General features: G+C 73.3%; 54 protein-coding genes (2 of these 54 running past the window's edge). 39 read left to right on the forward strand and 15 right to left on the reverse strand.

Annotation, left to right across the window (positions count from 1 at the left end; translation table 11 throughout):
- From lspA to ACFYO8_RS15160, 5 genes are all read left to right on the forward strand, one after another.
- Positions 1 to 312: the 3' portion of a signal peptidase II gene (gene lspA / locus ACFYO8_RS15140; protein WP_354870183.1), read on the forward strand. It extends 303 nt beyond the left edge of the window; the window shows 312 of its 615 coding nt (coding positions 304-615); its start codon lies off the left edge, out of view; it ends in the stop codon at positions 310 to 312.
- On the forward strand, positions 309 to 1253 hold the full coding sequence (locus ACFYO8_RS15145; RefSeq protein ID WP_354870185.1) for an RluA family pseudouridine synthase: 945 nt from the start codon (positions 309 to 311) through the stop codon (positions 1251 to 1253). The genes lspA and ACFYO8_RS15145 overlap by 4 nt, the downstream gene beginning before the upstream one ends.
- Position 1254: 1 nt before the next feature.
- Entirely contained in the window at positions 1255 to 2100 is an 846-nt protein-coding gene (locus tag ACFYO8_RS15150; protein WP_354870187.1) for a hypothetical protein, read from the forward strand.
- Positions 2101 to 2240: 140 nt separating this feature from the next.
- Positions 2241 to 3878: an ATPase gene (locus ACFYO8_RS15155; protein ID WP_354870189.1), complete on the forward strand. Its 1638-nt coding sequence runs from the start codon at positions 2241 to 2243 to the stop codon at positions 3876 to 3878.
- Positions 3879 to 3926: 48 nt separating this feature from the next.
- Positions 3927 to 4763, forward strand: coding sequence for a DUF2567 domain-containing protein (locus tag ACFYO8_RS15160; RefSeq protein ID WP_354870191.1), 837 nt, complete (start codon positions 3927 to 3929; stop codon positions 4761 to 4763).
- On the opposite strand, the gene ACFYO8_RS15165 is transcribed toward ACFYO8_RS15160, so the two are convergent.
- Complete coding sequence (locus tag ACFYO8_RS15165) at positions 4729 to 5433, reverse strand: LON peptidase substrate-binding domain-containing protein (protein WP_354870193.1); 705 nt, start codon at positions 5431 to 5433, stop codon at positions 4729 to 4731. The two genes, ACFYO8_RS15160 and ACFYO8_RS15165, sit on opposite strands and share 35 nt — an antisense overlap.
- Before the next feature lie 108 nt (positions 5434 to 5541).
- Between ACFYO8_RS15165 and hisD the strand changes: the two genes are divergently transcribed.
- The 12 genes from hisD (at position 5542) to hisF (ending at position 13785) form a co-directional block, all read left to right on the forward strand.
- Positions 5542 to 6867: a histidinol dehydrogenase gene (hisD, locus tag ACFYO8_RS15170; protein WP_355015113.1), complete on the forward strand. Its 1326-nt coding sequence runs from the start codon at positions 5542 to 5544 to the stop codon at positions 6865 to 6867.
- Complete coding sequence (locus ACFYO8_RS15175) at positions 6864 to 7937, forward strand: histidinol-phosphate transaminase (protein WP_354870198.1); 1074 nt, start codon at positions 6864 to 6866, stop codon at positions 7935 to 7937. The genes hisD and ACFYO8_RS15175 overlap by 4 nt, the downstream gene beginning before the upstream one ends.
- Positions 7934 to 8545 carry an imidazoleglycerol-phosphate dehydratase HisB gene (gene hisB / locus ACFYO8_RS15180; protein ID WP_030500263.1) on the forward strand — a complete coding sequence of 204 codons (612 nt, stop codon included), beginning with the start codon at positions 7934 to 7936 and terminating at the stop codon, positions 8543 to 8545. Before ACFYO8_RS15175 ends, hisB begins: the two co-directional genes overlap by 4 nt.
- Positions 8546 to 8603: 58 nt before the next feature.
- Positions 8604 to 8771: a hypothetical protein gene (locus tag ACFYO8_RS15185; RefSeq protein ID WP_354870202.1), complete on the forward strand. Its 168-nt coding sequence runs from the start codon at positions 8604 to 8606 to the stop codon at positions 8769 to 8771.
- Complete coding sequence (gene hisH, locus ACFYO8_RS15190; protein WP_354870204.1) at positions 8771 to 9391, forward strand: imidazole glycerol phosphate synthase subunit HisH; 621 nt, start codon at positions 8771 to 8773, stop codon at positions 9389 to 9391. Before ACFYO8_RS15185 ends, hisH begins: the two co-directional genes overlap by 1 nt.
- A 37-nt stretch (positions 9392 to 9428) precedes the next feature.
- Positions 9429 to 9749 carry a hypothetical protein gene (locus ACFYO8_RS15195; protein ID WP_354870206.1) on the forward strand — a complete coding sequence of 107 codons (321 nt, stop codon included), beginning with the start codon at positions 9429 to 9431 and terminating at the stop codon, positions 9747 to 9749.
- 19 nt (positions 9750 to 9768) lie between these two features.
- Positions 9769 to 10497: a bifunctional 1-(5-phosphoribosyl)-5-((5-phosphoribosylamino)methylideneamino)imidazole-4-carboxamide isomerase/phosphoribosylanthranilate isomerase PriA gene (gene priA, locus ACFYO8_RS15200; RefSeq protein ID WP_357910786.1), complete on the forward strand. Its 729-nt coding sequence runs from the start codon at positions 9769 to 9771 to the stop codon at positions 10495 to 10497.
- Positions 10494 to 10910, forward strand: coding sequence for a Rid family hydrolase (locus ACFYO8_RS15205; protein ID WP_354870209.1), 417 nt, complete (start codon positions 10494 to 10496; stop codon positions 10908 to 10910). Before priA ends, ACFYO8_RS15205 begins: the two co-directional genes overlap by 4 nt.
- A gap of 87 nt (positions 10911 to 10997) precedes the next feature.
- Complete coding sequence (locus ACFYO8_RS15210) at positions 10998 to 11444, forward strand: MarR family transcriptional regulator (RefSeq protein ID WP_354870211.1); 447 nt, start codon at positions 10998 to 11000, stop codon at positions 11442 to 11444.
- 1 nt (position 11445) lies between these two features.
- Complete coding sequence (locus tag ACFYO8_RS15215; protein WP_354870213.1) at positions 11446 to 11871, forward strand: organic hydroperoxide resistance protein; 426 nt, start codon at positions 11446 to 11448, stop codon at positions 11869 to 11871.
- A 52-nt stretch (positions 11872 to 11923) separates the two neighbouring features.
- Positions 11924 to 12931 carry an NADP-dependent oxidoreductase gene (locus ACFYO8_RS15220; protein WP_387257274.1) on the forward strand — a complete coding sequence of 336 codons (1008 nt, stop codon included), beginning with the start codon at positions 11924 to 11926 and terminating at the stop codon, positions 12929 to 12931.
- Positions 12932 to 13017: 86 nt separating this feature from the next.
- Entirely contained in the window at positions 13018 to 13785 is a 768-nt protein-coding gene (hisF, locus tag ACFYO8_RS15225; protein ID WP_091420714.1) for an imidazole glycerol phosphate synthase subunit HisF, read from the forward strand.
- Between the two features lie 12 nt (positions 13786 to 13797).
- Here hisF and ACFYO8_RS15230 read toward each other — a convergent pair whose 3' ends face one another.
- Together ACFYO8_RS15230 and ACFYO8_RS15235 are read right to left on the reverse strand one after the other, a co-directional pair.
- Positions 13798 to 14256 (reverse strand): hypothetical protein, encoded by a 459-nt coding sequence (locus ACFYO8_RS15230; RefSeq protein ID WP_354870219.1) that lies wholly within the window; start codon positions 14254 to 14256, stop codon positions 13798 to 13800.
- 116 nt (positions 14257 to 14372) lie between these two features.
- On the reverse strand, positions 14373 to 15008 hold the full coding sequence (locus ACFYO8_RS15235; protein WP_355095103.1) for a hypothetical protein: 636 nt from the start codon (positions 15006 to 15008) through the stop codon (positions 14373 to 14375).
- A gap of 58 nt (positions 15009 to 15066) precedes the next feature.
- Between ACFYO8_RS15235 and ACFYO8_RS15240 the strand changes: the two genes are divergently transcribed.
- Together ACFYO8_RS15240 and ACFYO8_RS15245 are read left to right on the forward strand one after the other, a co-directional pair.
- Positions 15067 to 16518 carry a PLP-dependent aminotransferase family protein gene (locus ACFYO8_RS15240; RefSeq protein ID WP_354870225.1) on the forward strand — a complete coding sequence of 484 codons (1452 nt, stop codon included), beginning with the start codon at positions 15067 to 15069 and terminating at the stop codon, positions 16516 to 16518.
- 109 nt (positions 16519 to 16627) lie between these two features.
- Positions 16628 to 17899, forward strand: a complete 1272-nt coding sequence (locus tag ACFYO8_RS15245) for a low temperature requirement protein A (RefSeq protein ID WP_355095783.1) — start codon at positions 16628 to 16630, stop codon at positions 17897 to 17899.
- 61 nt (positions 17900 to 17960) lie between these two features.
- On the opposite strand, the gene ACFYO8_RS15250 is transcribed toward ACFYO8_RS15245, so the two are convergent.
- The 3 genes from ACFYO8_RS15250 to ACFYO8_RS15260 all read right to left on the reverse strand — a co-directional run bounded on the left by ACFYO8_RS15250 (position 17961) and on the right by ACFYO8_RS15260 (position 20764).
- A complete protein-coding gene (locus tag ACFYO8_RS15250; RefSeq protein WP_355095781.1) occupies positions 17961 to 19787 on the reverse strand; it encodes a long-chain fatty acid--CoA ligase in 1827 nt (608 codons plus the stop codon).
- A gap of 138 nt (positions 19788 to 19925) precedes the next feature.
- A complete protein-coding gene (locus tag ACFYO8_RS15255) occupies positions 19926 to 20096 on the reverse strand; it encodes a hypothetical protein (protein ID WP_354870229.1) in 171 nt (56 codons plus the stop codon).
- A 38-nt stretch (positions 20097 to 20134) separates the two neighbouring features.
- Positions 20135 to 20764, reverse strand: coding sequence for a TIGR03085 family metal-binding protein (locus tag ACFYO8_RS15260; protein ID WP_354870232.1), 630 nt, complete (start codon positions 20762 to 20764; stop codon positions 20135 to 20137).
- A gap of 214 nt (positions 20765 to 20978) precedes the next feature.
- Here ACFYO8_RS15260 and ACFYO8_RS15265 point away from each other — a divergent pair, with 214 nt between their 5' ends.
- Positions 20979 to 22823 carry an ABC transporter ATP-binding protein gene (locus tag ACFYO8_RS15265; RefSeq protein ID WP_354870317.1) on the forward strand — a complete coding sequence of 615 codons (1845 nt, stop codon included), beginning with the start codon at positions 20979 to 20981 and terminating at the stop codon, positions 22821 to 22823.
- Positions 22820 to 24601: an ABC transporter ATP-binding protein gene (locus ACFYO8_RS15270; RefSeq protein WP_354870235.1), complete on the forward strand. Its 1782-nt coding sequence runs from the start codon at positions 22820 to 22822 to the stop codon at positions 24599 to 24601. Before ACFYO8_RS15265 ends, ACFYO8_RS15270 begins: the two co-directional genes overlap by 4 nt.
- A 14-nt stretch (positions 24602 to 24615) precedes the next feature.
- On the opposite strand, the gene ACFYO8_RS15275 is transcribed toward ACFYO8_RS15270, so the two are convergent.
- The 3 genes from ACFYO8_RS15275 to ACFYO8_RS15285 are packed head-to-tail and all read right to left on the reverse strand — an operon-like array spanning position 24616 to position 26683.
- Positions 24616 to 25212 carry a TetR family transcriptional regulator gene (locus ACFYO8_RS15275; RefSeq protein ID WP_354870237.1) on the reverse strand — a complete coding sequence of 199 codons (597 nt, stop codon included), beginning with the start codon at positions 25210 to 25212 and terminating at the stop codon, positions 24616 to 24618.
- Positions 25209 to 25964 carry an ABC transporter permease gene (locus ACFYO8_RS15280; protein WP_354870240.1) on the reverse strand — a complete coding sequence of 252 codons (756 nt, stop codon included), beginning with the start codon at positions 25962 to 25964 and terminating at the stop codon, positions 25209 to 25211. The genes ACFYO8_RS15275 and ACFYO8_RS15280 overlap by 4 nt, the downstream gene beginning before the upstream one ends.
- Positions 25961 to 26683, reverse strand: a complete 723-nt coding sequence (locus ACFYO8_RS15285) for an ABC transporter ATP-binding protein (RefSeq protein WP_354870242.1) — start codon at positions 26681 to 26683, stop codon at positions 25961 to 25963. The genes ACFYO8_RS15280 and ACFYO8_RS15285 overlap by 4 nt, the downstream gene beginning before the upstream one ends.
- Positions 26684 to 26793: 110 nt before the next feature.
- Here ACFYO8_RS15285 and ACFYO8_RS15290 point away from each other — a divergent pair, with 110 nt between their 5' ends.
- From ACFYO8_RS15290 to ACFYO8_RS15305, 4 genes are all read left to right on the forward strand, one after another.
- Positions 26794 to 27183, forward strand: coding sequence for a MerR family transcriptional regulator (locus ACFYO8_RS15290; protein ID WP_354870245.1), 390 nt, complete (start codon positions 26794 to 26796; stop codon positions 27181 to 27183).
- Between the two features lie 82 nt (positions 27184 to 27265).
- Positions 27266 to 27679: a phosphoribosyl-AMP cyclohydrolase gene (gene hisI / locus ACFYO8_RS15295; protein ID WP_354870247.1), complete on the forward strand. Its 414-nt coding sequence runs from the start codon at positions 27266 to 27268 to the stop codon at positions 27677 to 27679.
- Positions 27676 to 29229: an anthranilate synthase component I gene (locus ACFYO8_RS15300; protein ID WP_354870250.1), complete on the forward strand. Its 1554-nt coding sequence runs from the start codon at positions 27676 to 27678 to the stop codon at positions 29227 to 29229. The genes hisI and ACFYO8_RS15300 overlap by 4 nt, the downstream gene beginning before the upstream one ends.
- The gene (locus ACFYO8_RS15305) at positions 29226 to 29783 is read left to right on the forward strand and encodes a Trp biosynthesis-associated membrane protein (protein ID WP_354870253.1); all 558 of its coding nucleotides are present in this window, start codon (positions 29226 to 29228) and stop codon (positions 29781 to 29783) included. Before ACFYO8_RS15300 ends, ACFYO8_RS15305 begins: the two co-directional genes overlap by 4 nt.
- On the opposite strand, the gene ACFYO8_RS15310 is transcribed toward ACFYO8_RS15305, so the two are convergent.
- The gene (locus ACFYO8_RS15310) at positions 29776 to 30051 is read right to left on the reverse strand and encodes a hypothetical protein (RefSeq protein WP_354870255.1); all 276 of its coding nucleotides are present in this window, start codon (positions 30049 to 30051) and stop codon (positions 29776 to 29778) included. The genes ACFYO8_RS15305 and ACFYO8_RS15310 overlap by 8 nt on opposite strands.
- A 443-nt stretch (positions 30052 to 30494) precedes the next feature.
- Here ACFYO8_RS15310 and trpC point away from each other — a divergent pair, with 443 nt between their 5' ends.
- From trpC to ACFYO8_RS15335, 5 genes are all read left to right on the forward strand, one after another.
- Positions 30495 to 31298 carry an indole-3-glycerol phosphate synthase TrpC gene (trpC, locus tag ACFYO8_RS15315; protein ID WP_354870319.1) on the forward strand — a complete coding sequence of 268 codons (804 nt, stop codon included), beginning with the start codon at positions 30495 to 30497 and terminating at the stop codon, positions 31296 to 31298.
- Between the two features lie 35 nt (positions 31299 to 31333).
- Positions 31334 to 32560, forward strand: coding sequence for a tryptophan synthase subunit beta (trpB, locus tag ACFYO8_RS15320; RefSeq protein ID WP_354870258.1), 1227 nt, complete (start codon positions 31334 to 31336; stop codon positions 32558 to 32560).
- A gap of 4 nt (positions 32561 to 32564) precedes the next feature.
- The gene (gene trpA / locus ACFYO8_RS15325; protein WP_354870260.1) at positions 32565 to 33368 is read left to right on the forward strand and encodes a tryptophan synthase subunit alpha; all 804 of its coding nucleotides are present in this window, start codon (positions 32565 to 32567) and stop codon (positions 33366 to 33368) included.
- 85 nt (positions 33369 to 33453) lie between these two features.
- On the forward strand, positions 33454 to 34695 hold the full coding sequence (gene lgt / locus ACFYO8_RS15330) for a prolipoprotein diacylglyceryl transferase (RefSeq protein ID WP_354870263.1): 1242 nt from the start codon (positions 33454 to 33456) through the stop codon (positions 34693 to 34695).
- Between the two features lie 11 nt (positions 34696 to 34706).
- Complete coding sequence (locus ACFYO8_RS15335; protein ID WP_354870265.1) at positions 34707 to 35894, forward strand: NAD(P)/FAD-dependent oxidoreductase; 1188 nt, start codon at positions 34707 to 34709, stop codon at positions 35892 to 35894.
- A 69-nt stretch (positions 35895 to 35963) separates the two neighbouring features.
- Here ACFYO8_RS15335 and ACFYO8_RS15340 read toward each other — a convergent pair whose 3' ends face one another.
- The gene (locus tag ACFYO8_RS15340; RefSeq protein WP_354870267.1) at positions 35964 to 36806 is read right to left on the reverse strand and encodes a GNAT family N-acetyltransferase; all 843 of its coding nucleotides are present in this window, start codon (positions 36804 to 36806) and stop codon (positions 35964 to 35966) included.
- 145 nt (positions 36807 to 36951) lie between these two features.
- On the opposite strand from ACFYO8_RS15340, the gene gltB reads away from it, so the two are divergent.
- Together gltB and ACFYO8_RS15350 are read left to right on the forward strand one after the other, a co-directional pair.
- On the forward strand, positions 36952 to 41637 hold the full coding sequence (gltB, locus tag ACFYO8_RS15345; protein WP_354870270.1) for a glutamate synthase large subunit: 4686 nt from the start codon (positions 36952 to 36954) through the stop codon (positions 41635 to 41637).
- Positions 41630 to 43135, forward strand: a complete 1506-nt coding sequence (locus ACFYO8_RS15350) for a glutamate synthase subunit beta (protein WP_354870272.1) — start codon at positions 41630 to 41632, stop codon at positions 43133 to 43135. The genes gltB and ACFYO8_RS15350 overlap by 8 nt, the downstream gene beginning before the upstream one ends.
- 78 nt (positions 43136 to 43213) lie before the next feature.
- Here the strand turns inward: ACFYO8_RS15350 and ACFYO8_RS15355 are convergent, their stop codons facing one another.
- Complete coding sequence (locus ACFYO8_RS15355) at positions 43214 to 44749, reverse strand: M1 family metallopeptidase (RefSeq protein ID WP_355096306.1); 1536 nt, start codon at positions 44747 to 44749, stop codon at positions 43214 to 43216.
- Between the two features lie 197 nt (positions 44750 to 44946).
- On the opposite strand from ACFYO8_RS15355, the gene ACFYO8_RS15360 reads away from it, so the two are divergent.
- From ACFYO8_RS15360 to ACFYO8_RS15375, 4 genes are all read left to right on the forward strand, one after another.
- Complete coding sequence (locus tag ACFYO8_RS15360; RefSeq protein WP_354870276.1) at positions 44947 to 45732, forward strand: SGNH/GDSL hydrolase family protein; 786 nt, start codon at positions 44947 to 44949, stop codon at positions 45730 to 45732.
- 178 nt (positions 45733 to 45910) lie between these two features.
- Positions 45911 to 49402: a DEAD/DEAH box helicase family protein gene (locus tag ACFYO8_RS15365; protein ID WP_355015112.1), complete on the forward strand. Its 3492-nt coding sequence runs from the start codon at positions 45911 to 45913 to the stop codon at positions 49400 to 49402.
- Positions 49399 to 50808: a hypothetical protein gene (locus tag ACFYO8_RS15370; protein ID WP_355015111.1), complete on the forward strand. Its 1410-nt coding sequence runs from the start codon at positions 49399 to 49401 to the stop codon at positions 50806 to 50808. The genes ACFYO8_RS15365 and ACFYO8_RS15370 overlap by 4 nt, the downstream gene beginning before the upstream one ends.
- Positions 50805 to 52307 carry a class I SAM-dependent DNA methyltransferase gene (locus ACFYO8_RS15375; protein WP_355015110.1) on the forward strand — a complete coding sequence of 501 codons (1503 nt, stop codon included), beginning with the start codon at positions 50805 to 50807 and terminating at the stop codon, positions 52305 to 52307. Before ACFYO8_RS15370 ends, ACFYO8_RS15375 begins: the two co-directional genes overlap by 4 nt.
- A gap of 10 nt (positions 52308 to 52317) precedes the next feature.
- On the opposite strand, the gene ACFYO8_RS15380 is transcribed toward ACFYO8_RS15375, so the two are convergent.
- Entirely contained in the window at positions 52318 to 52557 is a 240-nt protein-coding gene (locus ACFYO8_RS15380) for a hypothetical protein (protein ID WP_355015116.1), read from the reverse strand.
- A gap of 26 nt (positions 52558 to 52583) precedes the next feature.
- Complete coding sequence (locus tag ACFYO8_RS15385) at positions 52584 to 52931, reverse strand: hypothetical protein (RefSeq protein WP_355015109.1); 348 nt, start codon at positions 52929 to 52931, stop codon at positions 52584 to 52586.
- Between the two features lie 124 nt (positions 52932 to 53055).
- Between ACFYO8_RS15385 and ACFYO8_RS15390 the strand changes: the two genes are divergently transcribed.
- A complete protein-coding gene (locus tag ACFYO8_RS15390) occupies positions 53056 to 53823 on the forward strand; it encodes a DUF5753 domain-containing protein (RefSeq protein WP_355015108.1) in 768 nt (255 codons plus the stop codon).
- A complete protein-coding gene (locus ACFYO8_RS15395) occupies positions 53820 to 54020 on the forward strand; it encodes a DUF397 domain-containing protein (RefSeq protein ID WP_355015107.1) in 201 nt (66 codons plus the stop codon). The genes ACFYO8_RS15390 and ACFYO8_RS15395 overlap by 4 nt, the downstream gene beginning before the upstream one ends.
- 290 nt (positions 54021 to 54310) lie before the next feature.
- Here ACFYO8_RS15395 and ACFYO8_RS15400 read toward each other — a convergent pair whose 3' ends face one another.
- On the reverse strand, positions 54311 to 55723 hold the full coding sequence (locus tag ACFYO8_RS15400; RefSeq protein ID WP_354872815.1) for an alkaline phosphatase PhoX: 1413 nt from the start codon (positions 55721 to 55723) through the stop codon (positions 54311 to 54313).
- Between the two features lie 182 nt (positions 55724 to 55905).
- Here ACFYO8_RS15400 and ACFYO8_RS15405 point away from each other — a divergent pair, with 182 nt between their 5' ends.
- A protein-coding gene (locus ACFYO8_RS15405) for an FtsK/SpoIIIE domain-containing protein (RefSeq protein ID WP_387257276.1) crosses the window boundary here: on the forward strand, positions 55906 to 57465 show its 5' portion. It continues 957 nt past the right edge of the window; only the first 1560 of its 2517 coding nucleotides appear in the window; it begins with the start codon at positions 55906 to 55908; its stop codon lies beyond the right edge, outside the window.

Below are 57465 nucleotides of genomic sequence, written 5' to 3' on the forward strand. Positions count from 1 at the left end.
CTGCGCTCACTGCCGTGGGCGGTGTCGCTCGGCCTGGTGCTGGGCGGCGCGCTGGGCAACCTGATCGACCGGATCTTCCGCGCGCCGGGGCACTTCGTCGGCCACGTGGTCGACATGATCAGCCTCTTCGACCCGTACGGCCAGGTCTGGCCGGTGTTCAACCTGGCCGACAGCTCGCTGGTGTGCGGCGTGGTGCTCGCGGTCTTCCTGGAGCTGACCGGCCGGCAGCGCGACGGCTCCCGGCTGCGTGACGAGAAGCGCGCCGGCAACCGCGACGCCGCTGCCCCGGCCGAGCAGCGGGAGACCGCGTGACCTCCGCCTTCGCCGCCGGCGGCGACACCCGCTCCCTGCCCGTCCCCGACGGCCTCGACGGCATGCGCCTGGACCAGGCCGTGTCCCGGCTGTTCGGGCTCTCCCGCACCGCCGCCGCCGGTCTGATCGACGCCGGCGACGCGCTCGTCGACGGCGTGGCCCGGCCCAACTCGTACAAGGTCAAGGCGGGCTCGTGGCTGGAGGTCACCCTGCCCGCGCCGGCCGCGCCGCCGACAGTGGTGCCGCAGGCGGTGCCCGGCCTCACGGTGGTGTACGCCGACGACGACATCGTGGTGGTGGACAAGCCGGTCGGGGTGGCGGCGCACCCGAGCCCGGGCTGGACCGGCCCGACCGTGATCGGCGGGCTGGCCGGCATCGGCCACCGGATCTCCACCAGCGGCGCCGCCGAGCGGCAGGGCGTGGTGCACCGGCTCGACGTGGGCACTACCGGGATCATGGCGGTGGCCAAGAGCGAGCGCGCATACACCGCGCTGAAGCGGGCGTTCAAGTACCGCGAGGTGGAGAAGCGCTACCACGCCGTGGTGCAGGGCCACCCGGACCCGTCGAGCGGCACCGTCGACGCGCCGATCGACAGGCATCCCCACCACGACTACCGCTGGGCGGTGGTCTCCGGCGGCAAGCCGAGCATCACCCACTACGACACGCTGGAGGCGTTCCCCGCGGCCAGCCTGCTCGACGTGCGGCTGGAGACCGGGCGGACGCACCAGATCCGGGTGCACTTCTCCAGCATGCGGCACCCCTGCGTGGGTGACCTGACCTACGGCGCGGACCCGACGCTGTCGGCCCGGCTGGGGCTGGCCCGGCAGTGGCTGCACGCCCGCTCGCTGAGCTTCGCGCACCCGGGCACCGGCGACGAGGTGATGTTCGTCAGCGAGTACCCGGACGACCTGGCCCGGGCGCTGGAGATCCTGCGCGACTGACGTGAGCGACCATCCCGCGCCGCCGCGCCGGTCCCGGTCCGCCGCGCTGACCTGGCTCGCGCTGGCCTGCGCGCTCGTGGTGCTGGTGGTGGCGGTGGCGCAGCGGCGGGACCGGCCGGTGAGCGACCGCACGGTCGGCGAGGTCACCAGGGTCGGCGTGACCGGCGGCGCGAGCATCCCGGAGTACCTGCGCGCCGCCGGGGACGAACTGGCCCGCCTCGACGCGCCGGACGGCTACGCGCTCGTCTCGTTCGCCGACTACCTGACCCCGGCGCGGGCGGCCGCCGCGCTGGACGGCACGCGGGTCTCGGCGGTGGTCGCGCGGGTGCCGCTGCCCGGCCGGCAGACCGAGATCGTCCGGATCGCGGCGCTGCGGCTGCCGCAGGACGTGGTGGCCGGGATGGCCGGCGTCGCCGGGCGCAAGGACCGGGAGGCCGCCGACTACCGCTCCCGCGCCGCCGCCACCGCCGACACGGAACTGCGCCGGGTGTACGACAGCGGCGCCGAGGTCGCCGTCCGCGAGGCGGCGGCGTACCGGACGGGCTGCGCCTGCGTCTACGCCGCGGTGGTGAGTGCCGCGCCGGACGCCCTGCGGGCCCTCGCCGGGCGTGCGGGGGTGCGGGTGGTGGACCCGGCGCCGGAGGTGCGCCGCCTGGACCGGACGGTGTTCACCCCGCCGCTGCCCGAGCAACGTGACGTGGTGCGGCCGCCGGCCGACACCGGCCCGGACGAGGCAGGCGGAATGGGCGATTCGTCGGAAGCCGCACGGACAGTGAGCGGACCTTCACCGACCGCCCCCGCCCCGGCCGCCGGCTCCGGGGCGCCCAATCCCGCTCCCACCTCCTGAGACGTCCAGGCGCGCGGTGACCCGGCCGATCCCATCGTGCGGCGGGTCGATGGGCGATGCGCGGCGCGGGGAGTGGTCCGAATAGGGTTTCGTTCGTAGCCTGTCAGGCGGAGATCGATGGGCTGGGGGAGGGCGAATCCTTGGACGGCAGCGAGACCGGCTGGGGTCGGCAGGGCGAGCCGGCGCCGCGGTGGCGTGCGCTGCTCGACCGGGCCCGGCTCGGCGGTCGCGGCGCGGAGCACGCCGACGCCGACCGGCACGTCGAGGAGCATCCGGCCCCGCCGCCCGACCCGCTGCCGCGTCGTGGCGCGGGCACCGGCTGGACCGGTCGCGCCACACCCGTCGGTCGTGCCCCTGACGGGTCGTACGGCGCCGAGCCCGATTACCGGGCCGAGGCCACGTTCCGGGTCGACCCGGCCTTCCGCGCCGACCCCCGGCACGACGGCGAGCCGGCCTACCGGGCCGAACCGGCGTACCGCAGCGACCCGGAGCCGTCCTGGCGGGCCGGGCAGCCCTACCCGCCCGACCCGTCCTGGCGTGCCGGCCCGTCCTTCGTGCCCGACCCACGCCCTGAGCAGCCCTTCACCGCCGAGCCACGCCCGGAACCGTCCTGGCGGCCCGAGCCCGCCCGCCCGGAGCCGCTCGGCCGGACCGAGCCCGCCCGCGCGGAGCCGCTCGGCCGGGCCGAGCCCGCCCGCCCCGAGCCGCTCGGCCGGACCGAGCCCGCCCGCGCGGAGCCGCTCGGCCGGGCCGAGGCGCCGGTCGAGTCCCGGTACTCCCTTCTCGACGGCGGCTACCGGCCCGCGCCGCCGGCCGAGTCCCGTTACGCGTTGCTCGACCGGGGCCGCTACCGGCCCGACACGCCGCCCGTCCCGGAGCCGGTGGTGCCCGCGCCCCGTCGTCCGCCCGAGGGGCGGTCCGGCCGGGTCGAGGCGGCCCAGGTGCAGTGGCGTGCCCCGGAGCCGGACCCGGAGGTGGAACGGGCGACCAGCGTTCTCCGCCGCGAGCTGGGCACCCCGAGGGTGCTCGCCTTCGCCAACCCCAAGGGCGGGGTGCACAAGACCACGGCGACGGTGCTCGCCGCCGCGACGGTGGGCAGCGTACGCGGGCGCGGCGTGCTCGCCTGGGACGACAACGAGCTGCGCGGCACGCTCGGTCTGCGGGCCGGCAGCGCCCGGCACGCCCGTACCATCCGCCACCTGATCCACGACCTGGCGCAGATCGAGATCCTCGACGGCAACACGCTGCTGTCGCACCTCGACGACTACCTGCGGCACGCCTCGGACGGCTCGTACGACGTGCTGGCCGGCGAGGAGAGCCCGCGCTTCGCCCAGCGGCTCGACCAGTTCACCGTCAAGCGGGTGCTGGAGCTGCTGCGCCGCACCCACGAGGTGGTCTGCGTGGACACCGGCAACAACGTGGAGAGCCCCAACTGGCGCACCGTCATGCAGGCCGCCGACCAGCTCGTGGTGACCACGGTGCCGCGCGAGGACGCGGCGTTCAGCGCGGACTGGATGCTCGACCTGCTGCACGAGGAGGGCATGGGCGAGCTGGCCGACAACGCGGTCACGCTGATCTCGTGCCCCACCCCGGGGCGTACCTCGTTGCAGGACGACCTGGAACGGCACTTCGCCACCCGGACCCGCGTGGTCGCCGTGGTGCCCTACGACCCGGCGCTGGAGACCGGCTCCTCGATCGAGTACCACCAGCTCCAGGCGGAGACCCGCAACGCCTGGCTCAAGGCGGCAGCGGTGATGCTGGAACCGTTCGCGCGCTGAGCGCCGACCACCGCCCCGCACCGTGCCCGGGCCTGAGAGGATCAACGCGTGAGTCCGGACACCAGTGAGCCCGAGCGGGCGCGCGAGCGCAGCGACGGCGCCGACGCGCGTACCGGCGGTCCCGGCCCGCGCCCCGACGGCGTCGCCCGGCCCGAGCCCGCTCAGCCGCCCGGCTGGCCCGGCGGCCTGCCGGTGCCGGCCGGCACACCGGTCACCGCGCCCGGCGCCGACCCGCTCGCCGGGCATCCGTTCATGGCGGCGGAGCTGCCCGGCGCCACCCGGTCCGGCCGCCCGCTGCTCACCGTGCTCGGCGTGGTCGCGCTGCTCACCGCGCTCGGCGCCCCGCTGGGGCTGCTGTGGGTGTGGGCGGCCCCGGCCACCCCGGTGCGGCAGACCCCGGCCGGCACGGTCTACGCGACCACCCAGCCGGAACAGCCGATCGCCGCGGACGGCTGGTTCAGCCTCCTGACGCTCGGCTTCGGCGTGCTCGCCGCCGTCGCCCTGTGGGTGCTGCTGCGCCGCCGGCGTGGCCCGGCCGGCCTGCTCACGGTGACGCTCGGCGGCCTCGGCGCGGCGGTGGTGGCCTGGCAGGTCGGCCGCCGGATCGGGCTGTCGACGTTCCAGCGGCTGGTGGAGACCGCGCCGCCGGGCACCGCGTTCACCAAGCCCGTCGACCTGCGCGCCGGTGGCGTCGACTGGTACGGCCCGCTGCCGCTGCCGCACGGGAACCTGCTGCTCGCCGCGTTCGGTGCGGCCGTCACGTACACGCTGCTGGCGGGCTGGTCGCGGTGGCCGTCGCTGCGGCCGGAGCCGGAGCCCGACGCCGCCTGGCCGCCGCCTCCGCCCGGTTTCAGTTCGGCGCCGGGGGACCAGCCAGCTCGCTGAGCGGCACCGGCACCGCGCGCACCCGCCGCAGCAACGCCGTCTCCCGGTTGAGCAGGCGCAGCTCGGCGCGCAGCCGGCCGGCCGTGTCGTCGACGGCGAGCAGCCGCTGCCGGTCGGCGACGGTCAGCGCGGCGGTCGCCGCGACCAGGTGCGACAGGACCGTGGGATCCTCCGGCAGCTGTTCGGTGATCTCCTGCTGGTCCGGCCGGATCAGGCCCAGATAGTGCCGGAACACCGAGATCACCCGGGCCGCCAGCAGGTCGGCGGTCTCGTCCGGGCCGTCCGGCTCGGGCAGCCACTCCACCTCGGCGGTGAGGTAGGGCTCGGCGGAGGCGTCCACCTCGGCGACCCGGAACCGTCGCCGCCCGACGGTGACGATGTCGAAGCCGCCGTCGGCCAGCTCGGTGACCTGCCGCAGCTCGGCGGTGCAGCCGACCTCGTGCAGCGTGACCTCTCCGCCGGCCGGCCCGGAACGCCCCGGCGGCCCGGCCGGCGCCACCTCCCAGCCGGCCTGGATCGCCACCACGCCGAACTCGCGTGGCGCGTCCTCGGGCAGCGCGACGAGGTGGCGCACCAGCGCCTTGTAGCGCTCCTCGAAGATGTGCAGCGGAAGGACCAGCCCGGGGAAGAGGACGGTCCCGAGCGGGAACACCGGCAGCCGTGCGCTCACGTGATCGAGCGTATCGCCAACGCGCCCGCCCGCGCGTGTCCCGGCTCACCGTCCCGGCGTGCGGGCGGGCCCGGCCGGCGGCGCCGGCGGCGGCCTAGACTCGCAGGCGTGTTGAATCGGATCGACCTGCGCGGCGGGGTCCGTGACCCGCGCCGCCTGCTGCCCCGTGCCCAGCTCGACGTCTCCGTGGCGGTCGAGCGGATCCGCCCGCTCGTGGAGGCGGTCCGGGACCATGGGTACCCGGCGGTCCGGGAAGCCAGCGAACGGTTCGACGGCGTCTCCCCGGAGCGGCTGCGGGTGCCGGTCGAGACGATCCGCGCCGCCGAGGCCGAGCTGGACCCGCAGGTACGCGCCGCGCTGCTGGAGTCGATCACCCGGGCCCGCAAGGTGCACGCCGACCAGCGCCGTACCGACCACACCACGACAGTCGTGCCCGGCGGCACGGTGACCGAGCGGTGGGTGCCGGTCGACCGGGTCGGCCTCTACGTCCCGGGCGGCCTGGCCATGTACCCGTCGACGGTGGTGATGAACGTGGTGCCGGCCCAGGCGGCCGGGGTGCGCTCGCTGGTCGTGGTGAGCCCGCCGCAGAAGGACAACGACGGCCTGCCCGACCGGCGGGTCCTCGCCGCGTGCGCGCTGCTCGGCGTGGACGAGGTGTACGCGGTCGGCGGCGCCCAGGCGGTCGCCATGCTCGCCTACGGCGCGAGCGTCGACCCGGCCGGGGACGAGCGCTGCGAGCCGGTCGACATGATCACCGGTCCGGGCAACATCTGGGTCACCGCCGCGAAGCGGCTGCTGCGCGGCGTGGTCGGCATCGACGCCGAGGCCGGCCCGACCGAGATCGCGATCCTGGCCGACGACACCGCCGACCCGGCGCACGTCGCCGCGGACCTGATCAGCCAGGCCGAGCACGACCCTCTCGCGGCGAGCGTGCTGGTCACCCCGTCGACCGCGCTGGCCGACGCGGTCGACGCGGAGCTGGCCCGGCAGGCGCCGGCGGCCAAGCACGCCGAGCGGATCGGCACCGCGCTGCGCGGCGAGCAGAGCGGCGTGGTCCTGGTCGACGATCTGGAGGCCGGGCTGCGCGTGGTCGACGCGTACGCGGCCGAGCACCTGGAGATCCAGACCGAGAACGCCCGCGAGTGGGCGCTGCGGGTCCGCAACGCCGGGGCGGTGTTCGTGGGCGCCTGGTCGCCGGTGTCGCTCGGCGACTACTGCGCGGGCTCCAACCACGTGCTACCCACCGGTGGCTGCGCGCGGCACTCCTCGGGGCTGTCGGTGCAGTCGTTCCTGCGCGGCGTGCACCTGGTCGAATACACCCGCGACGCGCTGCGCGACGTGGCGCCGCACGTGGTGACGCTGGCGACGGTGGAGGACCTGCCGGCGCACGGCCAGGCGGTCAGCGTCCGGTTCGGCGAGGGCGGCGCGTCGTGACCACGCTCGACGACCTGCCGATCCGCGACGACCTGCGCGGGCGTACGCCGTACGGGGCGCCGCAGCTCGACGTGCCGGTGCGGCTGAACACCAACGAGAACTCCTACCCGGTGCCCGAGCCGGTGGTCGAGGCGATCGGCAAGGCGGTCGCCGCCGAGCTGCGCGACCTCAACCGCTACCCGGACCGGGACGCGGTGGCCCTGCGCGCCGACCTGGCCGCCTACCTCGGCCACGGGCTCACCGCCGACCACGTGTGGGCGGCGAACGGCTCCAACGAGATCCAGCAGCAACTGCTCCAGGCGTTCGGCGGTCCCGGGCGCACCGCGCTCGGCTTCACCCCGGCGTACTCGATGCACCCGCTGCTGGCGCTCGGCACCGGCACCCGGTGGGTGCCCGGCCGGCGCGGCGAGGACTTCGGGCTCACCGCCGACCAGGCGGTGGCCCAGGTCCGCGAGCACCGGCCGGACGTGGTGTTCCTCTGCTCGCCGAACAACCCGACCGGCACCGCGCTCGACCCGGCGGTGGTCGCCGCCGTGCTGGACGAGGCGCCCGGCATGGTGATCGTGGACGAGGCGTACGCCGAGTTCGCCCGCCCCGGCACGGTCAGTGCCCTCGCCGTGCTGCCCGGCCACCCTCGGCTGGTGGTGACCCGCACCATGAGCAAGGCGTTCGGCTTCGCCGGGGGCCGGCTCGGCTACCTGGCCGCCGACCCGGCGGTGGTGGACGCGGTGCAACTGGTCCGGCTGCCGTACCACCTGTCCGCGCTCACCCAGGCCGCGGCCCGCGCGGCGCTGGCGCACCGGGACGCCCTGCTCGGCACCGTGACCGCGATCATGGCGCAGCGGGACCGGATCGTCGCCGAGCTGCGCGCCCGGGGCCACCGGGTGGCCGACAGCGACGCCAACTTCGTGCTGTTCGCCGTCGAGGGGGACCAGGCGGTGGCCTGGCGTACCCTGCTCGATGCCGGCGTGCTGGTGCGCGACGTCGGCCTGCCCGGCTGGCTGCGCGTCACCGCCGGCACCCCGACCGAGACCGACGCCTTCCTCACCGCGATGGAGAGAGTTTCATGAGCCGGATCGCCCGGATCGAGCGGGTCACAAACGAGACGAAGGTGCTCGTCGAGATCGACCTCGACGGCACCGGCAAGGCGGACATCGAGACCGGCGTCGGCTTCTACGACCACATGCTCAACCAGATCGCCCGGCACGGGGGCTTCGACCTGACCGTGCACACCGTCGGCGACCTGGAGATCGACGCGCACCACACGATGGAGGACACGGCGCTCGCGCTGGGCGCCGCGTTCGACCGGGCGCTGGGCGACAAGGCCGGCATCCGGCGGTACGGATCGGCGACCGTCCCGATGGACGAGGTGCTGGTCCGGGCCGCCGTCGACCTGTCCGGCCGCCCGTACGTGGTGCACGACGAGCCGGCGCTGGCCCCGTACATCGGGCCGGTCTACCCGACGAGCATGACCCGGCACATCTGGGAGTCGTTCGGCCAGTCGGCCCGGATCACGCTGCACGTGGACGTGCTGCGCGCGGCCCGCCCCGGCGGCCACCCGGACGCGCACCACGTGGTCGAGGCGCAGTTCAAGGCCGTCTCCCGCGCGCTGCGCGAGGCCACCGCGCTCGACCCGCGCAACGCGGGCGTGGTGCCGTCCACGAAGGGCGCCCTCTGATGAGCGCGAGGAACGCAGCGCAGCGGAGTCCCGCAGTCGCGAATGAAGGGCGGTTCTGATGAAGGTGCTGCCCACACTTCTGTTGATCGTGGCCGGCCTGTTGCTCGGCGGGACGTGGTCGCTGCTCAAGCAGGGCGCTCCCCGCGCCGCCGTGGTGATCACCGGCCTGCTGGCGGTGCTGGCCACCGCCGCCGGGGTGCTCTGGCTGCTGCCGGGGGAGAGCTGATGGCACGGGTGGTGGTGCTCGACTACGGCTCGGGCAACCTGCGCTCGGCCGAGCGCGCGGTGGCGCGCGCCGGCGCCGACGTGACCGTGACCGACGACCTGGACGCCGCCGCGTCGGCCGACGGCCTGGTGGTGCCGGGCGTCGGCGCGTTCGCCGCGTGCATGGCCGGGATCGAGGCGTCGGGCGCCGGGCCGGTCATCGCCGACCGGGTCGCCGCCGGGCGGCCGGTGCTGGGCATCTGCGTCGGCATGCAGATCCTCTTCGGGCACGGCGAGGAGCACGGCGTGGTCACCAAAGGGCTCGGGCTGCTGCCCGGGGGCGTGACCCGGCTGCCCGCGCGGCGGCTGCCGCACATGGGCTGGAACACCGTGCAGCCGCCGGCCGGCTCGGCGCTGTTCGCCGGGCTGCCGGAGGGCACCCGGTTCTACTTCGTCCACTCCTACGGGGTGACCGACCCGGCGGCGCTGGCCGAGGCGGGCGCGACGGTGACGACAGCGCACCACGGCGCGGACTTTGTCGCGGCGGTGGAGCGGGGGCCGCTGTCGGCCGCGCAGTTCCACCCGGAGAAGTCGGCCGACGCCGGCGCCGCGCTGCTGCGCAACTGGCTCGGCACGCTGTGAGCGCACCGGCCGCGGGCGTCGGCCCGCGGGCGTCGGCGTGAGCAAGGAGCGGGCCCGCCGCCGGGCGGCGCGCGAGGCCGAGCAGGAGCGGGCGCGCGCCGTCCGCGCCCGCCGGTCGGCGCGCCGGGAGCGGCGTCGTTCTCTGGTACGCCGGCTGACGCCGTCGCTGCGGCGCGGGCGTACCGGCCGGCTGCGCCGGCACACCCGCCGCGAGCGGGCGACGATCCTGGTGCTCACCGCGGCAGCGGTGGTCGCCATCTGGAGTCTGGTGGACGACCTCGCGCTGCGGCTGGTGCTGGTCGTGTTGTTGTTGCTGGTCCTGCCCGCGATCGTGGTGATCGCACTGGACCGTCGTTGAGGACCCGAGGAGAGATGCGTTGAGCCTCACCCTGTTGCCCGCCGTGGATGTCGCCGACGGCCAGGCCGTCCGGCTCGTGCAGGGCGCCGCCGGTAGCGAGACCGCGTACGGCGACCCGCTGGACGCGGCTCTGGCCTGGCAGTCCGACGGCGCGGAGTGGATCCACCTGGTCGACCTGGACGCCGCGTTCGGGCGGGGCTCCAACGCCGTGCTGCTCGCCGAGGTGGTCGGCAAGCTGGACGTGAAGGTGGAGCTGTCCGGCGGGATCCGCGACGACGAGTCGCTGCGGGCGGCGCTGGGCACCGGGGCGGCCCGGGTCAACATCGGCACCGCCGCGCTGGAGGACCCGCAGTGGTGCGACCGGATCTGCGGCGAGTACGGCGACCGGGTGGCGATCGGGTTGGACGTGCGCGGCCGTACCCTGTCGGCGCGCGGCTGGACCCGCGACGGCGGTGACCTCTACGAGGTGCTGGCCCGGCTCGACGCCGCGGGCGCGGCGCGCTACGTGGTCACCGACATCACCAAGGACGGCACCATGCGCGGGCCGAACCTGGACCTGCTGCGCGAGGTGTGCGCCCGCACCGACGCCCCGGTGATCGCCTCCGGTGGCGTGTCCACGCTGGACGACCTGCGGGCGCTGGCCACGCTGGAGCCGGTGGGCGTGGAGGGCGTGATCGCCGGCAAGGCGCTCTACGCGGGCGCGTTCACCGTCGCCGAGGCACTGGCGACGCTGCGGGCCGGCGCGTGACGACCGAGCCGCCGGCCGACCCCGGGGTGGTGACCCGGCTCGGCTCGGGCGGCCCGTGGGAGGCGCTGTACGGCTACTCCCGGGTGGTGCGGGCCGGTGCGCTCGCGATCACCGCCGGCTGCACCTCCACGGTGGACGGCCGGGTCGCGCACGCCGGTGACGCGGCGGCGCAGACCGCGCAGGCGATCCGGATCGGTCTGGACGCGCTGGCCGAGGTCGGCGCCGGGCCGGGTGACGTGGTGCGGACCCGGATGTACGTGACGGACCGGATCTATGCCGACGAGGTGGGCCGGGCGCACAACGCGGTGTTCGGCCCGGTGCGCCCGGTGGCCACGATGGTGGTGGTGGCCGGGCTGATCGACCCGGGCCTGCTGGTCGAGGTCGAGCTGGAGGCGTACCTCCCGGACCGCTGACCGCGCCGCTGCGCTGCGGCGGGCTTCGTCGGTGCCCGCCCGCCATATGAGTTGTGCACAACTTAATTGCGCGCTACGGTTCCAGGCGTGACCGATGATCTGGTACTGCGCCGGCAGGTGTGCTTCGCGCTCTACGCGGCGTCGCGCGCCCTGACCGACGTCTACCGGCCCATCCTCGACGAGCACGGCTTGACCTACCCGCAGTACCTGGTGCTGCTGGTGCTCTGGGAGCGCGACGACGACGCCCCCACGGTCTCCGAGCTCGGCGGTCAGCTCCGGCTCGACTCCGGCACCCTCTCCCCGCTGCTCAAGCGGCTGGAGGCGGCCGGTCTGGTGGTGCGAACCCGCTCGGCGGCAGATGAGCGCCGGGTCGAGGTGGGGCTCACCGATCGGGGCCGGACGCTGCGGGAGCGGATGGGTGACGTGCCACGGCGGGTGGCCGCCGCGACCGGGCTCACCGAGGCCGAACTGGTCTCCCTCCACGGCATCCTCACCCGGGTCACCGAGACGATCCACCGACAGAAGGAGCAGTGACATGCAGGTGCTCTACACCGCCTCCGCCCGCGCCACCGGCGACGGCCGCGACGGTCACGTCCGGACCTCCGACGGCACGGTCGAGCTGGACCTGGCCGTACCGAAGGAGATGGGCGGCGCCGGCGGCGCGGCCAACCCGGAGCAGCTCTTCGCCGCCGGCTACGCGGCCTGCTTCCACTCCGCGCTGCGCGTGGTGGCCCGCCAGGCCAAGGCGGACGTCTCCGGCTCCGTCGTCGAGGCCGAGGTGGGCATCGGGCCGAACGGCAGCGGCGGCTACGGCCTCGCCGTGACGCTCGTGGTGGACCTGCCCGCGGTCGAGCGCTCGGCCGCCGAGCAGCTCGTCGACGCGGCCCACCAGGTCTGCCCCTACTCCAACGCGACCCGTGGCAACGTCGAGGTGACCCGCACGGTCCGCGAGGCCCTGTGAGTACGAGGAGTGCAGCGCAGCGGAGCCCCGCAGTGCGAACCGAGGAGGCCCAGTGAGTGAGGCGAGCGTCAACCGGGAGATCCACCTGGCGTCCCGGCCGGACGGCTGGCCGACCGCGGAGAACTTCCGGCTGGTCACCACCGAGGTGCCGACGCCGGGCCCGGGACAGGTGGTGGTCCGCAACCGGTTCATGTCCGTCGACCCGTACATGCGCGGGCGGATGAACGACGTCAAGTCGTATGTGCCGCCGTTCGCGCTCGACGCTCCGCTGGACGGCGGCGCGATCGGTGAGGTCGTCGCCGGTGAGGCCGAGGGCGTCAAGCCCGGTGACACGGTGCTGCACGGGCTCGGCTGGCGCGAGTACGCGCTCGTGGACGCCAAGGGCGTACGCAAGGTCGATCCCGGCCTGGCGCCGGTCACCGCGCACCTGAGCGTGCTCGGCATGACCGGGCTGACCGCGTACGCCGGGCTGCTCGACGTGGCCGCGATGAAGCCGGGGGAGACCGTGTTCGTCTCCGGCGCGGCCGGCGCGGTGGGCAGCATGGTCGGCCAGATCGCGAAGCTGCGCGGCGCCGGCCGGGTGATCGGCAGCGCCGGTTCGGCGGCGAAGGTGGAACGGCTCGCCGCGCTCGGCTTCGACGCGGCCTTCGACTACCACGACGGGCCGGTGTCCAAGCAGCTCAAGGCCGCCGCCCCGGACGGCGTCGACGTGTACTTCGACAACGTCGGCGGCGAGCACCTGGAGGCGGCGATCGGGGCGATGAACCTGCACGGCCGGGCCGCCGTCTGCGGCATGATCGCGCAGTACAACGCCACCGAGCCGCCCGCCGCGCCGCGCAACCTGGCGCTGGTCATCGGCAAGCGGCTGACGCTGCGTGGCTTCCTGGTCAGTGACCACGGTCACCTGCGGGAGCAGTTCGTGCGGGAGGTGGCGGGCTGGCTGCGCGAGGGCCGGCTGTCGTACGACGAGACGATCGTCAACGGCATCGAGCAGGCGCCCGAGGCGTTCCTCGGCCTGCTGCGCGGCGAGAACCTCGGCAAGATGCTGGTCCGTCTCTGACCGGCGCGAACGCACACCGCTTCGGGCGGTGGTGACCGGCCTCACCGGCGGGTCGCCACCGCCCGCGCGTTCGTTAGGCTCGGGGCATGACGGTGGCGGTACGGGTCATCCCGTGTCTGGACGTGGACGCCGGGCGCGTGGTCAAGGGGGTCAACTTCCTCGACCTGCGCGACGCCGGCGACCCGGTGGAGCTGGCGGCGGCGTACGACCGGGCCGGCGCGGACGAGCTGACCTTCCTCGACGTCACCGCCTCGTCCAGCGACCGGGGCACCATGCTCGACGTGGTACGGCGTACCGCCGAGTCGGTCTTCATCCCGCTCACCGTGGGCGGTGGTGTCCGCCAGGTCGCCGACGTCGACACGCTGTTGCGTGCCGGGGCGGACAAGGTCGGCGTGAACACCGCCGCCATCGCCCGTCCGGAGCTGATCGCCGAGATCGCCGACCGGTTCGGCCGGCAGGTGCTGGTGCTCTCGCTGGACGTGCGCCGCGCACCGGACGGCACGACGCCGAGCGGCTTCGAGGTGACCACGCACGGCGGGCGGCGGGGCACCGGCCTGGACGCGGTCGAGTGGGCGGCGCGCGGCGCCGAGCTGGGTGCGGGCGAGATCCTGCTCAACTCGATGGACGCCGACGGCACCAAGGCCGGGTTCGACCTGCCGCTGATCCAGGCGGTTCGCGAGGTGGTCGACGTGCCGGTGATCGCCAGCGGCGGCGCGGGCGAGGTGGCCCACTTCCCGCCGGCCATCGGCGCGGGTGCGGACGCGGTGCTCGCGGCGAGCGTCTTCCATTTCGGCGAGCTCACCGTCGGCGAGGTCAAGGACGCGCTGCGCGGCGCCGGGCACCCGGTGCGCTGAGGCGGCGGTCCCTTACCGGCCGGAGTGCTCCTCGGGGGAGCGGCGCGGCATCGGGATCGACCGGACCACATACTCCTGCACGGCGGCGGCGTGGTCGTCCTCGTCGAGGTGCCACTCGGACTCGGCGGGCGGGTGCCGCCGGGTCAGCACGCCCTGCACCGTGTCCACGGTGGTGCCGAGCCCGGCGCTGGGCCGGGTGCGCCAGAGCCGCTCACCGTCGGGGGTGACCCGGAACCAGCCGTCGGCGACGCTGACCAGACCCGCGCCGACCAGCCGCCGGACCGCACCCTCCACCTCGTGCCGTTCCGGGATCGCCTGGTTGAGGTGGTCGGCGGTGGAGAGGATGTCGGCCAGCCGGACACCCTCCGGCCTGCGTGTCGCGGCGGCCCGTCGGTGCCGGCCGGCGCCACTGGCGATGACCAACGCGACGAAGATCCAGGCGTCGCTCCAACGCCATCCGTTCTCCCCCATGCAGGAATGATGCCCGGCCTCGACGGCGGAGGAAACACCTGGTTTCCCGCTTGTGTGTCGCCGCAGCTCAACGCGTTGTGCGGGGTCCCGGTCCGTGGCGGTCGGCCCGGCGTCGGTCACGTAGCGTAGGCGCCATCCACCGGCCGCGGCGGCAGCGCGAAGACCGGGATGAAGAACTGGGCCAGCGGGCCGATGGTCAGCGCGTACGCCACGGTGCCGAGACCGACGGTGCCGCCGAGCAGCCAGCCGAGGCCCAGCACGGTGACCTCGATTCCGGTGCGGACCAGCCGGACCGAGAAGCGGGGACGGCGGGCGACGAAGCCGGTCATCAGGCCGTCGCGCGGCCCCGGACCGAGCCCGGCGCCGAGGTAGAGCCCGGTCGCGGCGCCGTTGGCGACGATCCCGGCGACGAGCAGCGCGACGCGGTCCGGCATGCCCTCCCCGGGCGGCAGCACGGCCAGGGTGGCGTCGACGACCAGCCCGATCACCACGACGTTGCTGACCGTGCCGAGGCCGGGTCGCTGCCGCAGCGGGATCCAGAGCAGCAGCACGAGGGCGCCGACCGCGATGGTGACGGTCCCGAAGGACAGGCCGGTCTGCCGGGCCAGCCCCTGGTGGAACACGTCCCACGGGTCCAGCCCCAGCTCCGAGCGGATCATCAGCGCCATGCTCAGGCCGTAGAGGACCAGCCCGGCGTAGAGCTGGGTGAGCCGTCGTGCCGGCCGGTGCCGGAGATTGCCAAGCTGTGCCACGCATGCCACCCTAGGTGCCAATCATGGCCATCAAGGGTGCCAATTTCGGGGGTGTGGCATGACCAGTCAGGTGCGCGGCGCCCAATTGGCGCGACTCCTCGGTCAGTGGCACGCGCTGCCGGGCCGCCGGCGCAGCCCTGACTACGCCGCGCTCGCCGGCGCCGTCCGCGGGTTGCTCGCCGACGGGCGGCTCCCCCTCGGGGTACGCCTGCCGGCCGAGCGGGAACTGGCCGAGGCGCTGCGGATCAGCCGGACCACCGTCACCGCCGCGTACCGGGAACTGCGGGAGAGCGGCCACCTGGCCAGCCGCCGGGGCGCGGGCAGCTGGACCATGCTGCCCGGCGGGCACCGGGTGGCCAGCACCGGGCTGTGGACGCCGCTCGACGACCGCGACATGATCGACCTCGGGGTGGCCGCGCTGTCCGCGCCCCCGCAGCTCGTCCCCGCCGCCCGGGCCGCGGCCGAGGACCTGCCCCGCTACCTCAGCGGCGCCGGCTACCACCCGACCGGCATCATCGAGCTGCGCGAGGCGGTGGCCCGCGGGTACACCGAACGGGGCCTGCCCACCAGCCCGGAGCAGATCATGGTCACCAACGGCACCCAGCACGCGCTGGACCTGGTGCTGCGGCTGGCCCTGTCGCCCGGCGGCGCGGTGCTCGTCGAGTCGCCCACCTACCCCAACGCGCTGGCCGCGCTCTCCGCCCGGCGGGCCAGGATCGCCACGCACGGCCTGTCCGACGAGGGCTGGGACGCCGAACTGCTGCTGGGCAGCCTGCGGCAGACCCGGCCGAAGCTCGCGTACGTCATCCCCGAGTTCCAGAACCCGACCGGCCACCTGATGGCGGCCGACCTGCGCGAGCGGCTGGTCGGCACGGCCCACGCGGCCGGCACCGACCTGGTGGTCGACGAGTCCTTCGTCGACCTGCCGCTCGACGACACCACGCTGCCGCCACCGGTGGCGGTCTTCGACAGGCACTCCCGGGTGATCAGCATCGGCGGCATGAGCAAGCCCTACTGGGGTGGGCTGCGGATCGGGTGGGTACGCGCCTCCGCGCCCCAGGTGCAGCGGCTGGCCGCGGCCCGGGTCGGGGTCGACATGGCCAGCCCGGTGCTCGACCAACTCGTCGCCGTGCACCTGCTCACCGAGGCGCAGGCCATCGTCGCCGCCCGCCGGGCCCAGCTCGTCGCACAGCGCGACGCCCTGGTCGCGGCGCTCGCCGAGCGCCTGCCCGACTGGCGGGTGCGGGTGCCCGGCGGCGGCGTCACGCTCTGGGCCGAGATGGACGGCCCGATCTCCAGCGCGCTGGCCCGTGCGGCCGAGGAGGTCGGCGTACGACTGGCGCCCGGACCCCGCTTCGGCCTGGACGGGACGCTGGAGCGCTTCCTGCGGCTGCCCTTCACCCTGCCCGCCGGTGAGCTGGTGGAGGCGGTCGGGCGGCTCGCCGCGGTCCGTTACGACCTGGACCGCACCAGCCGCCCGCAGTGGCGGGAGCCGAGCGTCATCGCCTGACCCGGTCCGCCCGATCCGGTGGTGAAAGGTCCGAACCCCGGCTCCGGGGGGCCGCTGCCCGCAGACTGCGCGGGTGGGGAACGGGAGGGGAGTCCGCCGGCCGTGGACGGTGCGGCGCAGCGCGCCGGGCTCCCGCACGACCCGGCTTGAACTCTTCTACGACCTGGTCTTCGTCTTCGCGTTCCTGAGCGTCACCACGCTCACCGCCTCGGAGCTCACGCCGGTCAACCTCTACCGCTTCATGCTGGTGCTGGCGCTGCTCTGGTGGTCGTGGACCGGCTTCGCCCGGATGGGCAACGCGTTCCGCGCCGACCAGGGACTGCTGCCGCTGGTCGGCGTCGTCACCGTCGCGGCGACGTTCCTCCTCGTGCTCAGTACGCCCAGCGCGTTCGCCACCCGCGGGGACTGGCTGCCCGGGCCGCTGGTCTTCGCCGGGTGCTACTTCGTGATCCGGACCGCCCAGCTCACCGTCTTCGCCTGGGCCGACCGCGCCGACCCGGCCCGGCGCCGAGGGCTGCGGATACGCTTCCTGGCCCCGACCGTGGCCACGGTGCTGCTGGTCGTCGCCGGCACCCTGCCCGGGCGGCTGTCGCAGGAGCGGTTCGCGGTGGGGCTGCAGCTGGCGCTCTGGACCGTGGCGCTGCTGGTCGAGTACCTCGCCGGGACGATCCTGGGCCACCAGTGGTGGGTGGTGCTCTCGGCCGGGCACTGGGCGGAGCGGCACGCGTTGATCGTGCTCGTCGCGCTCGGCGAGTCGATCATCGCGCTCGGACTCGGTCCGAAGCGCGGACTGCCGCTCACCGGCCCGGTGGCGGTCGCCGCGCTGCTCGGCGTGGTGATCGTGGCGGCACTGTGGTGGGCGTACTTCGACACGCTCGCGTTCGCGCTGGAACAGGCGCTGCACCAGGCCCGGGACCGGGACGCGCGACTGCGGCTGGCGCGCACCGCCTACACGTTCCTGCACCTGCCGATGGTCGCCGGGATCATCCTGTTCGCCCTCGGGCTCAAGGACCTGCTGGCCGAGGCCGCCTCACCGGCGACGCCCGAGTGGGGCCCGCCACTGGGGACCTTCTGGGGCGGGATCCTGTTCGGTGGCATCGGGCTCTACCTGCTCAGCCTCGCCGCGTGCTGGTGGCTGGCGGAGCGCCGGGTGCGGATGCCGCTGCTGGTGACAGTGCTGGTGCTCGTCGTCGCCGTACCGGCCGTCGCCCGGCTCCACGAGCTGAACGCGCTCGTCGTGCTGGCGGTGCTCACCGGCGCCGGCATCGCCTGGGAGACCCGGGGCGAGGGTGGGCGCCGGGGCCGGGTGCGCCGGCTCGCGCTGGAGGAGCAGGTCGCCGCCGAGGCCGAGCAGAGCCACTGGCGCCAGGAACACCTGTGACCGGCGCGGCCGTGCCCCGGGACGGTGGGGCACGGCCGGCGCGACCGGGTGACGGTGCGGGCTACAGCTCGGCGAGCGTGCCCTCGTACATCTTGTCGATCTCGGAGGAGAAGTTCGTCTCCACACTGCGGCGCTTGATCTTCAGCGACGGCGTGACCTCGCCGTCCTCGATGGTCAGGTCACGGGGGAGGATCGTCACCTTCTTGATCGTCTCCCAGCGGTTGAGCCTGGCGTTCAGCTCGGCCACGTGTCCCTCGACCATCTCCCGCGCCTGCGGCGAGGTGACGATCGTGGTGTAGTCGCTGCCCTCCAGCGGGGTGCCGGCGGCCCAGCCCTTGATCGCGTCCGGGTCGAGCGTGACGAGCATGGTGCAGTAGTTGCGCGCCTGCCCGATCACCACCGCCTGCGAGGTGTACGGGCACACCGCCTTGAACATGCCCTCGATGTGCGACGGCGCGACGTACTTGCCGCCGGACGTCTTGACCAGGTCCTTCTTCCGGTCGGTGATGCGCAGGTAGCCGTCGGCGTCGAGCGTGCCGATGTCGCCGGTGCGGAAGAAGCCGTCCTCGGTGAACGCGGCGGCGGTCTCCTCCGGCAGGTTGTGGTAGCCGCGCATGATCGGCTTGCCGCGCAGCAGGACCTCACCGTCGGTGTCGATCCGGCACTCCAGGTCGCCCATGGCCCGGCCCACGCTGCCGATCTTCAGCCCGTCGGGCGGGTTCACGAACGCGCCGGCGCTGGTCTCGGTCAGCCCGTAGCCCTCGGAGATGGGCAGGTTGGCGGCGGCGAAGAAGGTGGCGATCTCCTTGCTCAGCGGCGCCGCGCCGGAGACCAGCACCCGCATCTGGCCGCCGAGCCGGGCCTGGAGCTTGCTGAACACGAGCTTCTCGGCCAGCGCGTACTTCATCCGCAGCCCGGCCGGGACCGGCTTGCCGGCCTGCTGCAGCGCGACCTTCTCCTTGCCGACCCCGACGCCCCAGGCGAAGATCTTGGCCTTCGCACCGCCCGCGCCCTGCGCGGTGGTGACCGCCTTGTTGTAGACCTTCTCGAAGACCCGGGGCGCGCCGCACATGAGCGTCGGCTGCACCACGCCCAGCAGGTCGACGAGCTTGTCCACCCGGCCGTCGACGTACGTGGGCAGGCCGACGTGGGTGGCGCCGCAGAGCAGCGTCTTGCCGAAGGAGTGCGACAGCGGCAGCCAGAGGTATTGCAGGTCGTCGACGCGCAGCAGGCCCAGGTCGGCCTGCGCCACGCCCTCCCAGCACCAGCCGCCGTGCAGCAGCTCCACGCCCTTCGGGCGGCCGGTGGTGCCCGAGGTGTAGATGAGCGTGGCCAGGTGGTCCGGGCCGATGCCGGCGACCAGCGTGTCGATCAGGTCGGGCTCGGCGCTCAGCGCCGCGGCGCCGCGCTCCTCCAGCTCGGCCAGGGTGAGCTGCGGAACGGGCGCCGCCGGGTCGGGGGCGCCGTCGAAGAGCACCACGTGGGTCAGCGCGGGCAGGTCCGCCCCGGCGATCTTCGCCGCCTGGGCCGGGTTCTCCGCGAACAGCACTCTCGAGCCGGAGTCGGCGATGATGTAGACCGCGTCCTCGGGCTCGGTGGTGGGGTAGACGGTGGTGGTGGCACCACCGGCGCACATGATGCCGAAGTCGGCGAGCACCCACTCCAGGCGCGTGTTGGCCAGGATCGCCACCGGGTTCTCCAGGCCGACACCGAGCCCGTGCAGCCCGGCGGCGATCGCCTTGGCGCGCTGCCCGACCTGCTCCCACGTCAGCCAGACCGGGCCCGAGTCGTCGGGTGCGGGGTGGGCGAAGGCGTGCCGGTCGGGGGAGTCCGCCACGCGCTTGAGGAACATGTCGGGTACGGAACGGTACGGTACATCGAGAGCCATCGCTGTAGCCGCCTTCAGGGGTGGAGGGACGTGACGGGGGTCACGTCGGTCTGCGGTTACCGAAGGGTATTGCCTGCACCCGGCCAGCGGCTAGCCCTGATCGGCCGGGTAGTCCCGGTCCCGCGGGCTGGAAGCGGCTCAGGCGTACCGGCCGGCGGCACGGGGCCAGTCGTCGGTGGCCCGGACCCGGTCGCGGCGGGTGTCCAGGAGGGCGCGCGTCCCCTCGTCGGCGCGGGCGCTCGGTGCCGCGTCCCGCTCCGCGTACGCGGCCAGGGAGGGCGTGACGGCTGCCGATGTATCGGCGTCCACTTTCGACTGTCGGTGGGTGAACGGTCACCGCACTCCGGTCACAGGCCCAGTTCGGCGGTACGCAGCCGCTCGGCGCTCCCGGCCGGGCCGTCCACCTGCACCCGGGCCACCCGCTGCCGTCCGGTGAGGAACAGCACCAGCTCGCCCGGCGCGCCCACCACCCGCAGCCGTTCGCCGCCACCGCCGGCCCGCAGTTCGCCGTGCCCCGGCGCCTGCACCAGCACCTCGGCCGGGAACCGCCGCAGCGCCATCCGGGCCAGCAGGGACGCGTGCTTCCACAGCACCGCCTGCTGCCCGGCCGGCAGGTCGCGCGGGTGCCAGCCCGGCTGGGCGCGTCGCACGTCCTCGTGGTGGATGAAGAACTCCATCCCGTTGGCGAGCTCGTCGGTGAGGGGGTTGCTCACCGGGCTCCATACCGGGGGACGGCGTACCCGGGCGATCAGGTCGGCGTACGGCCCGGCGGCGATCCGCTTGCGGACCGACTCGCCGTAGGCGCGCAGCGGGGGCAGCAGGATGCCGCCGGCCGCGTCCGGCCGGCGCTCCCGCACCAGCAGGTGCGCCGCCAGGTCACGGGTGGTCCACCCCTCATTGACAGTCGGTGCGTCCGGTCCCAGTTCCAGCATCAGGTCGGCGAGCGCGTCGCGCTCCGCTCGGGCGTACCGCGGCATCCCCTGATCGTAGGCCCGTCCCGGCCGATCGGCGCGCCACGCCCGGCCGGACCACGCCGCGCAACCGATCCAGCCGCCGTCCGCCCAGCTCTGTGCGAACGTGACGGCGGACATACCCCGGCCGGGTCGGCGCGAGCGCCGAGGAGCGGTAAGGATGGGGAGAAAACTGCGGCTTACGGCGGGGGAGAGCGTGGCGAGCGGGACAAGTCGGGACGTGCTCGGCAGAGGGATACGGGTGCTCGGCCGGGCCATCCGGGAACAGCCGCGGATCTTCGCGGTCGCGGTCAGCGGCAGCGTGCTGTTCGGCCTCCTGGTGATCGCGAGCGCGTACGTGGTCGGCGCGGTGATCGGCGAGGTGGTCGTGCCGGCCGTGGAGCGCGGCGAGGTGGCGGGCGGGGCGCTGGCGCTGGCCGCGACCGCACTGTTCGGCATCAGCGTGCTGCGGGTCGTCGGCATCTTCGGCCGCCGCCTCGGCGCCGGCTACATGCAGTACCGCCTCCAAGCCGCCTACCGCCGCCGGGTCACCCGCCGCTACCTGGAACTGCCGCTGGCCTGGCACCACCGCAACTCCACCGGCACGCTGCTGTCCAACGCCAACTCCGACGTCGAGGCCGCCTGGTACCCGATCGCGCCCATGCCGTTCGCGGTCGGCACGCTGGTGATGCTCGTCGGCGCGGTGGCCTCGCTGTTCTTCACCGACTGGGCGCTGGCCCTGGTCGGCCTGACGGTGTTCCCCGCGCTGTTCGCGCTCAACGTGGTCTACTCCCGCCGGATGGCGCCCCGGCAGGCCCGGGCGCAGCGGTTGCGGGCCGAGGTCAGCGGCATCGCCCACGAGAGCTTCGACGGCGCGCTGGTGGTCAAGACGATGGGCCGGGAGGCCCAGGAGACGGCCCGCTTCGCCTCCCGCGCCGGTGAGCTGCGCGACGCGCTGATCTCGGTCGGCCGGCTGCGGGGCGTGTTCGACCCGATGCTGGAGACGCTGCCCAGCCTCGGCACGCTCGCCGTGCTGGTGGTCGGCGCGGTGCGGCTGCGGCAGGGCGCGATCACGGTGACCGAGCTGGTCAGCGTCGCGTTCCTGTTCACCGTGCTGGCCTTCCCGGTCCGCGCCATCGGCTGGGTGCTGGCCGAGCTGCCGCGCAGCGTCGCCGGATGGGACCGGGTCCGCCGGGTGCTGGACGCGACCGGCGAGATGCCGTACGGCACGAGGACGCTCGACCCGGCCACCCGGGAACCGGCCACGCTCGCCTTCGACGACGTGCACTTCGCGTACGAGCCGGCAGAGGCGCACCTGCCCGGCGCCCAGGTGCTCGGCGAGGTGACGTTCACCGTGCCGGCCGGGAAGACGGTCGCCCTGGTCGGCCCCACCGGCGCGGGCAAGTCCACGATCACCTCGCTGGCCGTGCGCCTGGTCGACCCGGGCGCCGGGCGGGTGACGCTGGACGGCGTGGACGTGCGGGAGCTGACCGCCGCGTCGCTGGCCGAGACGGTGGCGCTCGTGGCGCAGGTGCCGTTCGTCTTCGACGACACGGTCCGGGCCAACATCGCGCTGGACCGGGCCGGTATCGGCGACGACGAGGTGTGGGCGGCGCTGCGGCTGGCCGAGGCGGACGGCTTCGTGGCCGCGCTGCCGGACGGGCTGGACACCATGGTCGGTGAGCGGGGCACGTCGCTGTCCGGCGGACAGCGTCAACGGCTGACGCTGGCCCGGGCGCTCGCCGGGCGGCCCCGGCTGCTGGTGCTCGACGACGCCACGAGCGCCGTCGACCCACGGGTCGAGGCGGCCATCCTGGCCGGTCTGCGCGCGCCGACAGACGGCGGCGCCCCGGCGTCCATCCTGGTGGTGGCGTACCGCCGGGCGACGATCGCGCTCGCCGACGAGGTGATCTACGTGGAGCAGGGCCGGGTGGTGGCGCGCGGCACCCACACCGAGCTGCTGGCCGGCGTGCCCGGCTACGCCGACCTGGTCACCGCGTACGAGCAGGCCGAGCAGGAACGCGAGCAGAATCGGACGTACGACGAGGTCACGCCGATGACCTCGGGCCTGGAGGTGGACCGGTGAGCACGACCACGGGGGAGAACGCCGAGGCCACCGAGACCACCTGGCAGACGCTGCGGCGTGGGCTGGCACTCTCTCCGGAGCTGCGCACCGGACTCGCCGGCACGCTGGCGCTGGCGCTGGTCTACATGGTCGGCCGGGTGGCCGTGCCGGTGGCGGTGCAGCGCGGCATCGACCACGGCATCGTCGGCGGCCCCGACCTGAACGTCATCTCACTCACCGTGGCGATCACCGCCGGGGTGCTGGTGATCACCACCGCGTGCGGCTACCTCATGATGCGCCGGCTGTTCACGGTGAGCGAGACCGCGCTGGCCGGGGTGCGCACCCGGGCGTTCCGGCACGTGCACGACCTGTCCATGCTGCACCAGCAGTCCGAGCGGCGCGGTTCGCTGGTCTCCCGGGTCACCAGCGACGTCGACCAGATCACCCAGTTCCTCCAGTGGGGCGGCGTGATCCTGATCGTCAACCTGGGCCAGTTGCTGGTCACCACCGTCGTGATGCTCGCGTACTCCTGGCAGTTGACGCTCGTGGTGCTCGTCGCGTTCGCGCCCGCGGTGCTGGTGATCCGGCGGTTGCAGAGCCGCCTCGCCGGGGCGTACGGGCTGGTGCGGCAGCGTACCGGCACACTCCTCGGCGCGATCGGCGAGAGCGTGGTGGGCGCCCCGGTGATCCGGGCGTACGGCGTCGCCGGGCGCACCGCGCGGCGGCTGGACACGGCCATCGACGGGCAGCGGGTGGCCCAGCAGCGGGCCATCCGGATCAGCATCATGGGCAGCTCGGTGGGGGAGCTGGCCGCCGGGCTGGCGCTGGCCGGCGTGGTGGTGGTCGGGGTCAGCCTCGGCGTCGACGGCACGCTGACGGTCGGCCAGCTCACCGCGTTCCTGTTCCTGGTCACGCTGTTCATCCAGCCGGTGCAGATCGCCACCGAGGTGCTGAACGAGGCGCAGAACGCGATCGCCGGCTGGCGCCGGGTGCTCGACGTGCTGGACGTCTCCCCGGACGTGGCCGACCCGGGCGAGCAGGGTCGGGAGCTGCCGTCCGGGCCGCTGGACGCCCGGTTCGCCGGTGTGACGTTCGCCTATCCGGGCGGGCCGCCGGTGCTGCACGGCGTGACGCTGGACATCCCGGCCAAGAGCCGGGTGGCGGTGGTGGGCGAGACCGGAAGCGGCAAGACCACGTTCGCCAAGCTGCTCACCCGGCTGATGGACCCCACCGAGGGCGCGGTGCTGCTCTCCGGGGTGGACCTGCGCCAGGTGCGCTTCGACTCGCTGCGCTCCCGGGTGGTGATGGTGCCGCAGGACGGCTTCCTGTTCGACGCCACGGTCGGGGAGAACGTCCGCTTCGCCCGCCCGGACCTGACCGACGAGCGGCTCACCACCGCCTTCACCGAGCTGGGCCTGTCCGACTGGCTGGACGGGCTGCCGTCCGGGCTGGACACGCCGGTCGGTGAGCGCGGGGAGGCACTGAGCGTCGGCGAGCGGCAGCTCGTGGCGCTGGCCCGGGCGTACGTCGCGGACCCGGACCTCCTGGTGCTGGACGAGGCGACGAGCGCCGTCGACCCGGCCACCGAGGTCCGCCTGCAGCGGACGCTCGACGCGGTGACCCGGGGCCGGACCACACTCGCCATCGCGCACCGGCTGTCCACCGCGCAGGCCGCCGACGAGGTGATCGTGGTGGACCGGGGCCGGATCGTGCAGCGCGGCCCGCACGAGGAGCTGGTCCGCGACCCGGACTCGGTGTACGCGCTGTTGTACGCGTCCTGGCTTGAGCAGACCCGCTGATCCTGGCGGGTCCGTCAGGTCAGGTCGCCGGTGAGGTAACGCTGGACCGTCGGGCCGACGGCGGCCACCAGCGTCGCCGGCTCGGCGGTGGCCACCGCGTCGAGGCGGAGCACGTACCGCATCATGGCCAGCCCGGCGAGCTGGGTGGCGACCAGCCCGCCGCGCAGCGCGCGCTGCGCCGGGTCGGCGTCGAGATGGTCGAGCACCCGGCGCAGCACCTGCGTGACCAGGAATTCGCGCAGCAGCCGGGCGGTCCAGTCGTTGCTCACCGCCGAACGCAGCAGCGCCACCCCGGCGCTGCCGGCGGGGGAGTCCCAGACCTGCAGGAACACCCGGACCAGCCGCTCGCCGACGCCGTCCGGGTCGCCCGCCAGCACCGCCGGCAGCAGCCGCCCCGGGTCGGCCGGGAACGCCGTCGCGGCCCGGAACAGCTCCTCCTTGCCGCCGAAGTAGTGGTGCACGAGCGCCGGGTCCACGCCGGACGCGGTGGCGATGGCCCGGATCGACGCGGCGTCGAAGCCGCGCTCGGCGAACGCCTCCCGTGCCGCGGCGAGGATGGCCTCGCGGGTGTCCGGGTTGCCGGGCCGCCGCCCGGTGCGCCGCGCGTTCACCCGCTGCGCCGGCGCAGCGTCGCGGCGGCCAGCACCAGCGCCGCCACCGCCGCGCCGGCCACGATCGCCACGTCCCGCCACATCGTCCCGGTCGGCTCGGCGTGCGCGCCGACCTCCTGCAACGCCTCGACCGCGTACGACAGCGGCAGCGCGTCGCTGACCGCCTGGAGCCAGCCGGCCATCTCGCCGCGCGGCACGAACAGGCCGCACAGCAGCAGTTGCGGGGCCACCACCACCGGCATGAACTGGACCGCCTGGAACTCGGTGCGGGCGAACGCCGAGCAGAACAGCCCGAGCGCCACCGCGAGCACCGCGTTCACCCCGGCGATCAGCACGACCAGCCACGCGCTGCCCGCGGTCTCCAGACCGAACACCTGGTACGCGACCACCGATGCCACAGTCGACTGGAGCACCCCGGCCAGGCCGAACGCGATGCCGTACCCGAACAGCAGGTCGAGCTTTCCCAGCGGCGTGGTGAGCAGGCGCTCCAGCGTGCCGGTGGTGCGCTCGCGGAGCATGGCGATGCTGGTCACCAGGAACATGATGATGAACGGGAAGAAGCCCAGCATGATCAGGGCCACCCGGTCGAACGTGCCGGGCGCGCCGGGCGGGGCGGGCTGGTCGACGTACATGAAGTAGACGAGCGTGAGAAGCACCGACGGCACCACCACGAGCAGCGCCACGGTCCGCCGGTCGTGCCGGAGCTGGCGCAGGATGCGCCCGGTGGTGGCGGCCAGGATCCGTCCGTTCATCGCGCCTCTCCCTCGGCGTCGCGGATCAGGCGCAGGAACGCCTCCTCCAGGTCGTCGGTCCCGGTGGCGGCGCGGACCGCCGCCGGGGTGTCGTCGGCGATCAGCCGGCCCTCGCGGATCAGCAGCAGCCGGTCGCAGCGGGCGGCCTCGTCCATCACGTGGCTGGAGACCAGCAGCGTGGTGCCGTTCGCGGCCATGGCGTGGAACCGGGCCCACAGGTCGGCCCGCAGCACCGGGTCCTGGCCGACGGTGGGTTCGTCGAGGACGACCAGCTCCGGTTCGCCGACGAGCGCGCAGGCCAGCGAGGCGCGGCTGCGCTGGCCGCCGGAGAGCGTGCCGACGAGCTGGCCGGCGGCGGTGGCCAGGCCGACGTCGGCGACCGCGCGGTCGGCCTCGGCGCGGCCCCGGCCCTGGAGCACCGCGAAGTAGCGGGCGTTCTCCCGCACCGTCAGGTCGGCGTAGACGCTCGGCGCCTGGGTCAGGTAGCCCACCCGGCGGCGAAGCTCGGCCGAGCCGGCCGGGCGGCCGAGCACCTCCACGGCGCCGGCGCCGATGGTCTGCACGCCGACCACCGCGCGCATCAGCGTGGTCTTGCCGCTGCCGCTGGGCCCGAGCAGCCCGGTGACGCTGCCCCGGGGCACCGCGCAGGTGATGCCGTGCAGCACCCGCCGCCCGCCCCGGTCGACCACCAGCTCGCGGACCGACACCGCGTCGTCCATGCTCGCCTCCGTCAATTCATCATCCGTTGAACTCAACGGTAGGTGAATTCCGCGTCCACGGCAATGAGGGACTTGACTTCGAGCGTGCTCGAACTGGAAGCCTGGAGGGCGTGGACATCAGCACGCGGGAGATGAGCCTCACCGTGGGTGAGGCGGCGGAACGGGTCGGCCTGACCACCTACACGCTGCGCTGGTACGAGCAGGAGGGCCTGGTGGGCCGCGTCGGGCGGGACTCGTCCGGCCGCCGGCGCTACACCGAGTCCGACGTCAACTGGCTGTTCCTGCTCACCCGGCTGCGGCGCACCGGGATGCCGGTGCGCGACATGCGCCGCTACGCCGAGCTGGCCCGGCACGGGGACAGCACGCTCGGCGCGCGACGGGCGCTGTTCGAGGCGCACCGGGCCCGGGTGCTCGCCCGGATGGCCGAGCTGTCGGAGGACCTGAAGGTGCTCGAATACAAGATCGACGCGTACCGCCGGGCCGAGGAGGAATCCGGCTGAACGCCTCTGCCGGGGGTGCGAGTGGCCCGTCTCCCGGGACACGTCGGCGCGGCCCGGGCCGCGTGCGGGAGAATGGTCAACCGTGCCCGCCCCTGACGCGCCGCTGACCGGCGCCCCCGCTCCCGGACCGGCCCGCCCGTCCCGGCTCGACCCGGCCATCGCCGCGAAGCTCCGCCGCACCCCGGACGGCCTGGTCGCCGCCGTGGTCCGCGCCCACGACTCGGGCGAGGTGCTGATGGTCGCCTGGATGGACGACGAGGCGCTGCACCGCACGCTCACCACCGGGCGGGCCACCTACTGGTCGCGCAGCCGCGGCGAGTACTGGGTCAAGGGCACCACCTCGGGCAACCACCAGTACGTGCGCTCGGTCGCGCTGGACTGCGACGGCGACGCGCTGCTGGTCGGCGTGGAGCAGGTCGGCGCGGCCTGCCACACCGGGCAGCGCACCTGCTTTTTCACCGAGCTGCCGGTCAGCTCCCCGGAGGCGACCCCGTGACCGACGGCACCGTCCATCCGGACCGGTCCACCTTCGCCGACCTGGCCGCCCGCTGGCGGGTCGTGCCGGTGACCCGGCGGCTGCTCGCCGACGCGGAGACGCCGGTCGGCGTCTACCGCAAGCTGGCCGGCGGTCCCGGCACGTTCCTGCTGGAGTCCGCCGAACAGGGCGTCGGCTCGGCCGGCACGGCCTGGTCGCGCTACTCGTTCATCGGCGTACGCAGCAGCGCCACGCTCACCGAGCGCGACGGCGCCGCGAGCTGGACCGGCACGCCGCCGGCCGGCGTGCCCACCTCCGGCGACCCGGTCACCGTGCTGCGCGAGTCGGTCGCGGCGCTCGCCGGGCCGGCCTTCGACCCGGCCGGTGACATGCCGCCGCTGACCGGCGGCCTGGTCGGCTACCTCGCGTACGACCTGGTGCGCCGCTTCGAGCGCCTGCCCGAGCTGACCGAGGACGAGCTGGACGTGCCCGAGCTGGGCATGATGCTCGCGACCGACCTGGTGGTCCTGGACCACTACGAGGGATCGGCGATCCTGGTCGCCAACGCGGTGCTGCCGCCGCTGGACACCCCCGGCCGGGCCGAGCGGGTCGAGGCCGCGTACCACCACGCCGTCGGCCGCCTGGACGCGATGACCTCAGCGCTGTCCCGACCGATTCCGCCCATGGTCTCGACGGTCGGCCGGCCCGGCGTCGGCGAGGTGGTCAGCCGCACCCCCGAGGGCGGCTACCCGAAGGCGGTGGAGACGGCCAAGGAGGCGATCCGGGCCGGCGAGTGCTTCCAGATCGTGCTCAGCCAGCGCTTCGAGCGCCCCACCGACGCCGACCCGCTCGACGTCTACCGGGTGCTGCGCACCACGAACCCCAGTCCGTACATGTACCTGCTGCGCTTCGACGGCTTCGACATCGTCGGCTCGTCTCCGGAGGCGCACCTGAAGGTCAGCGCCGGCCCGGACGGGCGGCGGCGGGCGCTGCTGCACCCGATCGCCGGCACCCGGCCGCGCGGCGGCTCCCCGGACGGCGACGCCCGGCTCGCCGCCGAACTGCTCGCCGACCCCAAGGAACGCGCCGAGCACGTGATGCTCGTCGACCTGGGCCGCAACGACCTGGGCCGGGTGTGCCGGCCGGGCACCGTCGAGGTGCCCGAGTTCGCCACCATCGAGCGCTACAGCCACGTCATGCACATCGTCTCCACAGTCGTCGGCGAGCTGCGCGACGACCGCACCGCGTTCGACGCGCTGGCCGCGACGTTCCCCGCCGGGACGCTCAGCGGGGCGCCCAAGGTGCGTGCCATGGAGATCATCGAGGAGCTGGAGCCGGTCCGGCGCGGCGTCTACGGCGGCACCGTCGGCTACTTCGCCTTCGGCGGCGACCTGGACATGGCCATCGCGATCCGTACCGCGCTGATCCGCGACGGCCGCGCCTACGTGCAGGCCGGGGCCGGCATCGTGGCCGATTCCGACCCCGCTGCCGAGGACCGGGAGACGCGGAGCAAGGCCGCCGCCGTCCTCGCCGCCATCGCGGCCGCCGAGACCCTGCGGGCGGCCCGGTGAGCGCGCCCGGCGCCATCGCGCCGCCGGCCCGCGGCCGGCGCGAACTGGCGTACGCGGTGCTGCTCTGCCTGGCCGGCGCGGGCCTGGCCTGCTGGGCGGTGACCCGGACCTGGTCGGTCGAGGTGACCGCCCGGGGGTCGCTGCCGTCCGGGCGGGCCGAGCGCACCGGCACGGACCTGCTGCCCTGGGTGCTGGCGCTGACGTACGTCGGACTCGCCGGCGGTGGCGCGGTGCTCGCCACCCGGGGGCGGCTGCGCCGCCTGCTGGGTGTCCTGCTGGCCGGAATCGGCGTGGCGGTGGCGGTCGGCGGCGGGATCGGCCTGACCGAGGCCGGGGTGAGCCGGCAGTGGCCGGCGCTGGTGCTGGCCGGCGGCCTGGCCCTGGCGGCCGGCGGCGCGTTCACCGCGCTGCGCGGCGACGGCTGGCCGGCGATGGGCGCCCGGTACGAGCGGCGGCCCGCCCGGGCGGACGAGCCCGGCCGTCCGGCGGTCGAGCGCGGCACCCGGGACGCGTGGGACGCGCTGGACCGGGGCGAGGACCCGACGGTCAGCTGACCGGCTGCGCCTCGCGGGCGTCGCGGCGCCGCCGGGCCGCGGCGCGCGCGGCGGTCAGCTCGGCCACCAGCCGCTCCAGCTCGCGGCGCTGTTCGGCGCGGGCCCGGTCGGCGCAGACCGCCTCCCAGGCGTTGCCCCGGGCGGTGCGCATCCGGCCGTCACCGGCCACCGCGCGCTCCAGCGTCTCCACCACGCCGACGGCGAGGGAGGCGACGGTACGGGAGATGGTGGTCAAGTCGATGCCCTGGGTCGGCCCGTTGGCGCTCATGGTCACCCCACACGAGATCGTTTGCGACGGTCGGCAGCCGCCGGCGTTGAGTGTGCCCGACGACGATGCTTCCGGGCACACGTTTCGCCGTCGTGAAGCACAGGTCAACGGTGTGGCACCGGGTACGACCTGGGCAGGGCCGGAGGTCCTTGACCTTGGTCACAGCCGCCCGCCGGAGCCCGTCCTGCGGGCCCGGAACGATCGTGGTGAGATAGGGATGGGTGACGGTCGATGCCATCGGTGGCGCTGCGTGACATGGTGTTCACCGCAAGTCGGCCATCATGCCACAGCCCATGTCGTGAGGTGCGCCATACCCCCGGCACTCGTCGCCAGGTGGCGCCCCCTAGCATCGGCCCATGACGCCCGGAGAGGGGAGTCCGTTGGTGACTGCTGAGCATGCGCACGCGGAGGGGGACGACGCCGGAGCGGCGCCGTCCGCAGGGGTGCTCGACGAGATCCTGGCCGGCGTGCGCGAGGACGTGGCCCGGCGCCAGGAGCAGATTCCGCTGGAGCGGATCCGTGAGCTGGCCGCCGCCGCGCCACCACCGCTCGACGCGTACGCGGCCCTGCGCCGGCCCGGCGTGGCCGTGATCGCCGAGGTGAAGCGCTCGTCGCCGTCCAAGGGGCGGCTGGCCGAGATCGCCGACCCGGCGGACCTGGCCGGTGACTACGCGGCAGGTGGCGCGCGGGCGATCAGCGTGCTGACCGAGGGCCGCTGGTTCGGCGGGTCGCTCGACGACCTGGCGGCGGTGCGGGCCGCGGTGAACGTGCCGGTGCTGCGCAAGGACTTCGTGGTCTCCAGCTACCAGGTGCACGAGGCGCGCGCGCACGGCGCCGACATGGTGCTGCTGATCGTCGCCGCGCTGGAGCAGAACGCGCTGGTCGGCCTGCTGGAGCGGATCGAGTCGCTGGGCATGACCGCGCTGGTCGAGGTGCACACCGAGGAGGAGGCGGACCGCGCCCTGGAGGCCGGCGCGCGGGTGATCGGCGTGAACGCACGCGACCTGCGCACGCTCGAGGTCGACCGCTCGGTGTTCGAGCGGATCGCGCCCGGCCTGCCCAGCAGCGTCGTCAAGATCGCCGAGTCCGGGGTGCGCGGTCCGCACGACCTGATCCGGTACGCCTCCGCCGGCGCCGACGCCGTGCTGGTGGGCGAGGGCCTGGTCACCCAGAAGAGCCCGCGCGAAGCGGTCGCCGAGCTGGTGAACGCCGGTAACCACCCGGCCACGCCCCGCCCGGTGCGCTGAGCCGCCGGGCCACCCGATCCGAGAGGACGCCCGCGATGAGCGCCGCACCCGCAGCCGGCCAGGTCCCCGACGCCGCCGGTCACTTCGGCCGGTTCGGCGGCCGGTTCGTCCCCGAGGCGCTCGTCGCCGCGCTCGACGAGCTGGACGCGGCATACCGCAAGGCGATGGGCGACGAGGGGTTCCTCGCCGAGTTCGACGCGCTGCTGCGCGACTACGCGGGCACGCCCTCGCTGCTGTACGAGGCCCGGCGGTTCTCCGCGCAGATCGGCGCGCGGGTCCTGCTCAAGCGGGAGGACCTCAACCACACCGGCGCGCACAAGGTCCGCAACGTGCTGGGCCAGGCGCTGCTCACCAAGCGGATGGGCAAGCGGCGGGTCATCGCGGAGACCGGCGCCGGCCAGCACGGCGTCGCCACCGCCACCGCCGCCGCGCTGTTCGACCTGGAATGCGTCGTCTACATGGGCCAGGTGGACACCGAGCGGCAGGCGCTGAACGTGGCCCGGATGCGGATGCTCGGCGCCACTGTCGTCCCGGTGACCGCCGGCTCGCGCACGCTCAAGGACGCGATGAACGAGGCGATGCGGGACTGGGTCGCCAACGTCGAGGAGACCCACTACCTGATCGGCACCGCCGCCGGCCCGCACCCGTTCCCGGAGATGGTCCGCGACTTCGTGCGCGGCATCGGCGTGGAGGCCCGCCAGCAGTGCCTGGACCTGACCGGCACGCTGCCGGACGCGGTCGCGGCGTGTGTCGGCGGCGGCTCCAACGCGCTGGGCATCTTCCACGCGTTCGTGCCGGACGCCGGGGTCCGCCTCTACGGCTTCGAAGCCGGCGGCGAGGGCGTCGACAGCGGCCGGCACGCCGCCAGCATCACCGGCGGCTCGTCCGGCGTGCTGCACGGCACCCGCACGTACGTCCTGCAGGACGCCGACGGGCAGACCATCGAGTCGCACTCGATCTCGGCCGGCCTGGACTACCCGGGCGTCGGGCCGGAGCACGCCTGGCTGCACGACACCGGCCGGGCCACCTACCTGCCGGTCGACGACGCGGACGCGATGGCCGCGTTCGAGCTGCTGTGCCGCACCGAGGGCGTCATCCCGGCGATCGAGAGCGCGCACGCCCTCGCGGGCGCCCGCGCCATCGCCCCCCGGCTCGCCGAGGAGCTGGGCCGGGAACCGTTGATCGTGGTCAACCTGTCCGGCCGGGGCGACAAGGACGTGCACACCGCCGGCGCGTACTTCGGCATCCTCGACAAGGAGTGACAGCGTGAGCCGCATCGGGGTCGCCTTCGACAAGGCGCGGGCGGACGGACGGGCCGTCCTGGTCGGCTGCATGCCGGCCGGCTTCCCGACCGTCGAGGGCAGCATCGCCGCCATGAGGGCCATGGTCGAGGCGGGCGTGGACGTCATCGAGGTGGAGATCCCGTACTCCGACCCGGTGATGGACGGCCCGGTCATCCAGAAGGCCAGCGACATCGCGCTCGCCGGCGGCGTCCGCGTCGCGGACGCGCTGCGCGTCGTCGAGGCGGTCGCCGCGACCGGGGCGAGCGTGGTCACCATGACCTACTGGAACCCGATCGAGCAGTACGGCGTGGACGCGTTCGCCCGCGACATGGCCGCCGCCGGTGGCACCGGCCTGATCACGCCGGACCTGATCCCGGACGAGGCCGCCGAGTGGCTGGCCGCCTCCGACGCGCACGGTCTGGACCGGACGTTCCTGGTCTCCCCGTCCTCGACCGACGCGCGGCTGCGGATGACGGCCGGGCACTGCCGCGGCTTCGTCTACGCCACGGCGATCATGGGCGTCACCGGCGCCCGCGCGCAGACCTCCGAGGCGGCCCCGGTGCTGGTCTCCCGGCTGCGCGAGGTCACCGACATCCCGGTCGGGGTGGGGCTGGGCGTGGGCACCGGCGCGCAGGCCGCCACCGTCGCCGGGTACGCCGACGCGGTGATCGTGGGCAGCGCCCTGGTCCGCTGCGTGCTGGACGCCCCGGACCAGGCCGCCGGCCTGACGGCCCTGCGCAAGCTCAGCGCCGAGTTGGCCGAGGGAGTCCGCGCCCCCGTCCGGTGACCCGGGCGAAGCAGAAGATGCCGACCCGCGTGGCAGGCGGCCCGGGGTGCCGCGCACACGGTCCGCACCGGTACCGTGTGCACCCGTGACCCTCGCCCCGATGACCCCACTGGCGGCCATGCCCAGCCCCAGCACCGCCGTCTGGCAGCTCGGTCCGGTTCCGATCCGGGCGTACGCGCTCTGCATCATCCTCGGCATCGTGGTGGCCTGCGTGGTCACCGAGTACCGGCTGCGCCGTCGCGGTGTGGCGCCGGGCGCGGTGCTCGACATCGCCGTCTGGGCCGTGCCGGCGGGCATCATCGGCGCGCGGATCTACCACGTGATCACCTCGCCGGAGAAATACTTCGGCGCCGGTGGTGAGCCGATCAAGGCGCTCTACATCTGGGAGGGCGGGCTCGGCATCTGGGGCGCGGTGGCCGGTGGCGCGGTCGGTGCGTGGCTCGCCGCCCGGCAACTCGGCATCCCGTTCACCGTCATCGCCGACGCGCTGGCGCCGGGGCTGCCGCTGGCGCAGGCCGTCGGCCGCCTGGGCAACTGGTTCAACAACGAGCTGTACGGCGGGCGGACCACGCTGCCGTGGGGCCTGGAGGTGCACGTGATGGACCCGGACAATCCGGGTCATGCGCTGCGTGACGACGCCGGCAACCCGGTGCTCCAGCCGGGGCTCTACCACCCGGCGTTCCTCTACGAGGCGCTGTGGAACGTCGGTGTCGCCGCGCTGGTGCTGGTCCTCGACCGCAAGCTGCGGCTCGGGCGCGGCCGGGCGTTCGCGCTCTACGTGATGGGCTACACGGTGGGCCGGTTCTGGATCGAGCTGATGCGCACCGACGAGGCGAACCTGATCCTCGGCGTCCGGCTCAACGTCTGGACCGCCGTGCTCGTCTTCCTCGGCGCGCTCGCCTACTTCGTCCGGGTCCGCGGGCCCCGCGAATACCTGGTGCCGGTGGGCGAGCCCGCCCCCGTGACCGTCCCGGCCGGCGACGTGTCCCAGGTCGACCTCTCCGCCCGGGAGGCCGCCGCGCAGCCGGCCGTGCCCGAGGGCTATCGGGTGGTGACCGAGGAACAGTTCGACGCGTACCGGGAGACCGGCGTGCTGCCCCCGGCGGATCCGGAGGGCGACGACGAACGCCCGGAAGCCCCGGACGACGTCACGAAGGCCGACGACGTCACCGACGTCACTGACGACGCCGGACGCGCGAAGAACGAGGACGTCACCCGGAGCGCGGACGACGCCGGCGGGAGCGCGGACGACGCCGGCGGGAGCCCGGAACGCACGAACGCCGGCCGCGCCGATGCCGGCGGGCGTCCGGCGGACCGGGACAGCTGAGCGGGGGAGTCATGCGCAGCGCGGTGGTGGTCGGCGCCGGCCTCGGTGGAATGGCGGCGGCTGGTGTGCTGGCCCGGTCGGGCTGGCAGGTCACGCTGCTCGAACACGCCGACCGGTTCCGCCCGGAGCCGACCGCCGTGGTGCTCTGGCCCAACGGGGTACGCGCGCTGCGCGCCCTCGGGCTGGGCGACGGGCTGGACGCGATCGCCACCCCGCTGCCCGACGGTGGCGTGCGCCGCCCGGACGGCCACTGGCTGGTGCAGCCCCGGTCCACGCCGGCCGAGCGGATGCCGGTGGTGGTGCACCGGGAGGATCTGCACGACGCGCTCATCGCCGGCCTGGGCGAACGGGTCGAGCTGCGCACCGGCGTGACGGTGCGGACGGTGCGGGCGGCCTCCGGTGAGCGACCCGCGGTGGGCGACGGCCGGCACACCTACGAGGCGGACCTGGTGGTGGCCGCCGACGGCGCCGACAGCGAGATCCGCCGGCACCTCGCCCCGGAGACCGCTGTGGTCAGCTCGGGGTGCGCCGCCTGGCGGGCGGTCATCCCCTGGTACCGGGCTCCCCAATTGCCGGACGACCAGCCGGTGCACGGCGAGACGCTCGGCGCCGGATACCGCTTCCTGGCCGCCTCGCTCGGCGAGCGGGGCGCCGCTGGCGCGTCCCGCCGGGGCGGCGTCTACTGGGTCGCCACCGCGGCCGGCGCGCCCCGCCCGGAGCCGCCGGAGACCCAGCTCGCGCTGCTCAAGCGCTGGTTCGCGGGCTGGCCCGCGCCGATCGGCACGCTGCTGGAGGCGACCGACCCGGAGGACGTGGTCCAGCAGGAGATCCGCGAGCTGCGCCCGCTGCCCAAGGCGTACGGCTTTCCGGCCGGCCCGGGCGGCGTGGTGCTGCTCGGCGACGCCGCGCATGCCATGCCGCCGCACCTCGGGCAGGGCGCCTGCCTGGCGTTCGAGGACGCGGCGACGCTGGCCGGGCTGCTGCGGGAGTCTCGGCTGCCGGACGCGGTGACCGCGTACGACAGGTTGCGCCGCCCCCGCGCGGCCACCATGGTCCGGCAGACCCGGCGGATGTCGGCGGTCCTGCAGGCCCGGGGACGCCTGGCGCTGCGGGCCCGGGACGCCGCACTGGGCACGATCAGCCCGCGACTGCGCAACACGGCCGCCGCGGCGGCCGCCGCCTGGCAGCCGCCGTCCTGACGCGGCCCGCTTCGGTGCGGAGGGCGGGCCCCCGCGGCCCGGTCTCCGGTGGGCGGGCCACGCCGGCGCTCAGATGACGGCGGCCGGTTCGGCGATGCAGGCGGTGCCGACCCGGCGGAACCCGACCCGCAGGTAGACGCGGGCTATGTCCTCGCTGCCGGCGCTCAGGAAGATCAGGGCGGTGCCGGCGGCGAGCAGTTCCCGCGCCAGCGTGGCGGCCACCACCGCGCCCAGTCCGCGGCGCCGGGCGGACGGCAGCGTGGCCACGCCGGCGATCTCCGCCACGTCGTCCACCCGCATGGCCATCCCGCTGGCGACCGCGCCCTCCTCGGGCAGCTCGGCGAGCACCGAGATGCGCCGCCCGTCGGCGAACCGGGTCGCCTCCTCCTCCAGCGCCGCCACGTCCAGTTGGGCGAGGGCGGCGTCCCGCTCGGCCGGTCCGGCGTCGCCGCGCGCGGTGCCGCCGTTGGCGAAGCCGACAGCGGCGACCGCCCGCCGCAGCGCGATGTCCGCGGCGAAGCCGGGGTCGCCGGGGTCCAGCACCCGCACCGGTACGTCACTGAACGTCCCCGGCTCGGGCAGCCGCTCCGGCTCCAGCAGCATCAGCGGCGCCTCCAGCACGCCGAGCCCGGCCGAGCGGGCCACGGCGAGCAGGTTCGGCTGGTGCTCGTGCACCCACTCGAACGTCTCCGGCAGGCCCAGCTCCTGCTGCCGGGCGCGGACGGCTGTCACGTCGGCGAGCGTCGGCGGCTCGGTGGCGTCGAGGCGGGGGCGGGCGTAGAACGGCCACCCGGCGCCGTCCCGGACGAACAGCACCAGGGCGCCGTATTCCTCGGTCCGCGCCCCGTCGCGGGGCACCGCGTCGTAGAACCGCTCCAACCGGGCGAGTACGTCAGCGCGTGCGAGATCCACCGCGCGAGACTACACGTCCCAGCATCTGGAAGTGTGATCAATCTGAACTGGCCTTGCGTCGGAAGCCCTAACGTAGACTCAATAAACCGCAGAGGGCCGACGTCGTCCCCATCATGATCCATCCTGAGTGACGACAGGAGGCCCGGTGGCCTTTCCGTACCCTCACAGCCCGCAGTCGGCCCCGCAGACGACCGGGCTCTACGACCCCGCGTACGAGCACGACGCCTGCGGCGTGGCCTTCGTGGCCGACCTGCACGGGCGGCGCTCGCACCAGGTCGTCGCCAACGGCCTCGGGGCGCTGTGCCGGCTGGACCACCGGGGCGCCCGGGGCGCGGAGCACAACACCGGCGACGGCGCCGGCATCATGATCCAGGTGCCGGACGCGTTCCTGCGCGCCACCGTCGACTTCCCGCTGCCCCCGGCCGGCCAGTACGCCACCGGCCTGGTGTTCCTGCCCGACGACGACGCGGCCGAGGCCCGGGCCCGGCAGGTGGTCGACAAGTACGCGCTCGTCGAGGGCGCCGACGTGCTCGGCTGGCGGGACGTGCCGACCGACGCGTCCGGCCTGGGGGAGACCGCGCTCGCGGCGATGCCCCGGGTCCGGCAGCTCTTCCTGGCCGCGCACCGGTTGACCGACTCGCCGGCCGGTCCGGCCGGCTCCCCGCTGTCCGGGCTCGACCTGGACCGGGTGGCGTTCTGCCTGCGCAAGCAGGTCGAGCGGGAGACCGCCGAGCGGGGCGTGCCGGCGTACTTCCCGTCGCTGTCCGGCCGCACGATGGTGTTCAAGGGCATGCTCACCCCGGACCAGCTCCCGGCGTTCTACCCGGAGCTGACCGACGAGCGGGTGGAGAGCGCCATCGCGCTGGTGCACTCCCGCTTCTCCACGAACACGTTCCCGTCCTGGCCGCTCGCGCACCCGTACCGGTTCATCGCGCACAACGGCGAGATCAACACGATCCGCGGCAACCGCAACTGGATGCAGGCCCGCGAGGCCCTGCTCCGGAGTCCGAGCATTCCGGGCAACATCCGCCGGGTCTTCCCGGTGTGCACGCCGGCGGCGTCCGACTCGGCCAACTTCGACGAGGTGCTGGAACTGCTGCACCTGGCCGGGCGGAGCCTGCCGCACGCGGTGCTCATGATGATCCCCGAGGCGTGGGAGAACGACCCGGACATGCGCGCCGACAAGCGCGCGTTCTACCGCTTCCACGCCAGCCTGATGGAGCCGTGGGACGGCCCGGCGTCGGTCGCGTTCACCGACGGCGAGATCGTCGGCGCGGTGCTGGACCGCAACGGCCTGCGCCCGGGCCGCTGGTGGCACACCGCCGACGGCCTGGTGGTGCTCGGCAGCGAGGCGGGCGTGCTCGACCTGGACCCGGCCACCGTGGTCGCCAAGGGCCGGCTCCAGCCCGGGAAGATGTTCCTGGTCGACACCGTCAACGGCCGGATCGTCTCCGACGACGAGATCAAGACCGAGCTGGCCGCCGCACAGCCGTACCAGGAGTGGCTGCACGCCGGCCTGATCGAGCTGGACGACCTGCCGCCGCGCGAGCACACCGTCTACACCCACGACTCGGTACGCCGCCGGCAGCAGACCTTCGGCTACACCGAGGAGGAGATGAAGATCCTGCTCGGCCCGATGGCCCGCAGCGGCGCGGAGCCGATCGGCTCGATGGGCACCGACACCCCGATCGCGCCGCTGTCCACCCGGCCGCGGTTGCTCTACGACTACTTCCATCAGCTCTTCGCCCAGGTCACCAACCCGCCGCTGGACGCCATCCGGGAGGAGCTGGTGACCAGCCTGGCGTCCACCATCGGGCCGGAGGGCAACCTGCTGGACCCGGGTGCGGCGAGCTGCCGCCAGATCGTGCTGCCCCACCCGGTGATCGACAACGACGAGCTGGCCAAGATCCTGTCCATCGACGAGGACGGCGACCTGCCGGGCTTCAAGGCGGTCCGGGTGTCCGGCCTGTACCGGATCCGCGACGGCGGCGCCGGCATCAAGGCCCGGCTGACCGAGATCTGCCGGCACGTCTCCGAGGCGATCGAGGACGGCGTGCGCATCCTGGTGCTGTCCGACCGGGACTCCAACGCCGACCTGGCGCCGATCCCGTCGCTGCTGCTCACCGCCGCGGTGCACCAGCACCTGGTCCGCGAGCAGACCCGCACCCAGGTGGCGCTGATCGTCGAGTCCGGCGACTGCCGCGAGGTGCACCACGCGGCGGTGCTGATCGGGTACGGCGCGGCGGCGGTCAACCCGTACCTGGCCTTCGAGTCGGTCGAGGACATGACCTCCACCGGGGCGTTGACCGGCGTGGACCCGGTGAAGGCGGTCCGCAACTACGTCAAGGCGCTCGGCAAGGGCGTCCTGAAGATCATGTCCAAGATGGGCATCTCGACCGTGTCGTCGTACTGCGGCGCGCAGGTCTTCGAGGCCGTCGGCCTGGACACCCGCCTTGTCCACAGATACTTCCGCGGCACGCCGAGCACCATCGGCGGCATCGGCCTGAACGAGATCCACGCGGAGGTCGCGGCCCGGCACGCGCGGGCCTGGCCGGCCCCGGGCGCGCAGGGCGACGACCGGCTGGAGGTCGGCGGCGAGTACCAGTGGCGCCGCGAGGGCGAGCTGCACCTGTTCAACCCGGAGACCGTCTTCCTGCTCCAGCACGCCACCCGCAGCCGCCAGTACGACGTGTTCCGGCAGTACACCGCCAAGGTCGACGAGCTGGCCGCGCAGGCGGGCTCACTGCGCGGGCTGTTCACGCTGCGCACCGGCGCACGCCCGGCGGTGCCCCTGGACGAGGTCGAGCCGGCCACCGAGATCGTCAAGCGCTTCGCCACCGGCGCCATGTCGTACGGGTCGATCTCGGCGGAGGCGCACGAGACGCTCGCCATCGCGATGAACCGGCTCGGCGGCAAGTCCAACACCGGCGAGGGCGGCGAGGACGTCGAGCGGCTGCACGATCCGGAGCGGCGCTCGGCGGTCAAGCAGATCGCCAGCGGCCGGTTCGGCGTGACCAGCGAATACCTCGTCAACGCCGACGACCTGCAGATCAAGATGGCGCAGGGCGCGAAGCCCGGCGAGGGCGGGCAGCTGCCCGGCAACAAGGTCTGGCCGTGGATCGCCCGGACCCGGCACGCCACCCCCGGCGTCGGCCTGATCTCCCCGCCGCCGCACCACGACATCTACTCCATCGAGGACCTGGCCCAGCTCGTCCACGACCTGAAGTGCGTCAACCCGGCCGCCCGGGTGCACGTCAAGCTGGTCAGCGAGGTGGGCGTGGGCACCGTCGCGGCGGGTGTGGCCAAGCTCAAGGCCGACGTCATCCTGATCTCCGGGCACGACGGCGGCACCGGCGCGTCCCCGCTCAACTCGCTCAAGCACGCCGGCACCCCGTGGGAGCTGGGCCTGGCCGAGGCGCAGCAGACGCTGCTGCTGAACAAGCTGCGCGACCGGGTGACAGTGCAGGTCGACGGCCAGCTCAAGACCGGCCGGGACGTGCTGGTCGCGGCGCTGCTCGGCGCCGAGGAGTTCGGCTTCGCCACCGCGCCGCTGATCGTCGAGGGCTGCGTGATGATGCGCGTCTGTCACCTGGACACCTGTCCGGTCGGCATCGCCACCCAGAACCCGGTGCTGCGCGAGCGCTTCACCGGCCGCCCCGAGTTCGTGGAGAACTTCTTCCTCTTCCTCGCCGAGGAGGTCCGCGGCTACCTGGCCGAGCTGGGCTTCCGCAGCATCGAGGAGGCGATCGGCCACACCGAGCTGCTCGACGTGGTCGGCGCGATCGACCACTGGAAGGGCCACGGGCTGGACCTGAGCCGCGTGTTGCACCTGCCGGAGCTGCCCGAGGGCGCGGCCCGCCGGGGCGTACGCGCCCAGGACCACGGCCTCGACGCGGCGCTGGACAACCGGCTCATCGAGCTGGCCGGGCCGGCGCTGCGCGACCGTACCCCGGTCCGGGTCGAGGTCGAGGTGCGCAACGAGCACCGCAGCGTCGGCGCGATGCTCGGCGGCGAGGTGACCCGCCGCTTCGGCGGTGCCGGGCTGCCCGACGACACCGTCGAGTTCCTGCTGCGCGGCACCGCCGGCCAGTCGTTCGGCGCGTTCCTGCCGCGCGGGGTCACGCTGCGCCTGTACGGCGACGCCAACGACTACGTCGGCAAGGGACTGTCCGGCGGGCGGATCGTGGTCCGGCCGGACGGCGCCGCGCCGTTCGTCGGCGTGGACGCCGCGCCGGGCCGCCGCGCCGAGGACCAGATCATCGCCGGCAACACCATCCTGTACGGCGCCACCGGCGGCGAGGTGTTCCTGCGCGGCCGGGTGGGGGAGCGGTTCGCGGTGCGCAACTCCGGCGCGGTGGCGGTGGTCGAGGGACTCGGCGACCACGGCTGCGAGTACATGACCGGCGGCACCGTCGTGGTGCTCGGGCCGACCGGGCGCAACTTCGCCGCCGGCATGTCCGGCGGCACCGCGTTCGTGCACCGGCTCGACGAGCGGCTGGTGAACGCGGAGCTGGTCGACCTGTCGCCGCTGCGCGACGAGGAGCGTGAACGGCTGCACGAGCTGCTCCAACGGCACTTCGCCGAGACGGACTCGGCGGTCGCCGAGGACCTGCTCAAGCGCTGGCCGCAGGCGGTGGAGGAGTTCACCGCCGTGGTACCCCGGGACTACCGCCGGGTCATGGAGATCATGCGGGCCGCCGAAGCCGCCGGCCGAGACGTCGACGACGCGGTGATGAGCGCACTGGCGGCGACAGCCGCCCCGCCGGCTCAGCCTGCCGCGTCCTTGCCACCCGCGCCCCGGGTGGTCGCCCAGGAGGTGGCTCGTGCCTGACCCGAACGGTTTTCTGCGCTACGACCGGCGGCTGCCGGCCCGCCGTCCGGTGCCGGTGCGTATCTCCGACTGGCGGGAGGTCTACCCGCCGGCCGGTGCGGAGCTGATCCGCGAGCAGGCCACCCGCTGCATGGACTGCGGCATCCCGTTCTGCCACGACGGCTGCCCGCTGGGCAACCGCATCCCGGACTGGAACGACCTGGTCCGCACCGGCAACTGGGACGCCGCCGTGGAGTCGCTGCACGCCACCAACAACTTCCCCGAGTTCACCGGCCGGCTCTGCCCGGCGCCGTGCGAGGCGGCCTGCGTGCTCGGCCTGGGCGGCCAGCAGCCGGTCACGATCAAGCAGGTCGAGGTGGAGATCGCCGACGCGGCGGTGGCCCGCGACGGCCTGCGCCCCCGGCCCGCCTCCGCCCCGACCGGCCGGTCGGTCGCCGTGGTCGGTTCCGGCCCGGCCGGGCTGGCCGCCGCGCAGCAGCTCGCGCGCGCCGGTCACACGGTCACCGTGTACGAGCGCGACGACGCGATCGGCGGCCTGCTCCGCTACGGCATCCCCGACTTCAAGCTGGAGAAGCAGCACATCGACAGGCGGCTGGCCCAGCTCACCGCCGAGGGTGTGCGGTTCCGGACCGGCGTCGAGGTCGGCGTCGACGTGACCGCCGAGCAGTTGCGCGCCGAGCACGACGCGGTGCTGCTCGCCTGTGGCGCGTTGCAGGGCCGGGACACCCCGGAGACGGCGGGCCGGGCGCTGCGCGGCGTGCACCAGGCGATGACGCATCTGGTCGCCGCGAACCGGGTGGTCGCCGCCGCCGGGGACGGGCGGCCCGCCCTGGCGACCCTGCCGGACGGTACGCCGATGGACGCCGCCGGCAAGCACGTGGTGATCATCGGTGGTGGCGACACCGCCGCGGACTGCCTCGGCGTGGCGCACCGGCAGGGCGCGGCCGGCGTACACCAGCTCGACCTCTACCCGCAGCCGCCGACCGAGCGCGACGCGGCCCGTGACCCGTGGCCGACCTGGCCGTGGGTGTTGCGCAACTACCCGGCGCACGAGGAGGGCGGCGACCGCGTCTTCGCGGTGGCGGTGCAGGAGTTCGTGGACGACGGCACCGGCCAGGTCCGCGCGGTCCGCATCGCCGAGGTGACAGTGGAGAAGGTGGACGGTCGCCGTATCGTCACAGCCCTGCCCGGCTCCGAGCGGGAGATCCCGGCCGACCTGGTGCTGCTCGCCATCGGCTTCGAGGGCACCGAGGAGCAGCCGCTGCTGGCCCAGTTCGGGGTGACCCGCAACGGCCGGGGCGCTGTCGACGCCCGTCCGGACTGGCAGGCCGCCGACGGCGTCTTCGTCGCCGGTGACATGCACCGGGGTGCTTCGTTGATCGTCTGGGCGATCGCCGAGGGACGCGCCGCCGCGGCGGCGATCCACACGTACCTGGGTGGGGTGGGCGACCTGCCCGCCCCGGTCGACCCGGCCCGCCAGCCGCTCGCCGCCAGATGAGAGGAAGGGCCCCCTCTTAACGCCTCGGGTAGAGGAGGGGGCCCTTCTTAACATCCGCCGCCCGCGCGGCGGCCTCGCTCAGCGGTCGAGCAGGTCGTGCGCCGCGCGGATCTTCGTCCAGGAGGCCGGCTGCGCCGGTGCGGCGCCGCTCCGCGCGGCGGCGGCCACGACGGGCCGGCCGGGCGTGAACAGCCAGGTGGTGAACACCGCGTCGAGGTCGCGTCCGGAGATCTGCTCGGCGAGCGCCTGGAACTGCGCGACGGTGCCGTTGCCGTACTGCCGGTCGGCGGTCCAGGTGCGCAGGATACGGAAGAACGCGGCGTCGCCGACGGCGAGCCGGATCTGGTGCAGCGCCATCGCGCCCCGGTCGTAGACCGCGTCGTCGAACACCCGCGCGGCCCCCGGGTCGCCGGGGAGCACCTGCCAGAACGCGGAATCGGCCGGGTAGCTGTCGTAGGTGAAGTCGAACAGCTCCTGCGCGGTGCCCTCGCCCTGCTCCTCGGACCAGAGCCACTCGGCGTACGAGGCGAAGCCCTCGTTGAGCCAGATGTGCCGCCAGTCCGCCACCGACACCGAGTCACCGAACCACTGGTGGGCGTTCTCGTGCACCACCACGTACGGGTTGGCGCCGCGCCGCCAGAAGCCGGGGCCGTACACCGGGCGGGTCTGCGTCTCCAACGCGAAGCCGATGCCGTCGATCGGCCCGGCCACGCCGCCCTGCGCCTCGAACGGGTACGGGCCGAACAGCCCGCTCTCCCAGTCGACGATCTCGGCGGTGCGCTCGATGCTGGCCCGGGCGGCCGGCAGGCGCTCGCCGAGCGTGGTGCTGTACGCGTTCACCACCGGCTGCCCGTTCGGCGCGATGTCGGTGACGATGTCGTACTGGCCGATGGCCAGGAACGCCTGGTACGTGGCACCGGGCTTGACGCTGCGCCAGCTCCACCGGGTGCGGTTGCCGGCCTCGGGCAGCGGGTCGCGCGGCTGCACGCCGTTGCTGACCACCTCGACGCCGGTCGGCACCGAGACGGAGACGTCCCAGGTGGCCTTGTCCTTCGGGTGGTCGTTGCTCGGGTACCACCACCAGGCCGCCTCGGGCTCGTTGACGGCGAGCGCCCCGTCGGCGGTACGGGTCCAGCCGGTGTAGCCGTAGACGGTGGTCTGCGACGGCACGCCGGCGTACTTCACCACGACGGTGAGCTGCTGGCCGGTGGTCAGCGGCCGGGCCGGGGTGATCACCAGCTCGTGGTCGCCGGCCCGGGCGAAGCCGGCGACCCACCCGTTCACCCGTACCGACTCGACGTCGAGCGCGAAGTCCAGGTTGAACCGGGACAGGTCCTTCGTGGCGGTGGCGAGGATCGTGGTGGTGCCGCTGAGCCGGTCGGTGGCCGGCTCGTAGCGCAGCCGGATGTCGTAGTGGCCGACGTCGTAGCCGCCGTTGCCGTAGTCGGGGAAGTAGCTGTCGCCCAGGCCGGGGCTGCCGGGCGTCGGAGTGGCCGCCGCGACCTGCGGCCGGCCCCAGCCGGTGGGTGCGGCCTGACCGGGTGCGCCGGTCACTGTGGTGCCGGCCGCGGTGAGGGTCAGGGCGGCGATGGCCGCGGTGAGTGCGCGTCGCACGGTGGGACTCCCTCCGTCGGGTGTCGTCACCGCCAACCTAATCGACAGATGTGAACATATCGCTCCCGTTCGGCTGATCTTTGCTATTCAATTTTGGCAAATGTTTCGATAGCATTACCGCCCAGTAACAGCACCGATCCCTCGGCCACGCGCGCGGTCAACGGGCTCCACCACCCCTGCCCCGTGGAGGTTCTGCCATGTCCCGTCGCGTCCACACCGCGCTCGCCGCCGTCCTGGCGGCCGTGCTCGGCGCCGTGCTCCTGCCCGGCGCCGCCCGCGCGGCCACCGTCAACTACGTCGCCCTCGGCGACTCCTACTCCTCCGGCGTCGGCGCCGCGCCGTACGACCTGTCCACCTGCCTGCGCAGCCAGAAGTCGTACGCCCCGCTCTGGGCCGCCGCCCACTCGGTCACCAGCTTCAAGTTCCCGGCCTGCGGCGGCGCGGTGACCGCCGACGTGCTGAACAACCAGGTCGGCCAGCTCAGCAGCAGCACCACGCTGGTCACCATCACCATCGGCGGCAACGACGCCGGCTTCGCCGACGTGATGACCAGTTGCCGTTTCGGCAGCACCTCCAGCTGCGAGAGCGCCGTCAACGAGTCCAGGGCGTTCACCACCGCCACGCTGCCGGCCCGGCTCGACGCCACGTACACCGCGATCCGCAACCGGGCCCCGAACGCCCGGCTGGTGGTGCTCGGCTACCCGCGGCTGTTCGAGACCGGCTCCTGCGGCCTGCTCGCCATGAGCAGCTACAAGCGCACCATCCTCAACCAGGCCGCCGACACGCTCAACGGCGTCATCGCCGGCCGGGTGGCCGCAGCCGGGGGCACCTTCGTCGACGCGCGGCCGTTCTTCGCCGGGCACGGCGTGTGCGCCGCCCAGCCGTGGATCCGCGACGTCAGCGGCGTCATCGAGGCGTACCACCCGAACGCCGACGGCTACCGCTACGGCTACCTGGCCGCGCTGACCGCCGCGATCGGCTGATCCGGCACAGCGGAGCCCTCGGCCGGCGTGAGTGAGTCGGCCGAGGGCTCCGCTGTTCCCGGCGCTGTGGACCTGAGATTCTGTCGGATACCTGATTCCGGCGTTCGACTGTGCTGCGTGAAGCATCGATCGTTCCTATCCTGACGTGTTCATTCCCCGGCGACGCGCGTGGAGAGCTGTGGATCAGCGACAGGTACGACGGCTGGCAGAGCAGTCCGCCAACTTCGGCTTCCTCAAGGATCATCCACTCCTGGTCTGGTACGGCGCCGGCGCCGAGCTGCTCGTCTACGTCGACGCGCAGGCGGCGATGTTCAAGATCCGCGCCTTCGGCGACGAGCTGGCGAAGGATCTGGTGCGCCGCACCGACGCCCGGCCACAAGGTGACAAGTTCTTCCACCGCGTGCAGGCCCTTCAGGCCAACGGCACGCTCGTCCCGGAGATCTACCGCGCGTTCGATCGGCTGCGTGACCAGGGCAACCGCGCCGTACACGATCATCTGGGTGAGGTGCGCGCCGCGCTGGAACTGCTGCGGACCTGCTTCGAGTTGGGCGTCTGGTTCCACCGCGCCCTGACCGGCGACCGCTCACCGATCGGCTTCGTACCGCCCACGCCGCCCCCTCAGCAGGTGCCCCAGAGCGTCGCCGACGCGCTCGCGGCCGAGCTTGAGCGCTACAAGAACGAGCTGGCGCAGACCAAGCTGTTGCTCGACGGCAAGCTGTCGCTGGTACAGGCCAAGGCCGACGCGCAGGCGGCGGCGGAACAGGCGGTACGGGCGGCGAGCGCGCGTCAGGGCGAGGCCGCCGCCCTGGTGGCGAGCCTGGAGCCGGCGGCGCACGAGGCGCAGCGGGCCGCCGAGCAGCGCAAGCCGGCGCGGGTCTCCGCCGCCCGGCGGGAGGAGTTCATCGCCCGTGCCCGCCGCGCCTCCCACGAACCGCTCAACGAGGTGCAGACCCGGGCCGAGATCGACAGGCAGTTGCGCGCCGCCGGGTGGGTGGTCCAGGACGAGAACGAGATCAACCTGTTCGCGGCAACCGGCGTCGCTGTCCGCGAGGTGACGCTCGCCACCGGGCGAGCCGACTACCTACTCTACGTGGACCAGCGACTTGTCGGAGTGATCGAGGCGAAGCGGGAGGGCACCGCCCCGCGCGGAGTGGAGGCGCAGCTCGACCGTTACCTGAGTGGGCTCACCCCGGCCCAGAAACTCAGCGCGTGGCGACGGGACGAGCCACTGCCGTTCGGGTACGTCGCCACCGGCACGGAGACCGCCTTCGTCAACCGGCTGGACCCCTTCCCGCGTACCCGGGAGGTCTTCGCCTTCCACCAGCCGGCCACGCTCGCGCGGTGGATGCGGGAGGCGGACGACGACCGGGCCGCGCCGACGCTGCGGTCCCGGCTGCGGCGAATGCCGGCGCTGGACCGGCTCGGCCTGCGGCCGGCGCAGGTCGACGCCGTCGCCGGGCTGGAGCGGTCGCTCGCCGAGGACCGGCCGCGTTCGCTGATCCAGATGGCGACCGGTGCGGGCAAGACCTTCACCGCGGTGACCGCCAGCTACCGGCTGCTCAAGCACGCCCGCGCCGCCCGGATCCTCTTTCTGGTCGACCGCAACAACCTCGGCAAGCAGACGCTGCGCGAGTACGCCGGCTACCAGGCCCCCGACGACGGGCGGAAGTTCACCGACCTCTACAACGTCGACCGGCTCTCCGGCGCCGGCATGCTCGACTCGTCCGCAGTGGTCATCTCCACCATCCAGCGCCTCTACGGCGCCCTGCGCGGCGTCGAGCTGCCCGACGTCGACCTGGACGACCGCGACTACGACAGTTACGACCTGGACGAGCCGGCCGAGGTGGCCTACAACCCGCAGCTCCCGCCGGAGACGTTCGACCTGATCGTGGTGGACGAGTGCCACCGCTCGATCTACGGCAAGTGGCGGGCGGTCATCGAATACTTCGACGCGTTCGTGGTCGGGCTGACCGCCACGCCGGTCAAGCAGACGCTCGGCTTCTTCCAGCAGAACCTGGTGTCCGAGTACACCTACGAGCAGGCCGTCGCCGACGGGGTCAACGTCGACTTCGACGTCTACCGGATCAAGACGGAGATCACCGAGCGTGGCGCGGACATCGAGGCCGGCACCGTCGTGCCGCTGCGGGACCGGCGCACCCGCGCCGAGCGCTACCAGGAGCTGGAGGACGACTTCACGTACGGCGGCAGCCAGGTGGGCCGGTCGGTGATTTCGAAGGGGCAGCTCAAACTGGTGCTGGAGACGTTCCGCGAGAAGCTCTTCGAGGAGATCTTCCCGGGACGGTCGACAGTGCCCAAGACGCTGATCTTCGCGCGGGACGACAACCACGCCGAGGAAATCGTGCAGATGGTCCGGCTCGTCTTCAACCGGGGCAACGACTTCGTCAAGAAGATCACGTACGCCTCACGGCGCGAGGGCGACAACCCGGACACGCTGATCCAGGCGTTCCGCAACAGCCCCGAGCTGCGGATCGCGGTGACCGTGGACATGATCGCCACCGGCACGGACGTACGGCCCCTGGAGTGCGTCTTCTTCCTGCGCCCGGTGCGCAGCTCCACCTACTTCGAGCAGATGAAGGGACGCGGCGCCCGGACCATCGACGCCGCCGACTTCCAGGCCGTCACGCCCGACGCTGAGGTCAAGGACCGGTTCGTCATCGTCGACGCGGTCGGTGTCACCGAGGCCGACCTGGACGAGGCGGTCCCGCTGCAACGCCACACCGAACGCCAGATCTCGCTGCGCGACCTGCTCCGCAAGGCCGGCACCCTGACCGCCGCCGCCGACGAGGTGGCCACGCTCGCCTCGCGGCTGTCCCGGCTCAACCAGCAGCTCACCGACGACGAACGCGCCGAGCTGGCCGACCTCGCCGGTCAGCCGATCAAGGACGTCGTGCGCGGCCTTACCGACGCGGTGGCCCCGGAACAGCTCAACCCCGCCACCCAGGCCGGCCCGGCCGCGGTACGGGACCTGCTGGCCGGCGCGCTGCGCCCACTCGCCGCGAACCCGCCGCTGCGGGAACGCATCCTGGAGATCCGCCGGGCGCACGACATCACCATCGACGAGGTGAACGCCGACCGGCTGATCTCGGCGCAGGGCGTGCCGGCCGAGGAGCGCGCACAGGTCACCGTGAAGAGCTGGCACGACTACCTGGAGGAGCACCGCGACGAGATCACCGCGTTGCAGGTCTTCTACGAGGGCCGGGGCCGGGTGGGCTACGAACAGCTCAAGGAACTGGCCGCGCGGATCGCCCGGCCGCCGCAGGCGTGGACGCCCGAGTCGCTGTGGAAGTCGTACGTGCTGCTCGGGCGTACCGCCGAGGCCCCCGGCAACCGGGGCATCACCGATCTTGTCAGCCTCGTGCGGTATGAGTTGGGGCTGGACCAGGAGCTGCGCCCGTACCGAAGCGTGGTCGAGGAGCGCTTCCGTGGGTGGCTGCTGCGACAGGAGCAGGCGGGCGCTACGTTCACTGCCGATCAGGCGTGGTGGCTGGAGAGGATCAAGGACGTGATAGCGGTCAGCGTGGAGATCAGCCCGGACGACCTGGAGGGCGCGCCGTTCACCGAGCGCGGCGGCATCGACGGGTACGCGGGCGCATTCGGGGAGCGCGCCGAACCGTTGCTGACGGAACTGAACCAGGAGTTGTCCGCGTGACGGTTCCATTCGTCGTTCCAGAATCATGGGTATGGGGAACCCTGGGTGACGTGGTCAGTAGAGTGGAGGCAGGCAAGTCGTTCACCTGTCTGCCTCGCCCCGCTGAGGATGGCGAATGGGGAGTCATCAAGGTCAGCGCAATGACCTGGGGTGAATTTCGCGCAACGGAGAATAAGGCTGTCCCCGAAGGTGCGGCAGTAGACTCTCGCTTCGAGATCCGGCCCGGAGATGTCCTGGTAAGCCGAGCCAATACAGAGCAGTACGTGGGTGCGCCGGTCCTTGTCGGACCCTGTCGACCAGGATTGCTCTTGAGTGACAAGAGTCTGCGCCTAGTGCCGGCGGCGGGGATTGACAGGACCTGGCTCCTGTATGCGTTATCGTCGCCGTTCGTGCGACATCAAATCTCGATGCAAGCCAGCGGGCAGCAGGATTCAATGCGAAACATTTCGCAAAAGGCTCTGTTGGCGACCCCGTTGCCCATTCCACCCAGAGATGAGCAGCGCCGTATCGTCGCGGCCCTTGAGGAGAAGTTGTCTCGGCTTGCTGAAGCTGAGCGTCGGGTTGCCTCACCCATGCGTCGCCTACCGCTTCTTCGGTCGGCGATCATCGGGCATATGATCAGATCCAGTAAGGCATCCCCGCGCACTCTCGAATCACTTCTTCTGGTCAAAATGATCAATGGTAAGTCGGTGCCGACTCGGGCTGGAGGGTTTCCCGTCCTGCGTCTGACAGCTCTGCGGGACGGCCGGATCGATCTTGATGAGAGTAAGCACGGTGCTTGGGACGCGGCGGCGGCCGCTCCTTTTGTTGTTCGCGGTGGGGACTTCTTGGTTAGTCGGGGTAATGGTTCACTTCGCCTCGTTGGTCAAGGTGGCTTAGTTCCGGCTGATCCAGATCCGGTGGCTTTTCCTGACACGCTTATTCGAGTGAGAACTGACCCATCGCAAGTTCGGGCAGAGTATCTCGCGCTTGTCTGGAATTCTCGATACGTGCGACGACAGATCGAAGCGAGTGCCAGGACCACCGCAGGAATTTTTAAGATCAACCAGGCGCTGATGGCGAAGGTGGAAATCCCCGTTCCAGAGTTGAGCGACCAGGATGACATCCTCCTGCGCTGGCAGATGGCAGACGGCGGGCTCCGACGTCTCCGTGCCGTTGTTGACTCGGCTGCCCGTCGTGCGGCAGCGCTCCGTTTGTCATTGCTTACGGAGGCGTTCGCCGGACGATTGGTGCCCCAAGGTGATGACGACGAGTCAGCGCAGGAGCTTCTTGCGCGGATTCGAGCTGAGCGGAAGATCGCTGGACCAAAGCAGCGTACGGAAGGTGAGCGCGCCCGGCGGGAGCTGGTGGCCCCGCCGACCAGGGTGACCGGTGACGACTACCAGCAGGAGGCACTGCCGCTGTGAGCACTGTGGATTCGCGCCGACTCGTGCAGAAGCTGTGGAACTACTGCGACGTGCTGCGTGACGACGGCGTCTCGACCATCGACTACGTCGAGCAGTTGACCTACCTGCTGTTCCTCAAAATGGCCGACGAACGGGCCCGCCGACCGCTGAAGCCCGAGAAGATCGTCCCTGACGAGCTGAGCTGGCAGACCCTGCTCGATGCCGAAGGCGACGCGCTGGAGGTGCAGTACCGGCACATCCTGACCGGGCTGGGCAAGGAGAGCGGCACGCTCGGCACGATCTTCCGCAAGGCGCAGAACAAGATCCAGGATCCGGCGAAGCTCAAGCGGCTGATTGTGGACCTGATCGACAAGGAGGCCTGGTCGGGCACCGGCGTCGACGTCAAGGGCGACGCCTATGAGGAACTGCTCGCCAAGGGGGCGGAGGATGCCAAGTCCGGCGCGGGCCAGTACTTCACCCCCCGTGCGTTGACCGCCGCCATGGTCGACTGCATGTTGCCCACACCGGACGACACGATCACCGACCCGGCCTGCGGCACGGGCGGGTTCCTGCTCGCCGCCTACGAGCACATCCAGCGGCACCACGGCAGCGCGCTCACGCCCGACCAGCGACGGCGGCTTGCTCAGGGCGCGATCACCGGTACCGAGCTGGTCGACGGCACGGCACGGCTCGCGGCGATGAACATGCTGCTGCACGGCATCGGCACGCCGAACGGGCCGTCGCTCATCGCCGTCCGGGATGCGCTCGGCAAGGAGCCCGCGAGCCGGGTGAGCCTGATTCTCGCCAACCCGCCGTTCGGTCGTAGCTCCTCGATTCGAGTTGTCGGTGAGGACGGCCGGTCCACCCGTGAGGAACGAGAGATCGAGCGAACTGACTTCTGGGCCACCACCGCCAACAAACAACTAAACTTCGTCCAGCACATCGCCTCCCTGCTGGAGATCGACGGTCGCGCCGCCGTCGTCCTGCCGGACAACGTGCTCTTCGAGGGCGGTGCGGGTGAGACCATCCGCCGCCGGCTGCTCAAGCAGTACGACCTGCACACCCTGCTGCGACTGCCCACCGGCATCTTCTACGCGGGCGGTGTCAAGGCCAACGTGCTCTTCTTCGAGCGCAAGCGTGCCCGTGAGGAGCCGTGGACCCAGAAGCTCTGGGTGTACGACTTCCGCACCAACCAGCACTTCACGCTCAAGCAGAACCCGCTGCGGCGCGAGCACCTCCAAGACTTCGTCGACTGCTATCTGCCCGGCGAGGACCGCGCCGAGCGGGTGGAGACCGAGCGCTTCCGCGCGTTCTCGTACGACGAGTTGATCGCCCGCGACAAGGTCGACCTCGACATCACCTGGCTCAAGGACGCCTCGCTTGAGGATGCCGACTCGCTGCTGCCACCCGAGGTGATCGCCCAGGAGATCGTCGACGATCTGCAAGCAGCTCTCGCGGAGTTCGCTGCCATCGCTGACGCGCTCGGGTCGAGGTCGAAGGATCGAGCCGTGGAGGCGTAGCGCTCCGTCCTCAGGGAAGCGGTGGCGTGCGCAACGGTGCCCAGCCGACGAAGCGGGCGAACAGCGCCTGTGGGCTCGGTGCCTCGTGCGGGTTGAGGCGATGCAGCTCCTGAGCTGCGTCGTAAAGCTGCCCGCACAGATAGACCGACAGGGCGAGGCGGTCACCCGCGTACTCGGCCAGCAGCGCCAGCCGGGCCTCCGCGCACGGCCACGGGTGAGCGCAGCGCTTGCAGATCCAGAGTGGACGCATCGGTAGATGCGGACGGGTGCCGGTGCTCACGCCGGCACCCGTGGCCGGGCGGCGATCCGAACACGGTGCCCAATGGCCGCCCCCTGCCCGGCACCGGCATTAAGCCAGCGCAGCCCGGCGAGCCGCACGAACAGCTCTCGCTTGGCGACCGCGACGCCCTTGCCGTTCAACTCGTACGCCTCGATCCACGCCCAACCGTCGTACGGGTGGCGCTCGGCGATCTCCTGAATGACGCGCACCGTGATCGGGCGGCAGAACTGCACGCTCGCCGCGCGGCCGAGGCGCAGGAGGTCGCCCGCCTTGATCGGTCGAGTGTTCGTCGGCGTGGTCGGCGGTGCGCCGGCACGCCTCGCCTTCAGCCTGTCGTCGGGCATGGGTTCTCCCCCTTGGGATATCGGCGGCATCAACCTGTGCCCCACCTTGCCGACGGCTACGGGACCAATACACAGCGTTGTCGTATGGTGTCGGGGTGTCCTGGACGTCCGTAGGGGAGGAAGGATGAATCACGCACTCCAGGTGGCGATGACCGAAGCTGGCGAAACGGCAGAGAGCCTCGCAGCTCAGACCGGTGTGGATCCGAAGACGGCGGCCCGTTGGATCTCTCCGGGACGAGTTCCGCAACCTCGCCGACGTGTGCAGGTGGCCGCGCTCCTCGGCCGGGACGTCGGGGACCTTTGGCCCGATGTCCTCAAGCGTCGCGAGCCGCCGTGGTTGCGTGAATGGGTCGACTGGGAACGGGACGCCGTGTCGATCCGCTGGTTCGAGCACACCTGGGTGCCCGGACTGTTGCAGACGGAGGCGTACGCGCGGGCCACGCTCACGGGTGAGGCGCTGACCTTGGCGGAGATCGATGAGCTGGTCGCCTCGCGGCTCGAACGACAGGCGATCCTCCGTCGGGACCGCCCGCCCCTGGTCGTCGCGGTCATCTTCGAGGGCGTGCTGCATCAGTCGGCCTACGGCGACCGTGAGCTGATGCGAGAGCAGCTTGAGCACCTACTCCGCTGCGCAGCCCTGCCCGGTGTGCAGCTACACGTCGTGCCGGGGGACATCGGCATGTATCCGGGGCTCGGTGGTGGCTTCATCCTCGCTGAACTGCCCACCGGTGAACATGTCGCGCACGTCGACAGTCAGGCGTCCGCGCAGCTCCTAAAGGAGCCTGCGGCCGTTGCTACGCTCAGCCGTAGGTGGGAGCGCATCAGGGGCGAGGCCCTCTCTCGAACCCAGTCACTAGACCTGATCGGGGAAGCGGCAGGATCATGGACATGACCGCTGCGCGATGGCGCAAGAGCACGAAGAGCGGCAACAACGGCGGCTCCTGTGTCGAGGTCGCCGACAATCTCGCGGAGGTCGTACTGGTCCGGGACACCAAAGATCGAGCCGGGGGAACCTTGGCCTTCGAGCCAGCCGCATGGCAGCGCTTCGTCAGTCTGGCCAAGGTCATCGGCGCGAGCGAGCGCCGATGACACCAGCACCGACGCTGGCTGAGGATGTCGATGCCGAACTGGCCCGGAGGGGGATGGCCGTCTCTGCACAGGGCTGCGCTCGCGCACGGAAGCAACGCGTTCAGGTGGAGCAGCAGTGGCCTCTCGGCCGCCGAGTGATGCTGCGCGAGCGTTCGCGTCAAGCAGCGCAGGAGATGTGGGCTCAGCCCTGACTGCCGGGTTGATCTGATTGCTGAAGAGGGCCCGTCACGTCCACATGCCGTTGTGGCGGCGGGCCGGAGGCTCCTCTCCGGGAACCGCCGGCCGCCTTCTCAGCGGTGCCCGTTGCCCGGCCGCCCCCACGGTCCGGTGATCGCGAACACGTACCCCGGCGACTGGATGTTGGCGAACAACGTCCTCCCGTCCGCGCTGAACGTCGGCCCGGTGAACTCGCTGTCGTTCAACTCGTTGCGCGCCAGCGGGTACGCCCTGCCCTGCTCGGTGACGCCGACCAGGTGCGACACGCCCGCGCCGTCCTCGGCCAGGATCACCCCGCCGTACGGCGACACGGTGATGTTGTCCGGCCCGTCGTAGGTGCCGTTGTCGGCCTCCGGGTCGGTGTTCACCCCGAAGATGGTCTTCAACGTCACGGTCTGCCGGCGCGGGTCGTAGAACCACACCTGCCCGTCGTGCTCGTGCGCGCTGCCGTCGTCGTGGCGGGCGTAGCTGGCCACGAAGTACGCGCCGCCGTCGCCCCACCAGGCGCCCTCCAGCTTGCGGCTGCGGGTCACCTCGGCGTCGGTGAACTGCTTGCGTACCGACACGGTCCGCGCGTCGCGGTCCGGCACCTCGACCCACTGGACCCGGTAGCGGGTGCCGGGCGTGGTGGCCTCGGACAGGTCGGCCACGTGCGCGTCGCCGCGCAGGCAGCGCATCGCGGCGAGGCTCCCGGCGGTGCCGCCGTCGGGCCGCCGGGCCAGCGCGCGCAGCGCGCCCTTGCCGGCCCGGAAGCCGGGCGGCGGCGTCCACCGGAAGTACAGGCCGTTGGGCCCGCTCGCGTCCTCGGTCAGGTAGATCGAGTGGGTGTACGGGTCGACCGCCACCGCCTCGTGGGAGTACCGGCCGAGGAACGTCAGCGGCACCGGGTCGGTGTTGGCGGACCGGTCGTGCGGGTCGACCTCGAAGACGTACCCGTGGTCCTTCAGATACCGCCCACCGGCCCGCTGCTCGGTCTCCTCGCAGGTCAGCCACGTGCCCCACGGGGTGATGCCACCGGCGCAGTTGTTGTGCGTGCCGGCCACGCTGACGTACTCGCGCAGCCGCCGCCCGTGCCGGTCCACCTCGACGGTGGTGGTGCCGCCGCGGGCGCCCGGGTCGTAGGTGAGGCCGGGCAGCGCCGGCACCGGGTACGGCTCGTCGCCGCCGATCTCGTGGTTGTTCACCAGCACCGAGCCGTGCGGGCCGCGGAAGCATCCGGTGCCGTCCGCGTCGCTCGGGGTGGGCTGCCCGGACTCCAGCAGCGTCGCGCCGGCCTGCGCGACGATGGTGTACGAGAAGCCGGGCGGCAGCGCCAGCAGGCCCGCCGGGTCCGGCACCAGGTCGCCGTAGCCGACGGCGGGGCGGCACGCGGGCCGGGCCGCGGCCGGTCCGGCGATGGCCTCCAGACTGCCGGCCACCACGATGCCGAGGCCGCCGGCCGCACCGCCGCGCAGCAGGGACCGCCGGGAGAGAGGTGAGGTGGTCACGTCGTCGCCTTCCTGTAGGCACGGTTGCCTGAGGTAAGGCAAGCCGGGCCGGGGGAACGGCGGGCGGCGCGGGCGTCCGCCGCCGGGTGAACAGTGGACGAATCCGCGGTGCGGAGCGCCATGTGCCGCGGTGGCGCGCGTCCGTTAGGGTTCCCTCGATCGCAAACGTCGGAGGGCGGACGGTGGGCAGACTCGCGGCGGCGTACCGGCAGGCGGTCGATCGGCATCGACGGGCGGTGCGGCACTGGGAGGCGGCCCGGCAGCTGCTGGGCGCCGCCGGCCCGGCGCCCGTCGGCAGCCCGGAGCTGGTCGCGCGGCTGGCCCGCCTCGGCGGTGAGCTGGCCGCCGCGGTGCCCGGCACCGCCCGCGTCGCGACCCACCCCGTGCCGGTACGCCTCGGCGCGGCGACCACAGTCGACGGCACGTTCCCGGTGCTCGTGCCGGTGGGGGCGGGCGCGCACCTGGCGGTCGACGTGGACGCCCGTGACCCGCGCGTCGGCGAGCTGTTGCGGGCGGTGGTGGTACGGCTGCTGACCGCCGCCCCGGCCGGCGCGATCCGGGTGGCCGGCATCGACCAGGCCGCCTTCGGCGCGGCGTTCCTGCCGCTGCGCCCGCTGCAGGACGCCGGGGTGCTCGCCGCGGCGGCGACCACCGAGGCGGAGACGACGGCCCTGCTCGACCTGGCCGAGCGGCACGCGCGTACCGCCCAGCGATCCGCGCCGGAGGACCGCGAACTGCTGGTGGTGGTCGCCGCGTCCGCGCCGCCGCCCCGGGAGCTGGCCCGGCTGGCGGCGCTCACCCACGCCGGACCGGCCGCCGCCGTCTGCGTGCTGCTCGCCGGCCACCCACCGGCCGGGCCGACCGCCGCGCCGCCGCTGGGCGCCACCACCCAGCTTCGCGTCACCGAGCGGTACACCCTCGTCGGAGACCCGCCCGGCCGCCCGTTCAGCACCGACGGCAGCGGGCTGGCCGCGCCGGTGGTGCTCGACGGCGACCCGTCGCACGCCACGGTGACCGCGCTGGCCCGCCGGTACGCCGAGGCGGCCGGCCAGGACGGCGTCGCGTTCGCCGACCTGCTCCCGGCGCAGCGCTGGACCGACTCGGCCGCGTCCGGGCTGCGTACCGTGCTCGGCCGGGCCGGCCGCCGGCCGCTCACGGTGGCGTTCGACGACGCCACCCCGCACTGGCTGATCGGCGGGCGCACCGGCGCCGGCAAGACGGTGCTGCTGCTCGACGTGCTCTACGGGCTGGCCGCCCGCTACTCCCCGGCGGAGCTGCGGCTGATGCTGCTCGACTTCAAGGAGGGCGTCAGCTTCACCGAGTTCGTGCCCACCGACCGGGACCCGTCGTGGCTGCCGCACGCCGACGCGGTGGGCATCGAGTCCGACCGCGAGTACGGCGTGGCGGTGCTGCGCGAGCTGCGCGCCGAACTGGGCCGCCGCGCCGACCTGCTGAAGCGGCACGGCGTCAGCCGGCTCGCCGACCTGCCGCCCAACGCCCGGCCGCCCCGGATCGTCACGGTTGTCGACGAGTTCCACGTGCTGTTCGCCGGCAACGACGCGCTGACCCGGCAGGCCGTCGACCTGATCGAGGAACTGGCCCGCAAGGGCCGCTCGTACGGCCTGCACCTGGTCCTGGCGAGCCAGAGCACCACCGGCATCGAGGCGCTCTACGGCCGGGCCGAGGCGATCTTCGGGCAGTTCCCGCTGCGGATCGCGCTGCCCGGCGGCGACGCCGTGCTG

Source organism: Micromonospora sp. NPDC005257, from assembly GCF_042872445.1.
GTDB lineage: Bacteria > Actinomycetota > Actinomycetes > Mycobacteriales > Micromonosporaceae > Micromonospora.

Bases quoted from the DNA above. Each gene is read 5' to 3' on its own strand.
- hisB (WP_030500263.1), top strand. From the start codon at position 7,934: ATGAGCCGGATCGCCCGGATCGAGCGGGTCACAAACGAGACGAAGGTG.
- ACFYO8_RS15185 (WP_354870202.1), top strand. From the start codon at position 8,604: ATGAAGGTGCTGCCCACACTTCTGTTGATCGTGGCCGGCCTGTTGCTC.
- hisH (WP_354870204.1), top strand. From the start codon at position 8,771: ATGGCACGGGTGGTGGTGCTCGACTACGGCTCGGGCAACCTGCGCTCG.
- ACFYO8_RS15215 (WP_354870213.1), top strand. From the start codon at position 11,446: ATGCAGGTGCTCTACACCGCCTCCGCCCGCGCCACCGGCGACGGCCGC.
- hisF (WP_091420714.1), top strand. From the start codon at position 13,018: ATGACGGTGGCGGTACGGGTCATCCCGTGTCTGGACGTGGACGCCGGG.
- ACFYO8_RS15230 (WP_354870219.1), bottom strand. From the start codon at position 14,256: ATGGGGGAGAACGGATGGCGTTGGAGCGACGCCTGGATCTTCGTCGCG.
- ACFYO8_RS15240 (WP_354870225.1), top strand. From the start codon at position 15,067: ATGACCAGTCAGGTGCGCGGCGCCCAATTGGCGCGACTCCTCGGTCAG.
- ACFYO8_RS15250 (WP_355095781.1), bottom strand. From the start codon at position 19,787: ATGGCTCTCGATGTACCGTACCGTTCCGTACCCGACATGTTCCTCAAG.
- ACFYO8_RS15260 (WP_354870232.1), bottom strand. From the start codon at position 20,764: ATGCCGCGGTACGCCCGAGCGGAGCGCGACGCGCTCGCCGACCTGATG.
- ACFYO8_RS15280 (WP_354870240.1), bottom strand. From the start codon at position 25,964: ATGAACGGACGGATCCTGGCCGCCACCACCGGGCGCATCCTGCGCCAG.
- ACFYO8_RS15285 (WP_354870242.1), bottom strand. From the start codon at position 26,683: ATGGACGACGCGGTGTCGGTCCGCGAGCTGGTGGTCGACCGGGGCGGG.
- ACFYO8_RS15310 (WP_354870255.1), bottom strand. From the start codon at position 30,051: ATGAGCGCCAACGGGCCGACCCAGGGCATCGACTTGACCACCATCTCC.
- trpB (WP_354870258.1), top strand. From the start codon at position 31,334: ATGAGCGCCGCACCCGCAGCCGGCCAGGTCCCCGACGCCGCCGGTCAC.
- ACFYO8_RS15335 (WP_354870265.1), top strand. From the start codon at position 34,707: ATGCGCAGCGCGGTGGTGGTCGGCGCCGGCCTCGGTGGAATGGCGGCG.
- ACFYO8_RS15360 (WP_354870276.1), top strand. From the start codon at position 44,947: ATGTCCCGTCGCGTCCACACCGCGCTCGCCGCCGTCCTGGCGGCCGTG.
- ACFYO8_RS15380 (WP_355015116.1), bottom strand. From the start codon at position 52,557: ATGCGTCCACTCTGGATCTGCAAGCGCTGCGCTCACCCGTGGCCGTGC.
- ACFYO8_RS15385 (WP_355015109.1), bottom strand. From the start codon at position 52,931: ATGCCCGACGACAGGCTGAAGGCGAGGCGTGCCGGCGCACCGCCGACC.
- ACFYO8_RS15390 (WP_355015108.1), top strand. From the start codon at position 53,056: ATGAATCACGCACTCCAGGTGGCGATGACCGAAGCTGGCGAAACGGCA.
- ACFYO8_RS15395 (WP_355015107.1), top strand. From the start codon at position 53,820: ATGACCGCTGCGCGATGGCGCAAGAGCACGAAGAGCGGCAACAACGGC.